This is a genomic window from Pseudomonas sp. PGPR N4, from assembly GCF_059693665.1.
The window spans coordinates 797,639-852,495 of the sequence record NZ_JCAUKV010000002.1; the positions used below are offsets into that span (position 1 = coordinate 797,639).

The window sequence follows — 54,857 nt, forward strand, 5'->3', positions numbered from 1 at the left end:
CGACCACCTGCGGCCTTGCCCGCTGCAGCGTCAGGCTACCGCCATTACGCATCAGCCTCCGCGCTTCACGGTGGAGCATGTCAACGCCCGAATAGTCGATAAAGTTGACCTGCCGCGCATCGATCAGTACATGCGGCCCCTGGCAGCGTTGCAGGCGCACTTGCAGGTAGTGCGCTGCGCCAAAGAAGATCGACCCACCCACCCGCAGTACATCTGTCTCGCCTTCGCGGCTTTGCAGCACGCGGGGCTGTGAGGTGCGCTTGAGGTAGAAGAACAGCGAGGCCAGTACGCCGGCATAGATCGCGGTCTGCAGCTCCAGCAGCAGCGTTGCCATAGCGGTCAGGGCCATCACCAGAAACTCGGCGCGGCTGACCCGAAACAGCGCGCGGATGCCGCGCACATCGATCAAACCCCAGCAGATCAGCAAAATGCTGCCGGCCATGGCCGGGATCGGCAGGTGCGCAATCAGGCCGGCGCCGGTCACTGCGAACAGCGCCAACCACAGCGCGGAAAACACCCCGGCCAGCGGCGAACGTGCGCCCGCATCGTAGCTCAAGCCCGAGCGGGTGAATGAGCCGGACGAGAGGTAACCGGAGAATACGCTGCCGACCATGTTCGACAGGCCTTGGGCGCGGATTTCCTGATTGGCATCGATCATTTGCTCGGAGCGCGACGCCAGCGAGCGGGCAATCGACAGGCTGGTGACCAAGCCGAGCATGCCCACCGCCACGGCGCTTGGCAGCAAGTGCAGGATCAGTTCGAAATCCAGCAATGGCAACGGGCTCAAGGGTGGCAGCTGGCCGCTGAACGCCGGCACCCGCGCCACCTGGCCAAACCATTGCGGCAGCAACCAGGCGACCAGGCTGACCAGCAGCAGACTTATCAACAGGCTCGGCCAGCGTGGCCGCCAAAGCTTCAGCAGCAGGCCAAGCAGCAACGTCGCCAAGCCCAGCGTCAGCGCTGGCAGGTCGATTTCGCCAGCGTGACTGAGCAGATCCTGCAGGGTTTTCAGCGCGGTGGCCTGGCTCACCAGTTCGATGCCGAGCAGGTTTGGCAGTTGCCCCAGGGCAATGACCACAGCCGCACCAAGGGTGAAGCCGAGCACCACCGAGTGCGAGACAAAATTGACCAGTGCGCCAAAGCGCACCAGTCCGAGCACCAGTTGGAAGGCGCCGGCTAGAAACGTCAGCAGCAGGATCAGGCTGATGTAGTCGCTGCTGCCACTGACGGCCAGCGGGCTGACACTGGCATACAGCACGATCGAGATGGCCGCGGTCGGGCCGCAGATCAGGTGCCACGAAGATCCCCACAGGCAGGCGATGATCACCGGCACGATGGCCGCGTACAGGCCGTACTCGGCCGGCAGGCCAGCGATCAGCGCGTAGGCGATGGATTGCGGCAAGGCGAGGATGGCACCGCTCAGGCCGACCAGCAGGTCCTGGCGCATACTGCGCGGCGTTTGCCGGGGCAGCCACTTGAGGAAAGGCAGCAGGTGACTGAGGCGGTGCATGAGTTGTCCACAATCCTTAGATTTCGCCGAGATTCATCGCAGTGGGGCATCCCGGCTATAGCGCCTAGCCCCAGTTTTTTGGGGTCGTTCAGAGCTTGGCTTTGACTGCCTCAAGCGCATTGCTATCGACTTTGGTGGTCACGCCGAGCAACCATTCGTCCAGCGATTCGGGGTGCGCTCTCACCCATGCCTTGGCCGCTTGATCGAAGCTGATCTTGTTATCCACAACCTGGGCCATGATGCTGTTTTCCATGTCCAGTGTGAACTTGAGATTCCCCAGCAGCTTCGCCGCATTCGGGCACGCTTGTGGATAACCCTTGCGGGTCAGCGTGTATACCTCGCCTTTGCTGCCGAACCACTTCTCCCCGCCGGTCAGGTAATGCATCTTCAGTTTCACGTTCATCGGGTGCGGGGTCCAGCCAAGAAAGGTGATGAACTGCTGTTTCTTGATCGCCCGATCGACCTGGGCCAGCATCGCCTGCTCGCTGGATTCCACCAGCTTCCACTGACCAAGGTTGAATTCATTCTTGTCGATGATTTCTTTCAACGAGAGATTGGCTGGGGCGCCGGAGCCGATACCGTACAGCTTGTGGTCGAACTGGTCGGCGTGTTTCTGCAGGTCAGCGAAGCTCTTGACCCCGGCGTTCCACACGTAGTCGGGCACTGCCAGGGTGAACTCGGTTCCTTCCAGGTTGCGTGACAGCTGCTGGACATCGCCGTTGGCGACGAACTTGTCATGGAAGCTCTGGTGCGCCGGCATCCAGTTGCCAAGAAAGGCGTCGACCCTCCCATCCTTGAGGCCGCCGTAGATGATCGGCACGGCCAGACTATCTACTTTTACCTGGTAGCCCAGGCTTTCCAGCAGCAGCCGGGCTACTGCGTTGGTCGAGGCAATATCACTCCAGCCAGGGTCGGCTAGTTTTACGGTGCTGCATTGCGCGTCGCTGTCGGCTGCGTTGGCTGTGGCAACGCCCAGAGCCAGGGCAAGTACGGCGGTGGAGAACATGTGCATGGCGGCCTCTCTTCTCAATCCAGGGGTGCGGGCTGTGGGTAACGTGCCTTGCGCTCGAGGTCGTCGAGATCGATGTGGTTGCGCATGTACTGTTGGCTGGCATCTACCCAGGGTTGATGGTCCCAGCTGTTCAGCTTGCCGATGGCGAGCGCTGCGCCGACCAGCCGGCGGCGGCGCTGGCTGGCCAGTACCTGCTGGCGCAGGCTGGGGACATCCCAGCGCTCTTGTGCTTCATCGATAAACGCCTGCAGCAGCGCCTGGTGGTCCGGGCTGCCCGTGAGGTTCTCCCGCTCGTGCGGGTCGCGGCTCAGGTCATAGAGTAGACAGGGGTCGTCTTCGCTGTACACGAACTTGTATGGCCCGCGGCGGATCATCATCAGTGGGCCGACCGTGCCCTCAGCCATGTATTCGCCGATCACTTCGTCGTGACCGCCCTGCCCTTGCAGATGGCCGAGCAGTGAGCGGCCGTCAAGGTGCAGGTCTTTATCCACAGCGCCACCGGCCAGCTCTACCAATGTCGGCAGCAGATCACAGGTTGATACCGAGGCGCTCACCCGGCTTGCAGCAAAGCGCCTGGGCGCATGGATCAGCAGCGGAACCCGCGCCGACATCTCGAACCAGTGCATCTTGTACCAGAGGCCTCGCTCGCCCAGCATGTCGCCGTGGTCGCCGGAGAACACGATCAAGGTGTCGTCGGCCAGGTTGCACTCCTCCAGGGTCTGCAGCAGCTGGCCGATGTTGTCGTCGATGTAGCTGCAGGCGCCAAAGTAGGCTCGACGGGCATCGCGAATTTTATCCACAGGTAGCGGCTTGTCCCACAGGTCATAAACCTTCAGCAGGCGCTGTGAGTGGGGGTCCTGTTCTGCCTGACTGAGCCCGGTGGGCATCGGAATATCTACACCCTCATAGCGGTCCCAATATCGCTTGGGGATGGTGTAGGGGTCGTGCGGGTGGGTCATGGACACCGTCAGGCAGAACGGTCGCCCATCGTTCTCGCGCACATGGTCGTACAAGTACTGGCGCGCTTTGAACACCACCTCTTCGTCGAAATCCAGCTGGTTGGTGCGCACGCACGGCCCCGCCTGCAGCACCGAAGACATGTTGTGGAACCAGCTCGGACGCACGTGCGGTTCGTCCCAGTTCACCGCCCAGCCATAGTCGGCTGGGTAGATGTCGCTGGTCAGCCGCTCTTCGTAACCGTGCAGCTGGTCTGGGCCGCAGAAGTGCATTTTGCCTGACAGCGCAGTGCGGTAACCCAAGCGGCGCAGGTAGTGCGCATAGGTCGGTACATCGGCCGGAAAATCGGCAGCATTGTCGTAGGCGCCGATGCGACTGGGCAGTTGGCCGCTGACCAGCGTGAAGCGGGACGGCGCGCACAATGGGCTGTTGCAGTAGGCTGAATCGAACACTACCGCCTGTTCCGCCAGCCGGCTCAGATGAGGCATCTGCACAGGCGAAGGGGCATAGATTGGCAGCAGGGGTGCGGCCATTTGGTCGGCCATGATGAACAGGATATTCGGGCGCGTCATATTGGCTTCCATTGTCGAGGGTTATACGATCCGCGTGCCTTTCAAGATGCGACTTCCGATAACATGGGTAAAGCCCATGGCGGGCAATGACTGGGATTAGCTGAGCTTATGTTTGAGCACCTTGCCGCGCTGTCGCTGGATACCTTGCGCGTGTTCGAAGCGGCCGCGCGCCTGCGTGGCTTTACCCCCGCTGCATTGGAGCTTGGCACCACCCAGCCGGCAGTCAGTCAGCAGGTAAAGCGCCTGGAAGCAACTCTTGGCACGCGCCTGTTCGACCGTATTTATCGGGGCATTGAGCTCACCGAAGCCGGCCAGTTGTTGTTCGAACAGGTGCACCAGGGCCTGCAGGCGATGGATGACGGCATCGCCCAGGCCAGCGGCCGCGGTCAACGCGAGGTGCTGCAGGTGGCCACTGACTTTGCCTTCGCAGCATTCTGGCTGATGCCGCGGCTGCAGCGCTTTCATGAGGCTTATCCACAGGTGGATGTAAGCCTGGTGACCGGTGAACGTAGTCAGGGCATGTTGCGCCCTGACATCGACGTGGCGGTGCTGTTCGGCGATGGGCGTTTCCATCAGGGGGAGAGCCGCTGGTTGTTCGATGAGGAGGTTTTCCCGGTGTGCAGCCCGCGGATGACTGATGGCAAACCCTTGTCAGCCTCGGCTTTGCAACGGTTGCCGTTGCTGCATTTGAAGGGCGAGCAGGCCAGCCGCTGGTTTGACTGGGCGGGGGTGTTTCGCGGCTTTGGCGTGTCCAGCTCAGCGCCGGCTGGGCAATTGCGCTTTGATAACTACACGCTGCTGATTCAGGCGGCGATTGCCGGGCAAGGCGTGGCGATTGGCTGGGGGCATTTGGTGGACGGGCTGGTGGAACAAGGGTTGTTGTGCCGGCCATTGGCGGGGAGTTTGCGCTCGGACCGCGGGTATTACGTGGTATTACCGCCGCGCAAGCGCCGTGGGGCGTTGATCGAGCGGTTTGTGGATTGGCTGGAGCAAGAGCGCAACCGTTAAGAGGTTGGGCTGCTCTGCGGTCTCGGCTATCTTTTCATTGCATCACTGCCTTGCCGGCGGTGGCGGTGGAAGCGTAATCAGGAGCTATCGTGCAGAGAATCAAGGGTTACCACGCGCACGTCTATTACGACGCGCAGAGCATGGAGCAGGCGCGGGAGCTGTGCGAGGAGGCGACACGGCTGTTTCCCGTGAGCATGGGGCGCATGCATCAGAAGCCAGTAGGGCCGCACCCGGACTGGAGCTGCCAGCTGGCGTTTGCGCCGGAGGTGGTGGGCGTGGTGCTGCCGTGGTTGGCGTTATATCGGCGCGGGCTGGTGGTGTTTCTGCACCCGCTGACTGGCGATGAGCTGGCCGATCACCGTGATCATGCGATCTGGATGGGCGCTTTACGACCGTTGGACCTGTCGATCTTCGAGGAGTGAAGCAGGGCCATCCGCGCTGCAGCAGCGCGAGTGGCCCAGGTCAACTCAGCGACGAGCCGAGCGTACGCCTTCAGCCAGCGCCGAGCACAGGCTCAGCACATCGTTGACGGCCTGCTCGTTGCTGCTGGCGTTGGCGATCTTGTCGACCAGCGCCGAGCCAACCACCACACCTTCAGCCAGGCGCGCGATCGCCGCTGCTTGCTCAGGGGTGCGGATACCAAAGCCGACGCTGATCGGCAGGTCAGTATGGCGACGCAGACGCGCCAGCGCCTCGCTGACGTGCTCGCTGGTAGCAGAACCTGCACCGGTGACGCCGGCCACCGAAACGTAGTAGACGAACCCCGAGCTGCGCTCGAGCACGCGCGGCAGGCGCGCATCGTCGGTGGTCGGTGTGGTCAGGCGAATGAAGTCGATGCCTGCTGCCTGCGCCGGGGTAGCTAGCTCGGCGTCATGTTCAGGCGGCAGGTCGACGATGATCAAGCCGTCAACGCCAGCCTCGTTGGCCTCGGCAACAAACTTCTCTACGCCAAAGCGGTGGATCGGATTGTAGTAACCCATCAGCACGATTGGCGTGGTCTGGTTGTCGACGCGGAACTCGCGAACCATCTGCAAGGTTTTTGCCAGGGTCTGGCCGGCGTCCAGGGCGCGCAAGGTCGCCAGTTGGATCGCCACGCCGTCAGCCATCGGGTCGGTGAACGGCATGCCCAGCTCGATCACGTCGGCACCGGCGGCTGGCAGGCCCTTGAGGATGGCCAGTGAGGTGTCGTAGCCAGGGTCGCCGGCAGTGATGAAAGTGACCAGCGCCGAGCGGCCTTCGGCCTTGAGGTCGGCAAAGCGTTGTTCGAGACGGCTCATGCCTGTTTCTCCTGGGCGGCCATGTGGTTCATCACGGTTTGCATGTCTTTGTCGCCACGGCCGGACAGGCACACCACCATCAAGTGGTCGCTAGGCAGGGTCGGCGCGCGCTTGATGGCTTCAGCCAGGGCGTGGGCAGTTTCCAGCGCCGGGATGATGCCTTCCAGACGGCACGTGGCGTGGAACGCATCGATCGCTTCGTCGTCGGTGATGCTGACGTACTCGACCCGCTTCACTTCGTGCAGGAAGGCATGCTCCGGGCCAATGCCGGGGTAGTCCAGGCCTGCCGAAATCGAGTGGGCATCGGTGATCTGACCGTCGCCGTCCTGCAGCAGGTAGGTGCGGTTGCCGTGCAGCACGCCCGGTACGCCGCCGTTGAGGCTGGCGGCGTGCTTGTCGGTGTCGACGCCATGGCCGCCGGCTTCAACGCCGATGATCTGCACGCTGGCGTCATCGAGGAACTCGTGGAACAGGCCCATGGCGTTGGAGCCACCACCGACGCAGGCCACCAGACTGTCTGGCAGACGGCCTTGTTTTTCCTGCATCTGGGCGCGAGTTTCCTTGCCGATGATCGACTGGAAGTCGCGCACCATCGCAGGATAAGGGTGCGGGCCAGCAACGGTGCCGATCAGGTAGAAGGTATCGTCGACGTTGGTGACCCAGTCGCGCAGCGCTTCGTTCATGGCGTCTTTGAGGGTGCCGGTGCCGGAGGTAACCGGAACGATCTCGGCGCCCAGCAGCTTCATGCGGAACACGTTGGCTTGCTGGCGCTCGATGTCGGTGGCGCCCATGTAGATCACGCACGGCAGGCCGAAACGGGCAGCCACGGTTGCGGTGGCGACACCATGCATGCCGGCGCCGGTTTCGGCGATCAGGCGTTTTTTGCCCATGCGCTTGGCCAGCAGTACCTGGCCGATGCAGTTGTTCACCTTGTGCGCGCCGGTGTGGTTGAGCTCTTCGCGCTTGAAGTAGATCTGCGCGCCGCCGCAGTGCTCGGTCAGGCGCTCGGCGAAGTACAGCGGGTTGGGCCGGCCGATGTAATCACGTTGGAAGTACGCCAGCTGCTCGATGAACGCCGGGTCGGCCTTGGCCGCTTCGTATTCGCGGGCCAGGTCCAGCACCAGCGGCATCAGGGTTTCTGCCACGTAGCGGCCACCGAACGAGCCGAACAGGCCGTCGGCGTCGGGGCCAGCGCGGAATTGGGTCTGGGTCATGGAGCGCTCCAAGGCGATATGGATGACTGATGGGCTTTACTCTAACTTCACTGCGTCCGGCTGAAAACCGATAAGATTGCGCAAACATGTCAGGAAATCTCACAGGTTATGCGCCTCGACCTCCCTCCCCTGAATGCTCTGCGGGCATTTGAAGCGACCGCCCGGCTGAACAGCGTCAGCCAGGCCGCCGAACAGCTGCACGTGACCCACGGCGCGGTCAGCCGGCAGATCAAGGTGCTGGAAGAGCATCTTGGGGTGGCGTTGTTCGTCAAGGAGGGGCGTGGCGTCAAACTCACAGATGCCGGCGTGCGCCTGCGCGATGCCAGTGTCGATGCCTTCGACCGCCTGCGCGGCGTGTGTGCCGAGCTGAGCCGGGATGTCAGCGAAGCGCCGTTCGTGCTGGGCTGCTCGGGCAGCCTGCTGGCGCGCTGGTTTATCCCCAGGCTTGGGCGACTGAATGCCGAGCTGCCGGCGCTGCGCCTGCACCTGTCGGCGGGTGAAGGCGACCTCGATCCGCGCCGGCCGGGGCTGGATGCGCTGCTGGTGTACGCCGAGCCGCCGTGGCCGGCAGATATGCAGGTCCATGTCCTGGCTGCAGAACGCATCGGCCCGGTGCTCAGCCCGCACTTTGCCGGTTCGCAGAGCCTGCGCAACGCCCCAGCCGCAGCATTGCTGCAGCAAGCGTTGCTGCACACCACCTCGCGGCCGCAAGCCTGGCCTACCTGGGCGGCGCAGCATGGCCTGAGCACGGGCGAGTTACAGCTGGGGCAGGCGTTCGAGCATTTGTATTATTTGCTGGAGGCGGCCGTGGCAGGCCTGGGCGTGGCGATTGCACCGCAACCATTGGTAGCGGACGACTTGCGTGCCGGGCGTTTGATTGCACCCTGGGGGTTCTCGCCCACCAACGCCGCGCTGGCGCTGTGGGTGCCGCGGCGCGCCGCAGATGGGCGCGCCGAGCAACTGGCGCAGTGGCTGCGCCGCGAGCTGGAGCAGATGGCTTAGTTGCGTTTGGTCAGTAGGTAAGCCGCCAGCAGGCCCAGTGCGCCAACGGCAACGCCGGCGGCAGTCCATGGGTGCTCTTGGGCGTAGTCACGGGTAGCGATGCCGGTTTGACGGGTGCGGGTCTTGACCTCGTCATAGGCGTCGCTGATGACGCTGCGCGAGTGTTTCAGGGCGTTTTCGGCGTTGCCGCGAATGGCCTTGAGGGACTTTTGCGATTCTTCGGAGGCGTCATTCTTGAGCGTCTCGAGGGTGTTGAGGAGGCTCTCGATCTCGGCTTCCATGCTTTGCAGCGATGTCTTACGCAGGGTGTTGCGGGCCATGTTGACTCTCCTTCGCAATGGTAAGTGGCAGTAACTAGTGCGACTGTGCCGCGCGGCAAAAGTGCGATCGAACTTTTTCTCGAATTGACCGCTCGCAGGTAAATCAGGCCTGCACTGCTAGGCTCATCTGCGGTAATCACTCGAGGAACGCGCTAATGTCTGAGCATCGTACGTACAAGAAAATCGAGCTGGTTGGGTCTTCCACGACCAGTGTAGAGGACGCCATCAACAACGCTATCGCCGAGGCCGGCAAGAGCCTCAAGCATCTGGAATGGTTCGAAGTCACCGAAACCCGCGGCCATATCGAGAATGGCAAGGTCGCGCACTTCCAGGTCACCTTGAAGGTTGGCTTCCGTATTGCCGAGAGCTGAAACACTACCGGGCTAGAGTGTCCGTGCGGGATGGGGTAATACAGTTTAGGGGCGCGCGTTGCGCCCTGTTTGATTGATCTGAACAAGGAGAGCGATCGATGAACAAGCTACTGATGGCGATGGGTTTGCTGATGCTGGCCGGTGGTGCCATGGCCGCAGGCAAACCGTGCGAGGAGCTCAAGGCAGAGATTGCGGCGAAGCTGGATGCCAAAGGGGTCAGTGGTTACACGCTGGAGATCATCGACAAGGGTGATCCAGCGGGCAAAGTGGTGGGCTCTTGCGAGGGCGGCACCAAGGAAATCGTCTACACGCGCAAGTGATATTGCCTGCGTAATGGCCAATTGGGGCCGCTAAGCAGCCCCAATCGCATCTGCACTCAGTCGGCCTTGAGCGCCTGCGCGAGCAGTTCGTACGACCGGATGCGGTCGGCGTGCTCGTAAAGGTCACAGGTGAAGATCAGCTCATCAGCACCGGTCTGCTCCAGCAGCACCTCTACCTTGGCCCGCACCTTCTGCGGGCTGCCGATCATCGCCAGACCCAGGAAACTCATCACCGCTTCGCGCTCATGGGGCAGCCACAGGCCGTCCATGGTGCTCACCGGTGGGCGCTGCATCAGGCTCTGGCCACGCATCAGTGCGAGGATGCGTTGATATACCGAGGTCGCCAGATACTCGGCTGTCTCGTCGGTATCAGCGACCACCATCGGCACGCCGAGCATCACATAGGGCTTGTCGAGCACCGTCGACGGCTTGAAATGATTACGGTAGGTGCGAATCGCCTCATGCATGTAGCGCGGCGCAAAGTGCGAGGCAAAGGCGTAAGGCAAGCCGCGTATGCCAGCCAGCTGGGCGCTGAACAGACTGGAACCGAGCAGCCAGATCGGCACCTCGGTGTCATACCCCGGCACGGCGATCACTTTTTGATCAGGCGTGCGTGGGCCGAGGTAGCGCACCAGTTCTTCGACATCATCTGGGAAGTCGTCTGCGCTGCCCGAGCGCTCGCGGCGCAGGGCGCGGGCGGTCATCTGGTCAGAGCCGGGCGCACGCCCCAGGCCAAGGTCGATACGGCCGGGATAGAGGCTGGCGAGGGTGCCGAACTGCTCGGCGATCACCAGTGGTGCGTGGTTGGGCAGCATCACCCCGCCGGCGCCGACACGGATGGTCGAGGTGCCGCCGGCCAGGTAGCCGAGCAGCACCGAGGTGGCCGAGCTGGCGATGCCGTCCATGTTGTGGTGTTCAGCCACCCAGAAGCGGTTGTAGCCAAAGCGCTCGACGTGGCGCGCCAGGTCCAGTGAATTGTGCAGGGATTGGGCTGGGCCGGCGTCGGCGCGTACCGGGACCAGGTCGAGGGTTGAAATCTTCAGATCACGCAACTGCGTCATCGCTGCCTCCGCAAAAAAGTAAAGGGCGTTAGCCTTGTAGACTCTGTATGGGCAGATTCGATGTATTCAATGTTTGCCTGCGGATTGTTCTGAACTTGCCGTAGGTGGTGTCCTCTCAATCTTTACCTACACGCAAGCAAATGTTCAGGGGACACCATGAAAAAGACAGCATCAGCGGTATGGCAAGGTGGTCTGAAGGATGGCAAAGGCATGCTGTCCACCGAGAGCGGCGCGCTCAAGCAGAACCCTTATGGCTTCAATACCCGCTTTGAAGACACCCCCGGCACCAATCCTGAAGAACTGATCGGCGCTGCCCACGCCGGCTGCTTCTCGATGGCACTGTCGATGATGCTCGGTGAGGCTGGCCTGACCGCAGAGCGCATCGACACCACCGCCGAAGTCACCCTCGACAAACAGGACGACGGCTTCGCCATCACCGCCGTGCACCTGATCCTCAAGGCCAAGGTGCCAGGCGCCAGCCAAGAGCAGTTCACCGAGATCGCCAACAAGGCCAAGGCCGGTTGCCCGGTGTCGAAAGTGCTCAATGCGCAGATCAGCCTCGACGCCACACTGGAGGGCTGAGGCGGCGCAACTGGGGCGGTTTGTTGTAGTCTAAGGGTTGTCGGCAGTTGGCCTGCCGCTCCAGGAGCCGTCCCATGATTCGCGTTGCAATCGCCCTGCTGGCTTCGCTGCTCGCTACCTCTGCGTTAGCTGCAGTGAAGCCCTGCGAAGAGCTCAAAGCTGAAATCGAAGCGAAGATCCAGGCCCGAGGCGTAGCCTCCTACACCCTGGAGATTGTTGCCAACAGTGAGGTCACCGACCAGAACATGGTGGTGGGCAGCTGTGAAGGTGGCAGCAAGAAGATCATTTATCAAAAGAATGATCAGTAACGGTTGATGCCATGGGGCTGCTCGGACTCGAGCAGCCCCATTTTCTTTATGGGATGCAAAACACGTCGCTGGGCTCATCCACCAACACTTTGCGACTGGTGTCGTAGAGGTACACCTGCGGCTGCATGGCTGGTGCCCTGGCCTCCAGGCGATAGCGCTGGCCGGCTTCGAAGTTGTCGAACCGTACGGTCAGGTAGCAGGTGCGCTGGGTAGGGTCAGTAGTGAACAGCCCGCCACTGAGCTCATAGTCAAAACGCACTCTCAGCTCGTGTTGGCCGGGGGGGACCTGAAAGTAGCGGCCGTCGTCGAGGCGCTTGCCATCGAGGCGGTCAGCCATGATCACCTTGCCGGGTGTCATGGTGTAGAGGTCGACCCACGCCTGTTTTGGGTCAACGGGGGGCAAGGGGCTGGCGCAGGCCCCAAGTGTACTCAGGGCGATCAGCATCATGGGCTGGCGCATGGTGGAACTCCCACTTGCAGGTTACAAGCCTTGAGCATAGCGCCAATCGTCGCCATCAGCTGCGTTGGCAGCCCGCCGGTGCACCCTGGCCTACCAGCTTTTGTTGCTCATCGTAGAGTTTCAGCCACGGCCTGAAGCCGATGCTGCCTGCTTGCAGGCTGTAGCGCTGGCCAGCGTTGAAGTCCTTGAAGTCGACATTCAGCTGACAGTCGCGCCAGAGCGGCTCGGCCACCGGGCCAATGTTGCTCGGCGCTACCGGGAATTGATAGCGCACGGTCAGCTCATGCTTGCCGGGCTCGACCTCGAAGTAACGGTTGTCTTGCCAGTCGCGCTCGTCGACCTGCACGGCATGCAGCGCCGTGTCATCGCTCGGTTCGAGGTCGACCCAGGCTTTGCTCGGGTCGGCATCGGGCAGGGTCGAGCAACCCGACAACAGCAGTAAGGCGCCGATGGCTATCGGTGCACGCATGGCGATACTCCCTCTTGGCGAGATAGTCTGTGGCTTTGCACAACCTTGAGCGAGATGAACAGCGGCGATGCTTTACGATCTTTTTAGTCAGCGCTCAGGCCTTGGGGCACTCGACCGCGTTTTCTCACCTTTGGTTCCCGTACTGGCGCTTGTTCTGCTGAGCGGTTGCAGCAGCGTGAGTTACCACAGCCAACTGGCCGCGGGCCAATTGCAGTTGCTGCGTGCGCGCCAGCCGGTCGAGCAGGTGCTGCGCGACCCGGCGACAGATCCGGTGTTGCGCGAGCGGCTTGAGCACGCCGAGAAGGCCCGAGTGTTTGCCAGCGATGTGCTGAAGCTGCCTGATAACCGCAGCTACCGGATGTATGCCGATCTGGGCCGGCCGTACGTGGTGTGGAACGTGTTCGCCACGCCTGAGCTGTCGCTGCAGCCGATCACTCACTGCTTCCCGATTGCCGGCTGCGTGGCCTATCGCGGTTACTACCGCCAGGGTGCAGCGCGCGGTGCGGCGGCGTTGATGCGCCAGCAAGGGCTGGACGTGTATGTCGGCGGTGTCGAAGCCTACTCGACCTTGGGCTGGTTCGATGATCCGCTGCTGTCGTCGATGCTTGGCTGGGGTGACGAGCGGCTGGCTTCGTTGATCTTTCACGAGCTGGCACACCAGCGCTTTTACGTGAAGGATGACACCGAGTTCAACGAGTCCTTTGCCACTTTTGTCGAGCAGCAAGGCACGCGGCAATGGCGCGCCGCCCGTGGCCTTGCAGCGGTTGGCGAAGACACTTCACGGCAACGCGAGCAGTTCATTCAGTTGGTGCTCGATAGCCGTGAGCGATTGCAGCAGCTCTACGCGGGGCAACTCTCCGATGCCGCCAAGCGAGCGGCCAAGCAAGCCGAGTTTGCCCGTCTGCGCGCCGAGTACCGGCAGCTGCGCGATGGTCAATGGGCGGGCGACAAACGCTATGACGCCTGGATCTACGCACCAATGAGCAATGCCAAGCTGTTGCCCTTCGGCCTTTATGACCAATGGGTGCCGGCCTTTGCGGCAATGTTCCAGCAGGTCGGCGGGGATTGGCCGCGGTTCTATCAGGCGGTTGAACAGCTGGGCAAGCTGCCCCTGGCACAGCGTAAAGCTGAGCTGGGCAAGCTTGCGCAGCCGTCGGCGAAGCTGATCAGGCCCTGATAAACGCCTGATGCAGTTCAGCCAGCGTTTCGAAATGGAAGGCTGGCGCTTCAGCCGTCAGCTCTTCGCGGCTGCCGAAGCCGTAGCCCACCGCCACGGCCTGCACGCCGTTGCTGCGCGCGCCGATCAGGTCGTGCTTGCGGTCACCGATCATCAGGGTATGCGCCGGGTCGAGGCCTTCCTGCTCGAGCAGGTGGGCGATCAGCTCGACCTTGTTGGTGCGGGTGCCATCCAGCTCGCTGCCGTAGATCACCTTGAAGTGATGGTCGAAGGCAAAGTGGCGGGCAATCTCGCGGGCAAATTCCCACGGCTTCGAGGTGGCTACATATAGCGTGCGGCCTTGCTCGTTGAGCGCTTGGAGCAGCTCGGGCACGCCGGCATACACGCTGTTTTCATAGAGGCCGGTGACCTTGAAGCGCTCGCGGTAAAAGTTCACCGCCTGCCAGGCCTTGGCCTCGTCGAACTCGTAGAACTGCATGAAGGCCTGCAGCAAGGGCGGGCCGATGAAGTGTTCGAGGCGGGTCAGGTCCGGCTCGTCGATGCCCAGTTTGGCCAGGGCGTACTGGATCGAACGGGTAATGCCCAGACGCGGGTCGGTCAGGGTGCCGTCCAGGTCGAAAAGAATGGTCTGCTGGTGCATGGAGTCTCTCGGTTGTGCGGATGGGCGCCGCGAAGGCGTCATTCCGGGCGGTCGTAGCCTTCGGCCAGGTGCAGGTCCTTGAGCTTGACGTAGTTGGCGGCACTGTACGGGAAAAACGCCCGCTCCTTGTCAGTCAGTGCCCGCGCCTGTTTGACCGGGCTGCCGACATACAGGTAACCGCTTTGCAGGCGCTTGCCCGGCGGCACCAGGCTGCCGGCGCCGATGATCACCTCGTCCTCGACCACCGCGCCATCCATGATGGTGCTGCCCATGCCGACCAGGATGCGATTGCCCAGGGTGCAGCCATGCAGCATGACTTTGTGACCGATGGTCACCTCGTCGCCGATGATCAGTGGGAAGCCGTCCGGGTTGAACGGGCCGGCATGGGTGATGTGCAGCACGCTGCCGTCCTGCACGCTGGTGCGCGCACCGATGCGGATGCGGTGCATGTCGCCGCGCACCACGGTCAGCGGCCATACCGAGCTGTCCTCGCCGATCTGCACGTCGCCCAGCACCACCGCCGAACGGTCGACAAAGGCCCGGGGTCCAACTATCGGAGTGTGTTGCTGAAAGCTACGAATGGCCATGATAGCGCCTCTCTTGAATGCCAATAGGCGGGCTGCCTGCTGCGGACGGCGTCGATTGTAATTAAGATGGTCCCATGTTTCTCCTGCCAAGGTATCCAAACCGTGAGTGCGAACAACCCGCTTCTGCAGTCCTACGATCTGCCGCCCTTCTCGGCAATCCGTGCCGAACACGTGTTGCCGGCGATCGAACAGATCCTTGCCGATAACCGTAAAGCCATCGCTGAAATTCTCAAAAGCCAGGGCCAGCACCCTACCTGGGCTGGCCTGGTGCTGGCGATGGACGAACTCAACGACCGCCTCGGCGCGGCCTGGAGCCCGGTCAGCCACCTCAATGCGGTGTGCAACAGCGCCGAGCTGCGCGAGGCCTATGAGTCGTGCCTGCCGGCCTTGAGTGCCTACTCCACCGAGATGGGTCAGAACCGCGAGCTGTTCCAGGCCTATGAAGCCCTGGCCAACAGTCCCGAGTCGGCGACCTTCGACGTCGCCCAAAAGACCATCCTCGAGCACGCCCTGCGTGACTTCCGCCTGTCGGGTATCGACCTGCCGGCGGACAAACAGCAGCGCTATGCCGAAGTGCAGAGCAAGCTCAGCGAGCTGGGCAGCCGCTTCTCCAACCAATTGCTCGACGCCACCCAGGCCTGGAGCAAGCACGTCAGCGACGAAGCCGCCCTCGCCGGCCTGACCGAATCGGCCAAGGCGCAGATGGCTGCCGCTGCGCAAGCCAAGGGCCTCGATGGCTGGCTGATCACCCTGGAATTCCCCAGCTACTACGCGGTGATGACCTACGCCAACGACCGCGCCCTGCGCGAAGAACTGTACGCCGCTTACTGCACCCGCGCTTCGGACCAAGGCCCGAACGCCGGCCAGTTCGACAACGGCCCGGTCATGAACGAGATCCTCGATCTGCGTCAGGAGCTGGCGCAGCTGCTCGGTTACCCGAACTTCGCCGAGCTGAGCCTGGCGACCAAGATGGCCGAGTCCAGCGACCAGGTGCTGAGCTTCCTGCGGGACCTGGCCAAGCGCAGCAAGCCGTTTGCCGCGCAGGACCTGGCACAGCTCAAGGCCTACGCTGCCGAGCAAGGCTGCCCTGAACTGGCCAGCTGGGACGTCGGTTACTTCGGCGAGAAGCTGCGCGAGCAGCGCTACAGCGTTTCGCAGGAAACCCTGCGTGCCTACTTCCCGATCGACAAGGTGCTGTCTGGCCTGTTCGCCATCGTCCAGCGCCTGTACGGCATCGAAATCGCCGAACTCAAGGGCTTCGACAGCTGGCACCCGGACGTGCGCCTGTTCGAGATCAAGGAGAACGGCGAGCACGTCGGGCGCTTCTTCTTCGACCTTTATGCCCGCGCCAACAAGCGTGGCGGTGCCTGGATGGACGGCGCGCGCGACCGCCGCCGTACCGAGGCTGGCAGCCTGCAGAGCCCGGTGGCCAACCTGGTGTGCAACTTCACCCCGGCCGCGCCTGGCAAGCCGGCGCTGCTGACCCACGATGAAGTCACCACTCTGTTCCACGAATTCGGCCACGGCCTGCATCACCTGCTGACCCGCATCGAGCATGCCGGCGTATCCGGCATCAACGGTGTGGCCTGGGATGCGGTCGAGCTGCCAAGTCAGTTCATGGAAAACTGGTGCTGGGAGCCCGAGGGCCTGGCGTTGATCTCGGGCCACTTCGAGACCGCCGAGCCACTGCCGCAGGACCTGCTCGACAAGATGCTCGCAGCGAAGAACTTCCAGTCCGGCATGATGATGGTGCGCCAGCTCGAGTTCTCGCTGTTCGATTTCGAGCTGCACGCCACCCATGGCGACGGTCGCAGCGCGCTGGAGGTGCTGGAAGGCGTGCGTGATGAAGTCACGGTGATGCGTCCGCCGGCCTACAACCGCTTCCCGAACAGCTTCGCGCACATCTTTGCCGGCGGTTACGCTGCCGGTTACTACAGCTATAAATGGGCCGAAGTGCTGTCGGCTGATGCCTTCTCGCGCTTCGAAGAAGAAGGCGTACTCAATGCCGAAACCGGCCGCGCCTTCCGTGAGGCGATCCTCGCCCGCGGTGGTTCGCGTGAGCCGATGGTACTGTTTGTCGACTTCCGTGGCCGCGAGCCGTCGATCGATGCCCTGCTGCGTCACTGCGGCTTGAGCGAGGATGCAGCGGCATGAGTGAGGTGCCTGTGAGCAAGACCAAAAAACGCTTTATCGCCGGGGCGGTCTGCCCGGCGTGCAGCGAGCCGGATCGCTTGACCATGTGGAGCGAAGACGGCGTACCGCACCGAGAGTGCGTCGCCTGCGGGTTTACCGATACGCTCAACGAGCAGGGCCTGTCGGTGCCCAAGGAGCTGGGCACACGGGTCAATCAACAGGCGGTCAAGGCTGAGCCGGTCAAGGTGCAGACGGTGCAGTTTTTCCCTAACCCCAAGTTGAAAAAGCCCAGCGAGTAACTGAGCGCCGGGCGGTCATGGCATTGGCTGCGCATTCGGAGTACTGTATATAAAAACAGTTCTCCGAGTATGCTCATGTCAGTCTCTCCTGTGCGCGGTCGTGGCACCGCCGACAATCCTCACAACCGATTTGCGCCAAGCGTATCGGTGGCGGAGGATGACGGCTGGTATCAAGAGGTGCCGCTCACCCAGGGCACCGAGATCCGCAGCGAAACCGCCAAGACCATCATCACCCGCAACACCTCCCCCGACCTGCCCTTCGACCGTTCGATCAACCCCTATCGCGGTTGCGAGCACGGCTGCATCTACTGCTATGCGCGGCCCAGCCATGCTTACTGGGATTTGTCCCCAGGGCTGGATTTCGAAACCAAGCTAATTGCCAAGACCAACGCTGCCGAAGTGCTCGAACAACAGCTGAGCAAGCCGGGATACGTCTGTGCACCGATCAACCTTGGCTCCAACACCGACCCGTACCAGCCCATCGAGCGTGAGCAGTTGCTGACCCGGCGCTTGCTGGAGGTACTGCTGCGCTTTCGCCATCCGGTCACCATCGTCACCAAAGGCTCGTTGATTCTGCGTGACCTCGACCTGCTCACCGAGCTGGCTCAGCAGCGCCTGGTGCGGGTAATGATCAGCCTGACCACCCTCGATGATGAGCTCAAACGTGTGCTCGAGCCGCGTGCGGCAGCGCCCAAGGCACGCCTGCGGGCGATCCGGGTGATGCGCGCAGCGGGTATCCCGGTCGGCGTGCTGTGCTCGCCGATGATCCCGATGATCAACGACAGCGAGCTGGAGCATCTGCTTGAAGCGGCCAAGCAGGCCGGAGCGCAAAGTGCGGCGTACATGATGTTGCGTTTGCCGTTGGAGGTAGCGCCGTTGTTCGAACAGTGGTTGCAGGATCATTACCCGCAGCGCGCCGCGCACGTGCTCAGCCTGATCCGCCAGAGCCGCGGCGGCGAACTTTACGACAGCCGGTTCGGCAGCCGCATGCGCGGTGAAGGAGTGTTTGCCGAATTGTTGCAGCAGCGCTTCTCTCGGGCCATGCGCCGGCTGGATTTTGCCGGCCGCGAGGCGCAAACGCTGGACTGCTCGGCGTTCTGTCGGCCCGGCGGGCAGATGGCACTGTTTTGAGCCCAGGCAGTTACCCTTCAGCCCAACTAATACTGCACAATATTTTTACTAATGACTCTTGGCCTCTGATGTTTTTTTGCTATTATCAAAGTCCCGCCAAATGAAGCTGGAACGCCCGTTCTAGAGCCTTCAAATTAAGTTTCAATTAAGTTTTCCCCGGTAGCGTAGGAAATCAGTCCACACCGACTGTGATTCATGGCCCGTGCGTGTCATCTAATTCCCCGCATAGCCAGAATCTTTAACCGGTAATATGGAACTTACCCACACCGTCTAGAGGATGAATCATGCCCATCAAGGACCCATCCAAAGCCGCCCCGGCTGCTGTCCCGGCCGAAAGCGCCGATGCCGCCCTTAAGCATATCGTCGACGGCTTCCTGAAGTTTCATCACGATGTGTTTCCAGAGCAGCAAGAGCTGTTCAAGAAGCTCGCCACAGCGCAAACCCCACGCGCTATGTTCATTACCTGTGCCGACTCACGGATTGTTCCCGAACTGATCACCCAGAGCTCGCCAGGCGACCTGTTCGTGACCCGTAACGTCGGTAACGTGGTCCCGCCTTATGGCCAGATGAACGGTGGTGTTTCGACAGCCATCGAGTACGCCGTGCTGGCCCTCGGTGTGCACCACATCATCATCTGTGGCCACTCCGACTGCGGCGCCATGCGTGCGGTGCTCAACCCCGCTTCGCTGGAAAAGATGCCGACCGTAAAGGCCTGGCTGCGCCACGCCGAAGTGGCCCGCACAGTGGTTGAAGACAACTGCTCGTGCGGCAGCGAGCACGAGACCATGCAGGTCGTGACCAAAGAAAACGTCATCGCCCAGCTGCAGCACCTGCGCACGCACCCGTCGGTCGCTTCGCGCCTGGCCGCTGGCCAGTTGCACATCCACGGTTGGATTTACGACATCGAGACCAGTCGGATCGAAGCCTATGACGCCGTCAGCGACAGCTTCCTGCCGTTGGAGGCTGGCCAGCCGATCCCGAGCGCCACGCCGAGAGGCCGCTACTAAGCGACCCTGACACCCGCAAAACCTTGATAGCCGACCGCGCACCCTAAGGGGCGCGGTGCGGCCTTCGGCTGCCTTGAATTTCCCTGACCGAGTTGCCGGCATCTGCGCTGGCGGCGGGCGCCTGCGCGCCTGTCAGGGGCCCATTGTGCCCATGGCCAGCGGACCGGCCATGTGTCTAGAAAGGAGAAATACGGTGAACAAAACACAGATCAAGGCGGCCCTGCCGCGAGAATTACTGGCTTCAGTGGTGGTATTTCTGGTGGCCCTGCCCCTTTGTATGGGTATCGCCATCGCATCCGGCATGCCGCCTGCCAAGGGGCTGATTACCGGCATTATCGGCGGCATCGTGGTCGGCTTCATTGCCGGTTCGCCGCTGCAGGTCAGTGGCCCGGCGGCGGGCCTGGCGGTGCTGGTGTTCGAGCTGGTGCGCCAGCATGGCATGGCCATGCTTGGGCCGATTCTGCTGCTGGCGGGCTTGCTGCAGCTATTGGCCGGGCGTTTTCGTTTGGGCTGCTGGTTTCGGGTTACGGCACCGGCGGTGGTGTACGGCATGCTCGCCGGGATTGGCGTGCTGATTGTGCTGTCGCAGGTGCATGTGATGTTCGACACCGCGCCGCAGCCTTCGGGCCTGAACAACCTGCTGGCCTTCCCCGAAACGCTGCTGGCAGCGCTGCCGCTGGAAAACGCGGGGAATGGCTGGCAGGCCGGTGCGCTTGGCTTGGGCACCATCGCCATGATGTGGGCCTGGGAGCGCTTCCGGCCGCAGCGGCTGCGCTTTGTGCCGGGCGCGCTGCTCGGTGTGGCAAGCATGACCGCAATCGCCATGTGGCTGGCACTGCCGGTCAACCGCGTGGTGGTGCCGGCGGACCTGTCCGAAGCGATCGACTGGCTGCGCCCGGATGACCTGCTGAAGCTGGCCGACCCGACCTTGCTGGTCGCCGCCTTTGCCCTGGCCTTCATCGCCAGTGCTGAAACGCTTCTGTCTGCTGCAGCGGTAGACCGCATGCACAGCGGGCAGCGCTCGGACTTCGACAAGGAGCTTTCGGCGCAAGGCATCGGCAACATGCTCTGCGGCGTGCTCGGTGCGCTGCCGATGACCGGGGTGATCGTGCGCAGCTCGGCCAACGTCCAGGCCGGCGCGCAGACTCGCGCTTCGGCGATCCTGCATGGTGTCTGGCTGCTGGGCTTTGTGGTAGTGCTGAGCAGCGTGCTGCAGCAGATTCCGGTGGCGAGCCTGGCCGGGGTGCTGGTGTATACCGGGATCAAGCTGGTTGATTTCAAGGCGTTTCGCAGCCTTGGCCGATATGGCCGGATGCCGATGTTCACCTATGCCGCAACAGCGCTGGCGATCATCTTCACCGACCTGCTGACCGGGGTCTTGCTGGGCTTTGCCTTGACTCTGTTGAAGCTGGCGTTCAAGGCGGCCCGGCTGAAAATCAATCTGGTCGACCTGGCCAAGCCTGGGCATATGGAGTTGCGCCTGAGCGGCGCGGCCACCTTCCTCAAGGTGCCGGCCCTGACCCAGGTACTTGAGCAGGTGCCTGCGGGCACGACCCTGCATGTGCCGCTGGGCAACCTGAGCTACATCGACCACTCGTGCCTGGAACTGCTGGAAGACTGGGGGCGCAGCAATGCCGCCAAGGGCTCGCGCTTGAAGATCGAGCAGTGGCGCTTGAAGCGGCGGATCGAGGGGCGGCTGCGGACCACGGCGGGCGTGGGTGCCTGAGCGGGCACTGCACCTAAACAGTATTGGCCGGTCGCGGGTTGCCCGCGACCGGCCGGTTCACACTGCGTCAGCTCAAGCCGGTTGGCCGAGCTCGACCCCCAGCTGGCGCGACAGGCACGGCCAGCGTTTCCAGGCTTCACCGGTCGCCGGGCTGCTCAGCGTGGCGCGGTAGGCTTCGACCGATTCCAGGGCGAAGCTGTCGTCGTCGAGCATCTCGTCGACCGAGTGATGCACCACTTCATCCAGTTGGTTGGCAAACTCTTCGCCGATCAGTTGATGGGCGATCAGGTTGGCCACGGTGGTGTCCGCCGGAATCAGCGGCTGCCCGAAGTGCTTGATGTACAGATCGTTGACCTCTTCGACCAGACGATGGGCCAGGTAGGCTTCATCGAGCAGGCAATCGAGGCCGACATGCCCTTGCATGACGCTGGGCGGTTGCATGAAATAGGCTTCGGCGATCTTCAATACCGGTTTGATCTGCGACTCGATGCCAGCTTCGAGCGCGACCGCATGGGCAGCTTCGAGTAGCTCTGGAACCTCATCGATATAAGCGCCAACAAAGCGCGCCAGGGTGCCCTGAGCATCTTTCTCAGGGAGTTGGATGGACGGATGCAGGTGCGGCAGTTGCGCTTCGAGGCGCTGTTTCAATTGGCCGCTCTGGCTCTCATGTTGATGGGCTTGTTTGATCTGCTCGCGTACAGCGGCGATGTTCATGACAACTCCAGGGACATTGGGTGACAAACGGAAGACAGTACTTACGGAAAGCTCTAAGTTAGCTCGGTATACCGGATGCCTAAGACGCATTTGTTATAAGCAACGCAAACGTGTGCGAGCTCAAGAATATAGCGATGCCATCATTATGCCATGACCCAGCAATGGCGCGGGTTTGCTGGGTTTTGTGGCTTTGTGACGATGTTTTCATAGGCCGCGTTGCGTGGCCTAGAGCGCTGTCTATACTCGGGTTGAACGTGATTGGTTGATGAGGCCCACCTGCAGTTTGCAGAGGAGCTCGGTCGTCGAAGCAGGCTGTCTTGACCGCCGCCCCCCCTTGCCCAAGGTCTATGCCTCCGGGATTACAAGAATGATAAGGGGAACCCGCAATGATGCGACATCCACATGTCTGGATGGGCCTTCTGTTGTGGTCGGTTATCGGTCAGGCGCATGGCGCATGGACCGTCAACATGGCGCCCGGGGCTACCGAAGTCTCCCACGCAGTGTTCGACCTGCACATGATCATCTTCTGGATCTGCGTCGTTATCGGCATCGTGGTGTTTGGCGCGATGTTCTGGTCGATGGTGATCCACCGCCGCTCCACCGGCCAGCAGGCCGCGCACTTCCACGAGCACACCTGGGTCGAGATCATGTGGACCGTGGTGCCGCTGCTGATCCTCATCGTCATGGCCATCCCTGCCACCAAGACCCTGATCGAAATCTACGACGCCAGTGAATCGGATATCGATATCCAGGTCACCGGCTACCAGTGGAAGTGGCATTACAAATACCTGGGGCAGGATGTCGAGTTCTTCAGCAACCTTGCCACCCCCGCGGAACAGATCAACAACAAGGCGCCCAAGGACGAGCATTACCTGCTCGAGGTCGACCAGCCGCTGGTGATCCCGGTGGGCGCCAAGGTGCGTTTTCTGGTCACGGCCGCCGACGTGATCCACTCCTGGTGGGTACCGGCCTTTGCGGTCAAGCGTGACGCCATCCCCGGCTTCGTCAACGAAGCCTGGACCCGGGTCGAGAAACCCGGCATCTACCGCGGCCAGTGTACCGAGCTGTGCGGCAAGGACCACGGCTTCATGCCGGTGGTGGTCGAGGTCAAGTCGCAGGCCGATTACGACACCTGGCTGGGCGAGCGCAAGGCCGAAGCGGCCAAGCTCAAAGAGCTGACCAGCAAGGAATGGACCCTGCAAGAGCTGGTCGAGCGCGGCGACAAGGTCTATCACACCACTTGCGTCGCCTGTCACCAGGCCGAGGGCCAGGGCTTGCCGCCAATGTTCCCGGCACTCAAGGGCTCGAAAATCGCTACCGGGCCTATCGAAGGCCACTTGGGCATTGTCTTCCACGGCAAGCCCGGCACGGCCATGGCCGCGTTTGGCAAACAGCTCTCGGAAGTCGATATCGCCGCCGTGGTCACCTATGAGCGCAACGCCTGGGGCAACAACAAAGGCGACATGGTCACGCCTAAAGACGTGCTCGCGCTCAAGCAGGCAGAAGCCAAATGAGCCGTAAATTGCGCCGCAGCCAGTGGCTGGCAGGAGACAGGACATGAGTGCAGTGATCGACGAGCATGGCCACGACCATGCCCACGGCCCGGCCAAGGGCTTGATGCGCTGGGTGTTGACCACCAACCACAAGGACATCGGCACGATGTACCTGTGGTTCAGCTTCTGCATGTTCCTGCTCGGCGGCTCGTTCGCCATGGTCATTCGCGCCGAGCTGTTCCAGCCGGGGCTGCAGATCGTCGAACCGGCTTTCTTCAACCAGATGACCACCATGCACGGCCTGATCATGGTATTCGGCGCGGTGATGCCGGCGTTTGTCGGCCTGGCCAACTGGATGATCCCATTGATGATCGGCGCCCCGGACATGGCCCTGCCGCGGATGAACAACTTCAGTTTCTGGCTGCTGCCGGCGGCGTTTCTGCTGTTGGTATCGACCCTGTTCAGCGCCGGTGGCGGGCCCAACTTCGGCTGGACCTTCTACGCGCCGTTATCCACCACCTATGCGCCGGCCAGCGTGACCTTCTTCATCTTTGCTATCCACCTGATGGGCGTCAGCTCGATCATGGGCGCGATCAACGTGATCGCGACCATTCTCAACCTGCGCGCGCCGGGCATGACCCTGATGAAAATGCCGCTGTTCGTCTGGACCTGGCTGATCACCGCCTTCCTGCTGATCGCCGTGATGCCGGTGCTGGCCGGGGTGGTGACGATGATGCTGATGGATATTCACTTCGGCACCAGCTTCTTCAGCGCGGCCGGCGGTGGTGATCCGGTGTTGTTCCAGCATGTGTTCTGGTTCTTCGGCCACCCCGAGGTGTACATCATGATCCTGCCGGCGTTCGGCGCAGTCAGCTCGATCATCCCGGCGTTTTCACGCAAGCCGCTGTTTGGCTACACCTCGATGGTGTACGCCACCGGGGCGATCGCGTTTCTGTCCTTCATTGTCTGGGCGCACCACATGTTCGTGGTCGGCATCCCGGTGGTGGGCGAGCTGTTCTTCATGTACGCGACGATGCTGATTGCGGTGCCGACCGGGGTCAAGGTGTTCAACTGGGTCAGCACCATGTGGGAAGGCTCGCTGACCTTCGAGACGCCGATGCTGTTCGCCATTGCCTTTGTCATCCTGTTCACCATCGGCGGTTTCTCCGGGCTGATGCTGGCGATTGCCCCGGCGGACTTCCAGTACCACGACACCTACTTCGTGGTGGCGCACTTCCACTATGTGCTGGTGCCTGGGGCGATCTTTGGCATCTTCGCGTCGGCCTACTACTGGCTGCCGAAATGGACTGGCCACATGTACGACGAAACCCTCGGCAAGCTGCACTTCTGGCTGTCGTTCATCGGCATGAACCTGGCCTTCTTCCCGATGCACTTCGTTGGCCTGGCCGGCATGCCCCGGCGCATCCCCGACTACAACCTGCAGTTCGCCGACTTCAACATGGTCTCGTCGATTGGTGCATTCCTGTTCGGCGCTACGCAGATCTTCTTCCTGTTCATCGTCATCAAGACCATCCGTGGAGGCCGGCCAGCGCCGGCCAAACCGTGGGATGGCGCCGAAGGGCTGGAGTGGTCGGTGCCATCGCCGGCGCCGTACCACACCTTCCAGACGCCGCCGGAAGTGAAATAGGGCCTTGCCATGACCAGCCTGCCACTCAAACGCCTGGTGCGCCGCCTGCTGCTGCTGACGGTGGTGATGTTTGCCTTCGGCTTTGCCCTGGTGCCGCTGTACGACGTGATGTGCAAGGCGTTCGGCATCAATGGCAAGACCGGCGGGCAATACGAAGGCAGCCAGGTCAGCGACCCTTCGCGCACGGTGCGGGTGCAGTTCATGTCCACCAATGCTGGTGACATGAGCTGGGACTTCTACTCGCGTGCCGACCAGGTCGAGGTCAACCCGGGCGCGGTCAACCAGATGATCTTTGTGGCGCACAACCCGACCGACAAGCCGATGAGCGCTCAGGCGGTACCGAGCATCACTCCGGCCGAGGCGGCGGCGTATTTCCACAAGACCGAATGCTTCTGCTTTACCCAGCAGGTGCTGCAGCCGGGTGAGCGCATTGAGATGCCGGTGCGGTTCATCGTCGACCGCGACCTGCCGGGCAACGTCAAGCACCTGACTCTGGCCTACACCTTGTTCGACATCACCGCTCGCCACCCGCCGGTTGCCCAGTTGAGCACCGAGGGCGTCCAGCGCGCCCGCTGAGGGAAGGAGAACAGCAATGGCACATCACGATCACTACTACGTCCCGGCGCAGAGCAAATGGCCGATCATCGCCACCATCGGCATGTTCGTCACGGTGTTCGGCCTGGGCACCTGGTTCAATGATCTGAAGGCCGGCCACCCGGATTCGCACGGGCCGCTGATCTTCTTCTTCGGTGCGCTGTGCCTGGCCTACATGCTGTTCGGCTGGTTCGGTGCGGTGATCAGGGAGGACAAGGCGGGGCTGTACAGCGCGCAAATGAACCGCTCGTTCCGCTGGGGTATGGGCTGGTTCATCTTCTCCGAGGTGATGTTCTTTCTGGCTTTCTTTGGCGCGCTGTTCTATGTGCGCGTGCTGGCCGGGCCGTGGTTGGGCGGTGACGGCGCCAAGGGTGTGGCGCACATGCTCTGGCCGAACTTCGAGTTTGCCTGGCCGCTTTTGCACACGCCGGACCCGAAGCTGTTTCCGCCGCCCAAGGATGTCATCGACCCTTGGCACCTGCCGTTGATCAACACCCTGCTGCTGGTCAGCTCGAGTGTGACCATTACCATCGCCCACCACGCATTACGCAAAGGCCATCGCGGGCCGCTGAAGTTGTGGCTGGGACTGACCATCCTGCTGGGGCTGTCGTTTCTGGCATTGCAGGCCTACGAGTACTACGAAGCTTATGTGCATCTGGGGCTGACGTTGGGCTCGGGGATCTATGGTGCGACGTTCTTCATGCTGACCGGGTTCCACGGCGCGCACGTGACCTTGGGGACGGTGATCTTGATCGTGATGTTCGTGCGCGTGCTGCGCGGGCATTTTGATGCCAACCAGCATTTCGGTTTCGAGGCAGCCAGTTGGTATTGGCACTTTGTCGATGTGGTGTGGGTTGGCTTGTTTGTATTTGTTTATGTGCTGTAACGGCTTGCGCGGACCCTGTAGGAGCGGCCTTGTGTCGCGATAGGCGCGCGTAGCGGGCCCGGCGATCTGTGGTGGCTGCACGATTTATGGGGCCGCTGCGCGCCCCAATCGCGACACAAGGCCGCTCCTACACAGGGCGCGTGGGATGCAATTAGAAGGGCGCGTGGGAGACCAGTTGCCCGCTCATGAAGCCCCAGGCGATCAGACCGATGGTCAGCGCTGCGAGGCTGACGCGCACGGTCAGGGCCTTGAGCAGGCGGGTCGAGTCTTGATCGTCCTTGACCAGAAACACCAGGCCACTGAACAGGCTGGCAACAGTGGCCAACAACAGCAAAACAATGGCGGCCTTGAGCATGGCGGCACTCCCCGGGGGGCTTGGTGATGCAGGCAAGTATAGCGTTCGCACAGCGTGGCCCAAGGTGAAGCCGTTTCGCCCCGGGCTGGTGCCGACTCTGGTGGTGGTTGCACTGCTGCCGGGGTTGATCGCGCTGGGTTGCTGGCAACTGAGCCGCGCCGAGCAGAAGCGCGAACTGCTGGCGACCTACGCCGAACGCCAGGTCGAAGCGCCGCTGGCGCTGGCCGAGCTGCAGTCGCTAGCCGATCCGGCTTTTCATCGGGTGCAGCTGTTTGGCCACTTTGACGCCAATCACAGCCTGCTGCTGGACAACCGCCTGCGCGACGGCCAGGTCGGCGTCGAGCTGCTGCAACCGTTTCTCGATCAGGCCAGCGGCCACTGGCTGTTGATCAATCGCGGCTGGCTGCCCTGGCCCGATCGGCGTGTGCCGGCGCGCTTCGATACCCCTTCGCAAACGCTGGCGCTGCAGGCGTCGGTCTATATCGCCCCCGGCGCGGCCTTCCAACTGCACCCGGACCCGGTCGGCGGGCAGTGGCCGCACCTGCTCACTGCCATCGACCCCGCTGCGCTCTGGCAGCAGTTGGGGCGTGACGGTTATGGCCACGAACTGCGCCTGCTCGGCGGGCCAGCCAGCTACCGGCTGGACTGGCCGATAGTCGCCATGGGCCCGGAAAAGCACCTGGGCTACGCCGTGCAGTGGTTCGCCCTGGCGGCGGCATTGGTGCTGCTGTACCTGTACTTCGGCTGGCATAACAACAAGGAGCATCACCATGAGCGCCGCCACGAGTCCACTGGACGTGCCTGAAGGCCGCAAGCCCCGCAGCCGCGGACGCTGGCAGCTGTTGCTGATCTTGCTGGTCACCCTCGGCCCGATGATCCTTGCCACCAGCATGTACAAGTTCAAGTTCTGGGTGCCGGACGGCCGCAGTTATCACGGTGCAATGATCGGCAACGGCCTGAGCCGGGCCGACATTGGTATCCCGGCGCAGGAGCAGCGCTGGCAACTGCTGGTCAGCGCACCGGCGGCGTGTGATCAGCCCTGTCAGAACCTTGTGTACCTGGCGCGGCAGATCCAGATCGGCCTGGGCCGCGATGCCAGCCGCGCCAGCCATGCGCTGGCGGCTGCGCAGCCACTGAGCAGCGATTACCAGCAGCTGCTCACCCGCGAGTACCCGCAGTTGCAGCGTTATCCGCTGGACCTGCAGCGCTACGGCGAGCACGTCAGCGAGCCGGGGCCGCAACTGTGGATCGTCGACCCGCACGGCAACCTGGTGCTGCGCTACGACGCCACGGTCAAGGGCAAGCACGTGCTCGACGACCTGCGTCATCTGCTCAAGCTGTCCAACATCGGATAGGAGTTCTGCCATGGCCAGACCCGGCTATCGCCTCGCTGTGTTCGCAACCTTGCTGGCGCTGGTGGTGGTACTGCTGGGCGCCTATACCCGGCTGACCCATGCTGGTCTCGGCTGCCCGGACTGGCCCGGTTGCTACGGCTTTATCAGCGTGCCCAAAAGCGACGCGCAGCTGGCCCATGCCGAGCTGCACTTCCCTGAGCATCCCGTTGAAGCAGCCAAGGGCTGGGCCGAGATGGTCCATCGCTACTTTGCCGGTGGCCTGGCGCTGGTGATTGCCTGGCTGGCGTTGCAGGCGCTGCGCCGGCACGCCCGTGACGGCCAGCCCTACCGTCTGCCACTGCTGTTGCTGGGGGTGGTGCTGGCGCAAGCGGCATTTGGTATGTGGACGGTGACCTTGAAGCTGTGGCCGCAGGTGGTCACGGCGCACCTGCTTGGCGGCTTCACTACGTTGAGCCTGCTGTTGCTGCTATCACTGCGTCTATCCCGGGCCTTTGCGCCATTGCCGAAACTGCCGTTGAGCCTGCGCCGAGTCGCCGCGCTGGGGCTGCTGACCGTGATTGGCCAAGTCGCTCTGGGCGGTTGGGTCAGTGCCAACTATGCCGCCGTCGCCTGCATCGACCTGCCGACTTGCCATGGCCAGTGGTGGCCTGCGGCTGACTTCAGCAATGGCTTTCACCTGACTCAACATGTCGGCCCCAATTACCTCGGTGGCCAGCTCGACAGTGATGCGCGCACGGCGATTCATATCAGCCATCGGCTGGGTGCACTACTGGTCACGGCCGTACTGTTGCTGCTCAGCCACAAGCTCTACCGCAACGGTTTACGCGCCCTGGCCGGGCTGGTCATGCTGGCGCTGGCGGTGCAGATCAGCCTTGGCATCAGCAATGTCCTGCTGCACCTGCCGCTGGCCGTCGCGGTGGCGCACAACGCCGGTGGTGCTGCGCTGTTGCTGTGCATGGTGTTGGTGAATTACCGCATTCGCGTGGTCGACAAGGTCCGCGTCGGCCATGGCTGGCGCTTGACCCGCGTGGCCGGGGCACATGTACCGATGAGGAGTGACGCATGGCGACGGTTCTGAGCACGCCGCGGCAGCAGGCCAGCTGGCGCGATTATGTCGAGCTGACCAAGCCCAAGGTGGTGCTGTTGATGCTGATCACTTCGCTGGTCGGGATGTTTCTCGCGACCCGTGCGGGCGTGCCGTGGACGGTGTTGCTGTTCGGCAACCTGGGTATCGGCCTGTGCGCTGGCGCTGCGGCTGCGGTCAACCATGTGGTCGACCGGCGTATTGATGGATTGATGGCGCGCACCCATAAGCGGCCTTTGGCCGATGGCAGGATCGCGCCCATGGCAGCGCTGGCCTTTGCCTTGCTTCTGGCGGTGCTCGGCATGAGCGTGCTGCTGGTGTTCACCAACGCCCTGACAGCCTGGCTGACCCTGGCTTCACTGCTCGGTTATGCGGTGCTCTACACCGGTTTTCTCAAGCGTGCGACACCGCAGAATATCGTTATCGGTGGCCTGGCCGGGGCCGCGCCGCCGTTGCTCGGTTGGGTTGCAGTGACCGGGCAGATCACCGCCGAGCCGTTGCTGCTGGTGCTGATCATCTTCGCCTGGACGCCGCCGCACTTCTGGGCGCTGGCCATCCACCGCAAGGAGGAATACGCCAAGGCAGCGATCCCGATGCTGCCGGTGACCCATGGCGAGGCCTACACCAAGCTGCATATCCTGCTGTATACCTGGGTGCTGCTGGCGGCAAGTCTGCTGCCGTTCGCCATCCACATGAGCGGCCTGCTGTATCTGGCCTGTGCGCTGCTGCTGGGGCTGGGTTTTGTCCGCTGGGCCTGGGTGCTGTACCGTGGCACCCGGCCGCACGCGGCGATCAAGACCTTCAAGTACTCTATCGGGTACCTGTTCGCCCTGTTCATCGCCCTGCTCGTTGACCACTATCTGTTGATGCTGAATCTATGACCCGAACCCAGAAAACCGTCTTCATTCTCGTTGCCGTGGTTGCCTTGATCCTCGGCCTGACCGTCAACAAGGTGCTCAACGGCCGCAGCGAGGCCAACCCAGCTGAACTGATCGATGCCGGCATCATCCTGCTGCCGCAGAGCCGCAGCGTGCCGGCGGTGAGCATGACCGACCAGCACGGCCAGCCGGTCGAGCTCGATCAGCTCAAAGGCAAATGGTCGTTGCTGTTCTTCGGCTACACCTACTGCCCGGACATCTGCCCGACGACCCTGGCGCAGCTGCGCCAGGTCAAGAGCGAGCTGCCCAAGGAAGCCTTGGAGCGTTTGCAAGTGGTGCTGGTCAGCGTCGATCCGCACCGCGATACCGCCACTCAGCTGAAGCAGTACCTGGGCTACTTCGACAAGGATTTCGTCGGCCTGGCCGGCTCGATCGAGGACACCCAGAAGCTGGCCAATGCCCTGAGCATTCCGTTTATCCCTGCTGACACCAGCAAGCCCGGCTACACCGTCGATCACAGCGGCAACCTGGCTGTGGTCGGGCCCGATGGGCGCCAGCGCGGCTTTATCCGCGCGCCGTTCAACAACCAGAAGCTGGCGGCGCAGTTGCCGGGGCTGGTCAAGCGCGACTGAGGCCAGAAAGCACTGCGGGGCAAGCCCGCCGCCTGCAGTGCACAAGCAGCAGGCGGCGGGCTTGCCCCGCAGGTGTTGCGGTCGGCTCGATCAGAACGCCGGCAGTACCGCGCCTTTGTACTTCTCGGTGATGAACGCTTTGACTTCAGGCGAATGCAGCGCTGCAACCAGCTTCTTCATTGCGTCCGAGTCCTTGTTGTCCGGGCGTGCCACCAGGATGTTGACGTAAGGCGAGTCGCTGCCTTCGATCACCAGGGCATCCTTGGACGGATCAAGCTTGGCTTCCAGCGCGTAGTTGGTATTGATCAGGGCCAGATCGACCTGAGTCAGCACACGCGGGATGGTGGCCGCTTCCAGCTCGCGGAACTTGAGGTTCTTGGTGTTGGTGGTGATGTCTTTCACAGTCGACAAGATGTTGCTCTTGTCCTTCAGGCTGATCACACCGGCCTTGTCCAGCAGCAACAACGCGCGGCCGCCGTTGGTAGCATCGTTGGGGATAACCACGGTAGCGCCGGCCGGCAGCTCGTCGAGCTTCTTCAGCTTGCTCGAGTAAGCGCCCAGTGGCTCCAGGTGCACGCCGGCAACGCTGACCAGGTTGGTGCCTTTGGCCTTGTTGAACTCATCCAGGTACGGCTGGTGCTGGAAGAAGTTGGCATCCAGGCGCTTCTCGGCAACCTGTACGTTTGGCTGCACGTAGTCGGTGAAGACCTTGACCTTGAGGTCGACGCCTTCTTTAGCCAGCACGGGTTTGACGAACTCGAGGATCTCGGCGTGCGGCACCGGGCTTGCAGCGACGGTGATGGTCTCGGCAGCGTGCGCCGAAAAAGCCGCCACAGCGGCAACAACAGCAAGCAGTTTTTTCATCAAACACTCCTTGTGAGGGCCGCGACGGCCCCCGAACGGGTCGGCCTGGCCGACCCCATTGGGGTTACTTACGGGAAAAATGCACGACCAGTTTGTCGCCGACGCTTTGCAGAACTTGAACCAGGATCAGCAACATCACCACGGTGACCACCATTACATCGGTCTGGAAGCGCTGATAACCAAAGCGGATCGCCAGGTCGCCGAGGCCACCAGCACCGACCACACCGGCCATGGCGGTATACGACACCAGGGTGATTGCGGTCACGGTAATCGCCGCGAAGATGCCCGGGCGGGCCTCGGGCAGCAGTGCGTTGGTGATGATCTGGCGGGTGGTCGCGCCCATCGACTGGGTCGCTTCGATGATGCCGCGGTCAACTTCACGCAGCGCCGTCTCGACCAGGCGGGCGAAGAACGGCGTGGCGCCGACCACCAGTGGCGGGATGGCCCCGGCGACGCCCAGCGAGGTGCCGGTGATCAGTACGGTGAATGGGATCATCACGATCAGCAGGATGATGAACGGCAGCGAGCGCAGGATGTTCACCACCAGCGACAGCAGCGCGTACAGGCCCTTCTGTTCGAACATCTGCCGCGGCCCGCACAGGAACAGCAGCACGCCCAGCGGCAGGCCCAGCAGCACGGTGAAGAACAGCGAGCCGAACAGCATGATCATGGTGTCGATGGTCGCCAGCCAGATTTCGGCCCAGTCGACATTGGCGAAGAAATTCAAAGCGTCCATCAACGCAGTACCTCCATATGCACATCAGCTGCGCTGAAACGGTCGAACGCGGCTTGCATGTCGCCGCCGGTAACGGCCAGGGTCAATTGCCCGTAAGGCACGTCCTTGATGCGGTCGATACGCCCGGCGAGGATGCTGTAGTCGACCCCGGTTTCCCGGGCGACAGTGCCGAGCAGCGGTGCGTAGGTGGCATCGCCCTGGAAGGTCAGGCGCACGATCCGGCCTGGCACGTGGGCAAAGTCGTCGCGCTGTTCGCCTTCGTCGACTTGCTCGTCCTCTTGGACAAAACGCTTGGTGGTCGGGTGCTGCGGGTGCAGGAACACCTCGGCAACACTGCCTTGCTCGACGATCAGGCCGGCGTCCATCACCGCCACGCGGTCGCAGACCCGACGGATCACGTCCATTTCATGGGTGATCAGGACGATGGTCAGCTTCAATTCGCGGTTGATCTCGGCCAGCAGTTGCAGGACCGAGGCCGTGGTCTGCGGGTCGAGGGCGCTGGTTGCTTCGTCGCACAGCAGAATCTTTGGCCGGGTCGACAACGCGCGGGCAATGCCGACGCGTTGCTTCTGCCCGCCGGAGAGCTGCGCGGGATACTTCTTGGCGTGATCGGACAAACCGACCCGCGCCAGTAGCTCGGTGACGCGCTGGTCGATTTCGCTGCGCGACAGCTCACCGGCCAAGGTCAGCGGCAGCGCCACGTTGTCGGCCACGGTCTTGGAGGCCAGCAGGTTGAAGTGCTGGAAGATCATCCCGACCTGCTGGCGGAAGCGCCGCAGCTGGTTGGCATCGAAGCCGGTAACGTCTTCACCATCGACGATGATCTTGCCACCGCTGGGCGCTTCGAGGCGGTTGATCAGGCGCAGCAAGGTGCTCTTGCCAGCGCCGGAGTGGCCGATCAGGCCGAACACCTGGCCATTTTCAATGGTCAGGCTGGTCGGGTTCAGGGCGGGGATGTCCCTACCGGCGACGCGGTAGGTCTTGTGCACATGTTGAAACTCGATCACTGAGCGAACCTTGTGGGGCGCAATGGAAATAGGGTCTGGCGGTAAGCCGGGGGGCGCATTTTAGCCTTTTCCCCTGGGTCTTCTTAGCATTTATTTCGTATTGGTCCAATCCAACCGGCATAACGCGACAGTCGGCAATGGAATTGAACGCATGCGCACGGCCATCAGTCACTAGCTAACGAGCCCGAATGGGCCGCCCTGAATACCGATGAGGAGAGCCGACATGTCGCGCAAGCACCCGGATACCCCGAAACAGAGTGAGATGGCCGGTACCGACACCCCGGACCGTGCCAACACCAACGCCAAACTGCAGAGTCTGGAAGCCTACCGTAGCGACGCTACCGGCGAGGCGCTGCGGACCAATCAGGGCGTCAAGATCGCTGACAACCAGAACACCCTCAAGGCGGGTGCGCGCGGGCCGTCGTTGCTCGAAGATTTCATCATGCGTGAAAAAATCACCCACTTTGACCATGAGCGCATCCCCGAGCGCATCGTCCATGCCCGTGGCACTGGCGCCCATGGTTACTTCCAGAGCTACGGCAAGCATGCCGAGCTGACCAAGGCCGGTTTCCTCCAGGACCCGGAGAAGATCACTCCGGTGTTCGTGCGCTTCTCCACCGTGCAGGGCCCCCGTGGCTCCGGTGACACGGTGCGCGACGTGCGCGGCTTCGCCGTGAAGTTCTACACCGACGAAGGCAACTTCGACCTGGTCGGCAACAACATGCCGGTGTTCTTCATTCAGGACGCGATCAAGTTCCCCGACTTCGTTCATGCGGTGAAACCTGAGCCACACAATGAAATGCCTACCGGCGGTTCGGCTCATGACACCTTCTGGGACTTCGTCTCGCTGGTGCCGGAGTCGGCGCACATGGTCATCTGGGCGATGTCCGACCGGGCTATCCCGCGCAGCCTGCGGATGATGGAAGGCTTTGGCGTGCATACCTTCCGCCTGATCAACGCCGAAGGCGTGGCCAGTTTCGTCAAGTTTCACTGGAAGCCGAAGCAAGGCGTGCACTCGGTGCTGTGGGACGAGGCGCAGAAGCTGGCCGGCAAGGACACCGATTTCCATCGTCGCGACCTTTCCGAAGCGATTGAAACCGGCGACTACCCTGAGTGGGAACTGGGCGTGCAGATCGTGCCTGAGGCCGACGAGCACAAGTTCGACTTCGACCTGCTCGACCCGACCAAGATCATCCCCGAAGAGCTGGTGCCGGTGACGCCATTGGGCAAGATGGTGCTCAACCGCAACCCGGACAACTTCTTCGCCGAGGTCGAGCAGATCGCCTTCTGCCCTGGCCATATCGTGCCGGGTATCGACTTCACCAACGATCCGCTGCTGCAGGGCCGCCTGTTCTCCTACACCGACACGCAGATCAGCCGCCTCGGTGGCCCGAATTTCCATGAGATCCCGATCAACCGTCCGGTTGCGCACAACCACAACGGCCAGCGCGATGGCATGCACCGCATGGAAATCAACAAGGGCCGTGCCTCGTACGAGCCGAACAGCATCGATGGCGGCTGGCCGAAGGAAACCCCGGCAGCGGCTGAAGACGGTGGCTTCGACAGCTATCAGGAGCGGATCGATGCACGCAAGGTTCGCGAGCGCAGCGAGTCGTTCAGCGATCACTTCTCGCAGGCGCGCCTGTTCTTCCACAGCATGAGCCCGAACGAGCAGCAGCACATCATCAAGGCCTACAGCTTTGAGCTGGGCAAGGTCGAGCGGGAATACATCCGTGCCCGTCAGGTCAACGAGATCCTCGCCAATATCGACCTGAAGCTGGCGGCGGCAGTAGCGGCCAACCTGGGTCTGCCGGCGCCGAGCAAAGGCACCGTGCAGGTCAAGGGCTCGAGCCTGGCCGAGTCGCCAGCGCTGAGCCAGCTCAATCACCCGGGCAGCGTGGGTATCAAGGGTCGCAAGATTGCCCTGCTGCTGGCTGACGGTGTGGATGCGGCGGACGTCGATCGTCTGGTCAAGGCACTTGAGGCGCACAGCGCCAGGCCAATGCTGCTGGGCCCAACCTCGGCGCCAGTAAAAGCGGCCGATGGTTCCAGCCTGGCGGTGGATGCGTCGATGGAAGGCATGCCGTCGATCATGTTCGATGGTGTGTTGGTGCCGGCCGGCAAGGCCGCAATTGATGCGCTGGGGCAGAGCGGTTTGGCCAAGCACTTCCTGCTGGAAGCGTACAAGCACCTGAAGGCCATCGCCTTTGCCAAAGACGGCAAGGCGCTGGTCGGCAAACTCGGCCTGGCCGAAGACAAGGGCTTGTTGCTGGGCAATGATCAGAAGGCGATCGATGCCTTCGTCAAAGCGGTCGAAGCGCACCGGGTCTGGGAGCGCGAAGCTGCTGCAGAAGCCATTCCGGCTTGATAGATCACCCCGGCAGGCTCGCCTGCCGGGGTTTTATTTCAACGCTGATGCGGTACCAGCACGACCTGAGCGGGCAATGAGCGCTGGATTTCATGGCGCTGGTTGAGCTCATAGCCACTGTCGAGCTTGTGTACGCGCTTGCCCAGCAGCGTTTTCAGCCACGGCGCGTCGTCCTTGCGTGGCACCTGGAACACCACTTCACACTGATAACTGATCACGTCTGCGGCGATGTCATCCAGCTGCCGGCGCAGGGCGCGGCTGTCTGTGGTTTTCAGGGCGATCACGGTGCTCGGTGCGGTGGGGTCGATCATGCGCGCCTTGGGCTTGGCTTCAGCGGCCTTCAAGGCAGCTTCGGCACGGTCCAGCTCGGCTTTGCGCGCATGGGCCACGGCATCCCCGGCGGCCAGCGCCGGCGCTTGCGGCATCAATGCCCGGGCCCGCGCCAGCGCGGTCGCGGCGGCATTCACGTCACCCTTTTGCAGGACGATCTGGCTGCGCTGCAAGTAGGCTTCGGCGAGCTGGCGCTGGTGCTGCTCCACGCGCGGGTCTTGCGGCGCCTGGGCTTGCAGGGCGGTCAGCTGATCTTCAGCAGTGGCCAGTTCGTTGCTGGCGATGTTCTGCTGCAGCTCGGCCCATGGGTCGGCCTGGGCAGGCACGCTCGGCTGTTCGACCGGGGCGCTGGCACACGCGGCCAGGCCCAGCGACAACACGGCAACAAGCAGATAACGGGAGGCGAACGGCTTCATTCCTGCGACTCTCTATTTGCGCAAAAAGCGAGCAAGTCTACACCCAGGTGCGCACGCTCGAAAACAAGTCTTACAGACCCTTTACCCGCGCATTGGTTGCAAGATGCGCCAAAGTGCGACCCGTGTCTCAGCGTTTGGGCAGGGCCAGGCTCAGCAAGAATAGCACTGCCGCGCAGACCACGATCGATGGCCCGGCCGGCGTGTCCTTGAACCAGGACATTGCCAGCCCGCCACATACTGCCACCACACCGAGCAGGCTGGCACCCAGCGCCATCTGCTCGGGCGAGCGCGCATGGCGCTGGGCGGCGGCGGCCGGGATGATCAGCAGCGAGGTGATCAGCAGCACGCCGACGATCTTCATCGCCACCGCAATCACCACGGCGATGAGCAGCATCAGGGTCAGGCGCAGCGCCGCTACCGGCAGGCCTTCGACGGTTGCCAGCTCTTCATGTACGGTCACCGCCAGCAGTGGGCGCCAGAGCGCGGCGAGCAACAGCAGCACGGCTGCACTGCCGCCGATGATCCAGCCCAGGTCCGTTGGGCTGATCGCCAGCAAGTCGCCAAACAGATAGGCCATCAGGTCGATGCGCACGTCGTGCATGAAACTCAGCACCACCAGGCCCAGCGACAAGGTGCTTGGAGCAAGAATCCCCAGCAGCGTATCCGACGCCAGCGGCTGGCGCTGCTGCAGCGTCACCAGCAAGATCGCCAGCAGCAGGCAGCCGACGGTTACCGCCAACGCCGGGCTGACATCCAGCACGAAGCCCAAGGCAACGCCGAGCAAGGCCGCGTGCGACAACGTGTCGCCAAAATAGGCCATCCGCCGCCAGACCACGAACGAGCCCAGCGGACCTGCAACAACTGCCAGGGACAAACCGGCCAGCAGGGCGTAAAGAAGAAAATCAGCCATGCTTGCAGTGCTCTCCGTGAACATGGGCGCCAGGGGTGACAACTGCGCCGTGCAGGTCGTGGCTGTGGTCGTGGTGATGGTGATAGATGGCCAGGCTCGGGGCGTTCTGGCCGAACAGTTCGACAAAGGCCGGGTCGCCGCTGACCTGCTCGGGGTGGCCGGAGCAGCACACATGGCGGTTCAGGCAGACCACCTGATCGGTGGTGCTCATGACCAGGTGCAGGTCGTGGGAGACCATCAGCACGCCGCAGCCGTAACGGTCGCGCAGGCGTGTGATCAAACTGTACAGCTCGGACTGCCCCGCCACATCGACGCCTTGTACCGGTTCATCGAGCACCAGCAATTGCGGCTTGCGCAGCAGGGCTCGGGCCAGCAGCACGCGCTGCATCTCGCCGCCGGAAACAGTCTGTAGCGGGCTGTCGATGACCTGCTCGGCGCCGACTTCCTGCAATGCCGCCAAAGCTGCGCCGCGGTCTACCCCAGGCACCAAACGCAGGAAGCGCAGTACCGACAGTGGCAGCGTCGGGTCGACCTGGATCTTTTGCGGCATATAGCCGATACGCAGCCTGGGCTTGCGCCAGACGCTGCCACGATGCGGCTTGAGCAGGCCGAGCACGGCCCGCACCAGGGTGGTCTTGCCAGCACCGTTGGGGCCGATCAGCGTGACGATCTGGCCTGGCGCAACCGCCAGGTCGATGTTGTCCAGTACGGCTTCGCCAGCAAAGCTGACGCCGACTTGCTCAAGTCGGATCAGGGCGTCGCTCATGCCGCGCCTCGGCAGTTGCCGCACAGGCCGACCACTTCCACGGTCTGGGTTTCAACCTTGAAGCCGACCGCGTTGGCGCTGGCGATGATCGCGCCACTGATGCTGTCCTGCTCAAGCTCGATGGCGATATGGCACTCGCGGCAGATCAGGAACTGGCCCTGATGGGCGTGTTCCGGGTGGCTGCAGCCGATGAAGGCGTTGAGCGAGGCGATGCGGTGCACCAGGCCGTTCTCGAGGAGGAAGTCCAGCGCCCGATAAACGGTCGGCGGCGCCGCGCGGCGGCCATCCTGCTCGCTCAGTACGGCAAGAATATCGTAGGCGCCCAGCGGCTTGTGGCTCTGCCACACCAGCTCCAGCACCCGCTTGCGCAGGGCAGTCAAACGCAGACCCTGACGCACGCAGATGGCGTCGGCTTCAGCCAGCGCACTGTGCACGCAATGGGAGTGGTCGTGGGGACGGTGAGCCAGCGGAGTAATCGACATGGGCGGCGACGGTTCTTAATGGAGACGTTATTATGTTACCTGTTTCTGACACGTCGAGTATTCACCGTGCCCCGTTTCCTTGTGCTTTTTGTCGCTTTGCTCGCCTGCTCGGCCCATGCCGATGTGCGTGTGCTGACCAGTATCAAACCGCTGCAGCAGATCGCTGCGGCCGTTCAGGACGGTGTCGGTAGCCCTGAAGTGCTGCTGCCGCCGGGTGCCTCGCCGCACCACTATGCGCTGCGGCCGTCCGACGTACGGCGCGTGGCCGATGCCGACCTGCTGTACTGGATCGGCCCGGACATGGAGAACTTCTTGCCGCGGGTGCTCGGCAGCCGCAGCAAGCAGACCGTGGCGGTGCAGTCGCTGAAGGGCATGCAGCTGCGTCATTTTGGTGAGGACAGCCATTCCCATGATGAGGCCGGTCATGATGAAGCTGACCATGACGAGCATGATCATGACCACCGCCCGGGTAGCCTGGACGCGCACCTGTGGCTGTCGTCGGTCAATGCACGGGTAATTGCCGGGCAGATGGCGGCCGACCTGAGCAAGCTCGACCCGGCCAATGCGGCGCGGTATCAGAGCAACCTCAAGGCCTTCGATACGCGCCTGGATGCGCTTGATCAGCGGATCAAGACCCGTGTGGCGGGCGTTGCCGCCAAGCCCTACTTCGTCTTCCACGAGGCGTTCGATTACTTCGAAGCAGCTTACGGCCTCAAGCACACCGGCGTGTTCAGCGTGGCTTCGGAAGTGCAGCCGGGTGCTCAACACGTGGCGGCGATGCGCAAGCGCTTGCAGGAAGTGGGCAAGACCTGCGTGTTCAGCGAGCCGCCGCTGCGCCCACGGCTGGCTGAAACGCTGACCGCAGGGCTGCCGGTGCGGCTGGCCGAGCTGGATGCGCTGGGTGGCAGCGAGCCGGTGGACAGCAAAGGCTACGAGCGCTTGCTGGAAAACCTTGCGAACGGCCTGGCCGGTTGCCTGGAACAGCTCTGACGGCTCTTAAAGGAGCGTCCCGGCAAGGACGCTCCTGAAAGGCTTAGAGCGCGAACGGCAGCTTCAGGTCGATATGCTGACGCTGGGCCAGGCGCACTTCGAACTCGCGTGGGTCATGAATGGTGACGTCCATGCCGGCGAACTGCTCGGCGGCAATCAGCCGCGACAGCCAGAAGCGCACACAGGCTACCCGCAGCATCAGCGGCCACAGCTCGGCCTCGGCCGCGGTGAACGGGCGCAGCGCGGCATAGGCGCCGAGCAAGGCCTGTGCGCGCGGCAGGTTGATCCCCGCCGCTTCGTCCAGGCACCAGTCATTCACGGTAATTGCGATGTCATACAGCATCGGCCCTGAGCAGGCGTTGTAGAAGTCGATCAAGCCGGTGAGGTGGGTGCCTTCGAACATCACGTTGTCGCGGAACAGGTCGGCGTGCAGGTTGGCCCGTGGCAGCGCCAGGATCTGCGCCTTGTGCGCGGCAATGTCAGCCAGGGTCGGCTGCAGCAGGGCCCGCTGCTGCTCGCTCAGGTGCGACAACAGCTCGGCGCCCGACTCCAGCATCCAGTCCAGGCCACGGTCAGTCTTGCGCTCAAGGATCTGCTCGCGGGTCGCCAAGTGGATATGCGCCTGCAGTTCGCCAACCTGGGCGCAGTGCTGGTTGTTCGGCGCCATCACATGCTTGCCGTTCAGCCGTGGCTGCAGCAGCGCAGGCTTGCCGCACAGCTCCCGCAAGCCATGGCCATCGCGGTCGCGCAGGGCGTAGGGCACTGGCATGTCGGCCTGGTGCAGCACATCCAGCAGGTCGATGAAAAACGGCATGTCTTCGGCCGGGCCGCGCTCGATCAGGGTCAGGACAAACTCTCCCTGCTCCATGCTGACGAAGAAGTTGCTGTTCTCGGTACCGGCGGCGATGCCCTGGAAGTCGAGCAGACGGCCCAGCTGATACGGCGCCAGAAAGGTTTCCAGCTCGGGCCGGGACACAGGGGTGAAAACTGACATGATGAAAAGTTGCCCATGCGGGCACTTCCGCCGGGAAGTGCCAGGTTGATGTGACGGTACGCGTCAGATTACCACTCGAAGATCTTCCACGATGGAATCAGCATGTCCGGCTGGTCGGAGCGGATGAAATTGCCATCCGAGCCATCGGCGCGTACCAGAAAATAAGGCTTGCCGCCTTTCGGCGTGACTTTGATCGCATACAGGAAGCCGTTTTGCCGGTATTCCTGAATGGTTTTATCGCCTTCCGTGCGAATGGTCACATCGGGATCAGCCGATGGGGCGTCGTCCGCCGCCTGGGAGACGATCGGCATGGTTGCCAGAAGGCCGAGCAGTAACAGGCGATTGAGTGTCCGCATGATAACCTTGTCCCTTTGTCGTCATTGATCTGGCTATTCTAGCGCCGGACCCGTCGAAAAGGTTGATTCTGCTCATGAGCCTAGCTCCCCTCGTCCTGGTGGACGGTTCGTCCTACCTGTATCGCGCCTTCCACGCGCTGCCGCCGCTGACCACCTCCAAGGGTATGCCCACCGGTGCCGTCAAGGGCGTGCTGAACATGCTCAAGAGCCTGCGCCGGCAATATCCGGACAGCCTGTTCGCGGTGGTCTTCGATGCCAAGGGCGGGACCTTCCGCGACGCCCTGTTCGCCGACTACAAGGCCAACCGGCCGAGCATGCCGGACGACCTGCGGGTGCAGGTCGAGCCATTGCACGCCAGCGTCAAGGCACTCGGCTATCCGCTGCTGTGCGTGGAAGGGGTCGAAGCCGACGACGTCATCGGCACCCTGGCCCGCAGCAGTGCGGCGGCCGGGCGCCCGGTGATCATCTCCACCGGCGACAAGGACATGGCCCAGCTGGTCGACGGCCACATCACCCTGGTCAACACCATGACCGGCAGCGTCATGGACATTGCCGGTGTGCACGAGAAGTTCGGCGTCGGCCCTGAGCACATCATCGACTTCCTGGCGTTGATGGGCGACAAGGTCGACAACATCCCCGGCGTGCCCGGCGTTGGCGAAAAAACTGCCGTCGGCCTGCTGACCGGCATCGGCGGTGGCTTGAAGGACGTCTACGCCAACCTCGACAAGGTCCCGGCGCTGCCGATTCGCGGCGCCAAGAGCCTGCCTGCCAAGCTCGAGGAGCACCGCGATGCGGCCTTCATGTCGTATGAGCTGGCTACCATCAAAATTGATGTGCCGCTGGATATCGAAGTCGATGCGCTGGTCTGCGCGGAGCCGGATCGCGACGCGCTGCTGGCGCTGTATGCCGAAATGGAATTCAAGAGCTGGATCGCCGATGTGCAGCGTGATGCGGCAAAGGTTGGCGAGGAGCTGGCGCCGGCGCCGGTAGAAGAAGCGCCGCAGGCCAAGGTCGAGCCGCAGTACGAGACCATCCTCGACCAAGCCCGCTTCGATGCCTGGCTGGAAAAACTGCGCCAGGCGCCGCTGTTTGCCTTCGACACCGAGACCACCGGGCTGGACGCGCAAAAGGCGCAGCTGGTTGGCGTGTCGTTCGCGGTCGAACCGCATGTGGCCGCCTATGTGCCGCTGACCCATGACTACGAAGGCGCACCGGCCCAGCTCGACCGTGACCAGGTATTGCTGGCGCTGAAGCCGCTGCTGGAAGACCCGCACAAAGGCAAGATCGGCCAGAACGCCAAGTACGACATCAATATTCTGGCCAACTGCGCAATTGGCGGTGATGAGGCCAATGGCATCGATATGCGGGGTGTCGCCTACGACACCATGCTCGAATCCTACGTGCTCAACTCCAACGCTACCCGCCATGACATGGACAGCCTGGCGCAGAAGTACCTCGACCACACCACCATCACCTTCGAGCAGATCGCCGGTAAAGGCGCCAAGCAGCTGACCTTCAACCAGATCCCACTGGACAAGGCCGGCCCTTACGCCGCCGAAGACGCCGACATTACCCTGCGCCTGCATCAGGCACTGCAGGCGCACCTGGCGAAGACCCCCAGCGTGCAGCCGGTGCTGATGGACATCGAGATGCCGCTGGTGCCGGTACTGGCGCGGATCGAGCGCCAGGGCGCGCTGGTCGATGCCAATCTGCTGGCCATCCAGAGCGGCGAGCTTGGCTTGAAAATGGCCGAACTGGAGCGCGAGGCGTATGCCCTGGCCGGGGAAGAGTTCAACCTTGGCTCGCCCAAGCAACTCGGGGTGATCCTCTACGACAAGCTGGGCATGCCGATCCTGAGCAAGACCAGCAAAGGCCAGGCATCTACCGCCGAGGCAGTGCTGGCCGAGTTGGCCGAGCAGGACTATCCGCTGCCCAAGGTGCTGATGCAGTACCGCTCGCTGAGCAAGCTCAAAAGCACTTACACCGACAAGTTGCCGCACCAGATCAACCCGCGCACCGGCCGGATTCACACTTCGTATCAGCAGGCTGTGGCAGCCACTGGGCGCCTGTCGTCGAGTGATCCGAACCTGCAGAACATTCCGATCCGCACCGCCGAAGGCCGGCGTATTCGGCAGGCGTTCATCGCCAGCCCTGGCTACAAATTGCTCGCGGCCGACTACTCGCAGATCGAATTACGGATCATGGCCCACCTGGCCAAGGATGAAGGCCTGTTGCATGCCTTCCGCAACGACCTGGACGTGCACCGGGCGACTGCTGCAGAGGTATTTGGCGTTGATCTGGCTGCCGTCACCACCGACCAGCGCCGTAGCGCCAAGGCGATCAACTTCGGCCTGATCTATGGCATGAGCGCCTTTGGTTTGGCCAAGCAGCTTGGCGTCGACCGTAAACAGTCGCAGGACTATATTGACCGCTACTTCACCCGCTACCCAGGCGTGCTCGCCTACATGGAGCGCACCCGCGCCCAGGCTGCCGAGCAGGGCTATGTCGAAACCTTCTTCGGTCGTCGCCTGTACCTGCCGGATATCAACGCGAAGAATCAGGCCCTGCGCAAAGGCGCCGAGCGCACCGCGATCAACGCCCCGATGCAAGGCACTGCCGCCGACATCATCAAGCGCGCCATGGTCGCTGTGGATAACTGGCTGAGCAGCAGCGGGCTGGATGCGCGGGTGATCCTCCAGGTACACGATGAACTGGTGCTGGAAGTGCGTGAAGACCTGGTCGAGCAGATCAAGGCCGAGATCCGCCCGCACATGAGCGACGCGGCTCAGCTGGACGTGCCGTTGCTGGTCGAAGTCGGCGTTGGGGCGAACTGGGACGAGGCGCACTAAGACGTCTGGCGCGGGGTCTGCGGCTATCCGTGGACCCACGTTGCTTAGGCGTTTTTGCAGGCTAGGCAGCCCCTGTTAGCGCAAATAATTGCAAGCGCTGAGGAACTAAACCAGTGAAGCGGGACTCAGATCTACTGAATGGCTGGTGAAGCCGTTCGATGCTCCTATGTTGTGTTAAGTGTTGGCAGAATATCTGGACCCCGCCCTAACGGTCCGGACTTGAACCCCGAACTTCCCCCTCCCCATACGAAGTCCGGGGTTTTTTTTGCCTGCGATTTGGCTGCAGCGGCAATTTGCCGCTTACAGCACCCTCGCGTCAGCGCTTACTCGACAGGCTTGTCTTCCAGTTCCATCCAGCCGGCCAGGACCACGTAGGCTTCTTCCAGGCCCTGGCGCTTGGGCGCCGAGAACAACTGGATGGACGCGGTATCGCCCCAGCCCTTGCGGATTTCTGCCTGGATTTTCAGCAGGGTGTTCTTCGCTGCGCCGTAGGTGAGCTTGTCGGCCTTGGTCAGCAGAATGTGCATGGGCATGCCGCTGGCCTTGGCCCAGTCCAGCATCATCTTGTCGAAATCGGTCATCGGATGGCGCACGTCCATCATCAAAATGATCCCGCGCAGGCACTCACGGCCGCCCAGATAGGCTTCCAGGTGGCGCTGCCAGTGCTGCTTGAGCGGGATCGGCACCTTGGCATACCCGTAGCCCGGCAAGTCGACCAAACGCCGTTCATCGTCCAGACTGAAGAAGTTCAACAGCTGCGTGCGGCCTGGGGTTTTCGAAGTCCGCGCCAGGCTGGCATGGGTCAGGGTGTTGAGGGCGCTGGATTTACCGGCGTTGGAACGGCCGGCGAAAGCCACCTCGTAACCCTGGTCTTCCGGGCATTGATCGACCTTGGCGGCGCTAAGGGCGAAGGTGGCTTTCTGGCAGAGGCCGAGGATGGGGTTCTTGACTTGCATGGGATATCCGATGTGGGTGTTGCCTGAGCCAGGCTCGGCAAGCAGTGTCGTTTCCGTTTGGATCGCGGAAGTATATAATGCCCCAGTTTTTGTGTGTGCATTCTCCCAGCGAAGGAGGCGCACATGGGGTGTCGAACAATAGCTCGCGCATTAGAACGCAGCGCGGCCCCCAACCCTGAAAGGTCGTTACGCAAGGCGCAATGGCTAATGGCTGTTGGTATGTTCCTACCGTTTTTCAGTGCACAGGCTACACAGGATCCCGAGGCGTTGTACAACCGCAGCTGTGCTGCCTGTCACGCCGGACAACTGCCACAGGCCCCGATGAAGGGTGACGTGGCGGCCTGGGAGCCAAGGCTGGCGCAGGGTATGGAGGTACTGGTGGCGCATGTTAACAAGGGTTTCAAGGCTATGCCGCCGCGTGGATTGTGCATGGACTGCAGTACCGAGGACTACCGTTTGGTCATCCTTTGGATGAGCGGCAGTCCCGATACATAACATTTCACCCTTAGCCGTGTTGGATTAGCTGATGAACAAACTATTCGTGAGTCTGCTGTTGACCATGGGGGTTGCAGGTGCGGCAAGTGCTGCGGACCCTATCAAAGGCGACGCCGCCGCCGGTCAGGCGAAAACCGCCGTCTGTGGTGCCTGCCACAACCCCGACGGCAACAGCCTGGCGCCTAATTTCCCGAAACTCGCTGGCCAGGGCGAACGCTATCTGGAAAAGCAACTGCACGACATCAAGACCGGCAAGCGCGTGGTGCTGGAAATGACCGGCATGCTCGAACCGTTCAATGACCAGGACCTGGCCGACATCGCCAGCTACTTCGCCAGCCAGAAAGGCAGCGTCGGCGCAGCCGATCCGAAGCTGGTCGAGCGCGGGCGTGCCTTGTTCAATGGTGGCGACCTGAGCAAGGGCATGCCTGCCTGTACCGGCTGCCATTCGCCCGATGGCGCAGGCATTGCCTTGGCAGGCTTCCCACATCTGAGTGGCCAACACGCTCAATACATCAGCAAGCAGCTGACCGACTTCCGTGAAGGCAATCGCACCAACGATGGTGATGCGATGACCATGCGCAGCATCGCCAGCAAGCTGAGCAACAAGGATGTTGAGGCGTTGGCGAGCTATATTCAGGGGCTGCACTGAGGGGGTTAACCTTCAGTTAATGATTGATTGGTAAATGATGAAGGGTGGCTGGGTTGGTGCCAGTCGGTCGAGGCTCGGCTGACGCATTGCGCCCCGGCTGCCCTTTTTTTCGTCTGTTGCCGTTACACTATCGAACTCGCACCCTTCCCGGCCGGTCTTAGTTGAGGTCGCGTCGAGGTGACCACTGAATGCTCAGGAGTAATGCATGCGTAAACTGATTCTCAGCGCTGCGCTGGTCGCCGCCAGCGTTTTCGGTATCACCGCCGTTCAGGCAGCCGATACGGCTACCGCGGGTAAAGAATATATCGAGCTGAGCAACCCGGTTGCAGTCTCCCAGCCAGGCAAGATCGAAGTCGTCGAGCTGTTCTGGTATGGCTGCCCGCACTGCTACCACTTCGAACCGGTGATCAATCCGTGGGCTGAAAAGCTGCCTGCCGATGTCAATTTCAAACGCATTCCCGCCATGTTCGGCGGCCCATGGGATGCTCACGGCCAGATGTTCCTGACCCTCGAAGCCATGGGCGTCGAGCACAAGGTTCACGCCGCAGTGTTCGATGCGATCCAGAATCAGCGCAAGCAGTTGACCAAGCCTGAAGACATGGCTGAGTTCCTCGCCACTCAGGGCGTCGATAAAGACAAGTTCCTTGCCACCTTCAACTCCTTCGCTATCAAAGGCCAGGTCAAACAGGCCAAAGAACTGGCGAAGAAGTACGAAATCACCGGTGTTCCAAGCATGATCGTCAACGGCAAATACCGCTTTGACCTCGGTACCGCCGGCGGCCCGGAAGGCGTACTCAACGTCGCCGATCAGCTGATCGCCAAGGAGCGCGCCGCTAAGTAAGCGGCGAACCCATGGCTCGCGTGCGAACCACCCGAGGCGTTGGCCTGCATCAACCGCAGGTCAACGAGCATCACCTGCAGGCACCCGGCCTCCCGGAAGATGGTCGCCTGCGCCTGCTCAGTTTCAATATCCAGGTTGGTATCAGTACCGAGCGCTACCGCCATTACCTGACCCGCAGTTGGCAGCACCTGCTGCCGCACACCGGTCGGGCCGGCAACCTGCAGAAGATCGGTGCGCTGATCAGCGACTTCGATCTGGTGGCCTTGCAGGAAGTCGATGGTGGCAGCATGCGCTCGGGCTACATCAACCAGGTCGAGCACCTGGCCCAGTTGGGCGCGTTCCCATACTGGTATCAGCAGCTCAATCGCAACCTGGGGCGTTTTGCCCAGCACAGCAATGGCGTCCTCAGCCGGCTCAAACCGACTCATCTGGAAGATCACCCGCTGCCCGGCCCCGCCGGTCGCGGTGCTATCCTGGTGCGCTTCGGCGAGGGTGATGATGCGCTGATCGTGGTCATGATGCACCTGGCGCTCGGTGCCAAGACCCGTGCGATGCAGCTCAGCTACATCCGCGAGCTGATTGGCGGCTATCGTCACCAGGTGTTGATGGGAGACATGAACACCCACGCCAACGATCTGTTGGAAACCTCGCCACTGCGCGACCTTGGGCTGATTGCGCCGCAGGTCGAAGCGACCTTCCCGAGTTGGCGCCCGCAGCGCTGCCTTGATCATATTCTGCTCAGCCCGAGCCTGACGCTGGAGCGTGTCGAGGTATTGGCCCAGCCAATTTCCGATCACCTCCCAGTTGCGGTCGAGATTCGATTGCCTGACGCATTGACTGTGGATACCCTGCCCGTCTTGAGCTAATTGCCATCACCGCGCAGTGGATCCGGGCATGACAGACGACGCAGAGCGTTGGAAAGAAAAATACCTTAAAAGCATCGAACAGCAGGAAAAGCTCGAGCGTCGCTGGGACGCTCGGCTCGACCTGCTGCGTCGTGGCCTGGTGCGCAGCACCCTGGCGGCTGAGGGTAGCGACAAGGCGGTGGACCAGTGCATGAAGGAAATGCGCGAGGTCATCCGCAGCGACAACATGGACGCTGGCCTTGCCAACCTGATCCCGCGCCTTGAAAAAACCGTGCTCGACTCCGAGCAGCGGCGCGAAACCCGCATGAATCAGGTCAGCGACGCGCTGACAGCACTGGTTACCCAGTTGCAGAGTTTGCCGCTGCCTGGCGAAGTCGCCCGGCCGCTGAAAAAACTGGCGAAAAAACTCGACGGCGGCGTTGGCCAGTCTCGCGAACTGCCGCCATTGCTAGGCGAACTCAGTGGCCTGCAGGGCAAAGCGCTGAGTTCGCTGCAAAACCAGGACGATGAGCATCGCCCGGGTTTTCTGCAACGATTGTTCGGCAAAAGCGACAGCGAGTCGCGCGCGGATACGCCGGAGCCGAGCAGCCCCGCGCCGAACGTGCCCGGTGCTGAAGCGCAGGCTCTGCCAATCCTCGCCAGTGAGCCCCAGCCGCCCGTCGTGCCGGCCGAAGTACAGGCTCCAGCAGCTCCTGAGCCGGTCATCCCCGTCCGCGCAGCCGATTTCCTCCCTACAGTCGTTGAGCAAGGTGTTCAGCCAGCACTCACTGAGCCCATGCAGGTACAACCTGTAGCGCCCGAGTCGTCAGGGCCTGCGCTGGTAGGGCCACTGACATCGGTGGGCGAGAGTGACGAACAGCCCGGCGAACCGCAGCAGCAAGCATTGGCAGAGGTCGAGCCGGACGAACTGGGGCCGAGCGAGGCGCCAGAGGTGGATGCTGAGCCAGTCGACGACGACGGCCCCTACGCTTTGCCCGACGCCGTCGAGCCGCCCTACAGCCAGGTTGCCCTGCATATCGAACAGACCTTGATCGGGTTGCTCGACGACCTCAGCCTGCCCGAACGGCACAAGGCGCAGGCGCTGGAAATGCGCGAGCGGGTTGCACGTGGCTTGAACTGGTACGAGTTGATCCCGGTGCTGGATGACCTGGCCGTATTGATGCTGGCCATTACCGACAGCGGTCAGCACGAGTTCGAAGCGTACCTTCAGCAGCTGAACGAGCGCCTGGAGACCTTCCAGAGCCACTTGCACGAAGCCAGTGCCGGGCATGCCGACAACACCAGTGCTGCCCGCGAACTCGACAGCCAACTGCGGGAGCAGGTTGATGGCCTGCAAAGCAGCGTTCAGGGCGCAGCTGACCTCAACAGCCTCAAACATGTCCTCGACAATCGCCTTGAAGGCCTGCTGGTCACCATCGACGACCATCAGCAGGAACGTGACCGCCGCGAACAGGAGTTGGCTGGGCGCCTGCACGGCTTGGCCGAGCGTGTGGCGAACATGGAGCAGGAGGCGCTGGGCTACCGCGAGCACCTTGAAGAGCAACGCCAGAAGGCCCTGATCGACCCGTTGACCGGGCTGCCCAACCGCGCCGCCTGGTCCGAGCAGGTCGAGCGCGAAGTACTCGACTGGCAGGAAAATGGCGGTCACCTGCTGATGGCGATCCTCGATCTCGACCATTTCAAGCGGATCAACGATGGCTACGGCCACCTGGCCGGGGACAAGGTCTTGAAGATCGTCGCCGACCAGTTGCGCAAGCGCATGCGCGGGCGCGACTTCATTGCCCGATTTGGCGGCGAGGAATTTGTCGTGTTGCTGCCGCAGACCTCGCCGGCAGCCGGCTTGCAGGTGGCTGAAACCCTGCGCGCGGCCATCGAAGCCTGCCCGTTCCACTTCAAGGGCGAGCGGGTAGTGATCACTACCTCCATTGGTATCAGCGCCTTTCGCACGGGCGAGCGCGGCGACCAGGTGCTCAAGCGTGCCGACACCGCGTTGTACCGGGCCAAGGATCTGGGGCGCAATCGGGTGGAGCAGGGCTAAGCGGTTTCCTACAAACAGTGGGCAGGGAGCACGTTATACTGTAGCAACTTCGTAGCTGCTGATATGTGTTCCCTGCCGATGAAAACTCTCTTTACCGCCCTGCTCGTTCTGGCCCTGGCCGGCTGTAGCTCGGGGCTGCGCATTGATCGCAGCCACACCTCTGTGAACCAGGATGAGCGCATCCAGTTTGTCGTGCTGCATTACACCAACGCTTCACTGGAGCGCTCGCTCGCGCTGCTTACCAAAGGTGAAGTCAGCAGCCACTACCTGATTGGCGACGGCCCGGCCACGGTGTATCAGTTGGTCGACGAAAGCCGCCGCGCCTGGCATGCCGGCGACAGTCAGTGGGATGGGCGTACCTGGCTCAACTCGACCTCGATCGGTATCGAAATCGTCAATCCCGGTTTCGATGACACGCCCAACGGCCGCGTCTGGTATCCCTACAGTGAGGCGCAGGTACAGTCGCTGATTGCCCTGCTCAAAGACATCGTCAAACGCAATAACATCAAACCTCGCTACATCATTGGCCACAGTGACATCGCACCGCTGCGCAAGCTCGACCCGGGCCCGCTGTTCCCATGGAAGCGCCTGGCGGATGCAGGCCTCGGCATCTGGCCTGATGGCAACGCAGTCGCGCGTCAGCAGGGCTTCTTTGCGGTCAATCCGCCCAGCATCAACTGGTATCAGCAGCAGCTGGCGCGGTTTGGCTACGCGATCGAGCAGACCGGCGAGCTGGATGTAGCTACCCGGCACGTGCTGGCGGCGTTCCAGATGCGTTTCCGCCCGCAGCGCTTTGACGGGCAACCTGACGCGCAAACCGCGGCCATGCTGCAAGTACTCAATCAGATGCGCTGAGGCTGCTGCACCGACTGCCTGAGTGTGTTGGCCGAGCTATGCGTGGGTGGCAGTCGTGAGTAATACGCCAGACGGCGATGCTGATTACCCGATCCGTTGCTATACCTTTGGTAATCAACTGGATGAGTGCGATGCCGACCTTTCTCGATGGGTTGCGCCAAATTTTCCACCGTCCCTGGCTGCTGGCCGCATTCGCGGCCCTGGCCAGCGCCGTCCTGTTGATTGCCGGCAGCGTTGGCGTTGCCCTGCAACAGATGAAAGAAAGCGAAAGCGCGCAGATGAACGCCCAGGGCGAGCGGTTTCTCGAGCGTCTGGAGCAGGTGTTTGGGCAACTGCGCGAGGGCGTCGATCAGCTGCAGGCGCTGCCCTTGCGCGGCTGCGACGGGCGCATGCTGGCGGCGTTGCAGCAGGTCAGCCTGAGCTCGCGCTTCATCTACGAAACCGCTTACCTGGACGGCAACGAACTCTGCTCCAGCCGTGGCAAGGAAAGCGCCATGCAGCCGCTGCGCCCACCGGATATCCGCGGGCCCACCTACAGCTACTGGCTCAACACCACTACTGAACCTGATGAAAACCTGGCCGCGTTGATGCTTGGCCGGGGCAAGTTTCTGGTGTCGACCTCGCGCGGGCATCTGACCGATGTGGTCGATCTGCCACCGGGAGGGAGCCTGTTGGTAGTGCTCGATCATGGCAGCCGAGCTATCCCCGTGCTGGGCCCGGCTCAGCCGTGGCCACCGCTGGCCGAATGGCCGCCGCCTTCGGGCCAGTCATTGTTCGAGCAGAGCGACCGGCTGATCTACAGCATGCCGACCAAATCGCCGGACTATCAACTGGTGCTGATCGCCCCGCGTGTGGGCCTGCCCCTGAAGATGAACGGCCTGCTCTGGCTGTTGTTTCCGGGCAGTTTGTTGTTGGCTTGCTGCATCGGCTGGCTGGTGCTGCAGCTGATTCGGCAGCGCCGTTCGATGAGCTCCGAGCTGCAGAACGCACTACGCCGGGGTGAACTGCAGGTGCTTTACCAGCCTATCTTCGAGCTGGACAGCCGGCGCTGCGTCGGTGCCGAAGCGTTGGTGCGCTGGCGCCGCCCGGATGGCAGCCTGACCAGCCCCGACCTGTTCATTCCGTTGGCCGAGAACACCGGGCAGATCCGCGAAATCACCGACTTTGTGTTGCAGCGAGTGCTGGAGCAACTGGGCCAGTTGCTGCGCGCCAACCGCCAGCTGTACATCTCGGTCAACCTTGCCGCGTGCGATGTGATGGTGCCGCGGATCGGGCCGGTGGCCGCGCGTTTACTGGCCTTGCACCGGGTCCCGGCCAGCCAGATCGCCTTTGAGGTCACCGAGCGCGGGCTGATCGACGTGGTGGTGGCGCGCGACAACCTGCAAGCCTTGCGCGCGGTTGGCCATCAGGTGCTGATCGATGACTTTGGCACCGGCTATTGCAGCCTCGCCTACCTGCAGACCTTGCCGGTGGATTGCCTGAAGATCGACAAGGCGTTCATCGACGCGCTTGGCCATGATGCCGCCAGCAGTGGCGTGGCACCGCACATCATCCGCATGGCCCACGACCTGCACCTGCGGGTGATCGCCGAGGGCATCGAGTGCGAGGATCAGGCGCTGCTGCTCAATAGCGAAGGGGTCAACTATGGCCAGGGTTGGCTGTTTGCCCATCCACTCAGCGCCCGCCAGTTCGCCGAGCTGATTACTCGTGGGCGGCGAGTCCGCTCACGGCGCATCGATGATGAGCCGTGAGCGGGTTCAGACTGGCAGGGCCATGTAGAACTGGGTGCCCTCGCCTGGCCTTGAAATGACCCCCATGCGCCCACCGTGCAGCTGGACGATTTCCTTGCACAGGGCCAGCCCGAGGCCTGCCCCGCCCTTTTTGCGCCCAACCTGAACGAAGGGTTCGAAGATCCGCCCTTGCTGGCCGTAGGCAATACCCTCACCGTTGTCTTCGACGCTGATGATCACCCGCTCGCCGTGGCGCCGCGCATGCAGGCGAATCCGGCCACCATCAGGCGTATGGCGCACGGCATTGTGCAGGAGGTTGTCCAGCACCCGATCAAGCTGGGCAACGTCGGCCTGGATACGTGGCAATGGCTGTTCGAGCTCGATCACCAGCTCGACCTGCTTGTCCGCTGTCAGCTCGGCGATGCGCGCCTGCGCCCGCTCAAGCATCTCTTCGACACCGCAGTGGGCCAGCTCGAGTTTCTGCAAACCACTCTGATAGCGGGAGAAGTTGAGCAGATCATTGATCAACTGGGTCAGGCGCTGCATTTCTTCGCCGATGGTGTCGAGCAGGTCGTTTTCGCGGGCCTGTGGCGGGAACGAGATCCGCTCGCGCAGTAGGCCAAAGGCCATGTGCATGCCGGTGACCGGGGTGCGCAACTCATGCGAGGCGCGCAGCACGAACTCGCTGCGCACGCGCTCGAACGCACGTTGCTCGGTGACGTCATGCAGCACCATCACCGCACCCAGAATCGGCCCTTGCGGATGGCTGACCGGGGTCAGGCTGTACGACAGCAGGCGCGTTTCGTCTTCGACTTCAATGCTCAGGTCTTCCGGTGGCCGGTCCAGGCTGCCGCCGCGCAATACCTGGCGCAGCTGCTGTTCAAGCTCGGGACGTTGCAGCGCCTCGACCAGGCTGGTGCCATGGCGGCTGGTTTCCCAACCCAGCTGCCGCTGGGCAACCGGGTTGAGATGCTCGAGGTGGCCTTGCTGGTCAATGATCAGCAACCCGTCGTCGATGCTGTCGAGCACAGCTTGCAGGCGCTGCTGACCAGCGAGGACTTCGTCGATATTGGTCGCCTGATGCTTGCGCAGGGCGTCTGCCATCAGCCCGAAGCGGCGGGTCAGCTGGTTCAGTTCGGTAGCCTGGGACAGCGGCAGGGTGACATTGAAGTTGCCTTGGCCGACTTCATCTGCGGCTTTGGCCAGGGCTTCGATCGGCAGGCCGAAGCGGCGCGCGATGTTGTGCGCAGTGACAAAGCCGAGGATCAGCACAGTCAAGCCCATCAGCCCGAGCAGGCCACTGATCAGCAGCGCGCGGTCACGGCTGGCCTCTTCACTGCGGGATATCTGCTCCAGTGACTGCTTGTAGGAGTCGATAAGGTCGGTGCGGACCTGATTGAAAGCAGCGCCGAGGGGCTTGTCGGTGGCCATGCTGCGGGCAGGATTGGGGGTTTGCCGGTAGGCCTGGAGGAAGGCCTGGTAATTGCTGCTGGCCTTGCTGAAACCGGTTTTCTCGCCGCCTTCCTGCAAGCCCTGGCTGAGCAAGGTCTGGAACTGGGTCTGCAGGTTGTTGAGGCTGTCGGCGTCGCTGTCCTCGTCCAGAATCAGAATCAACTGTTCGCCGAGGTTCTGCCGCAGCTTGAGGCCCAACTCCAGCGTATGGGTGGTATCACGCACCAGCGCTTGCTGAGTCGAGGCCATCTGCAAAACGCTGACCAGGCCCAGTAGCAGGCCCAGCAGCGCCACCGTGACCAGCGCTGAAATGCTTAAAAAGAGCCTCGCACGCAGCTTCATGGGCCACTTCACAGGTTGAATTGCTTGCGTTTGCGGTACAGCGTCGAGGCGTCGATCCCAAGCGTCTTGGCAGCCTGATCAAGGGTATCGCTGGAGGCCAGCACCGCGCCGATATGGGCCCGTTCCAGCTCGTCCAGGCTCAGCGCAGCACCAATTCGCGGTGCATTGCTGGTGGTTTGCTCGGCCATGCCGAGGTGGCTGACTTCAACCCGCTCCTGCGGGCAGATGATGCTGGCGCGCTCGATCACGTTACGCAGCTCGCGAATGTTGCCTGGCCAACGGTAGTTGAGCAGGGCCGCGCGGGCCTCGTCGCTGAACCCACGTGCCGGCCGCGCATATTCCTTGACGAAGCGGGCGAGGAAACGGTCAGCCAGGGTCAGGATATCGTCGCTGCGCTCGCGCAGTGGCGGCAGGTGCAGGGTGATGACATTGAGGCGGTACAACAGGTCCTCACGGAAGCGCCCTTCGCGGACCATGTCATCCAGATTGAGGTTGGTTGCGGCCAGAATGCGCACATCGGCACGGCGGGTAACCGGATCGCCGACGCGCTCATATTCCTTATCCTGAATAAAACGCAGCAGTTTGGGCTGCAGAGCCAGCGGGAAGTCGCCGATCTCGTCGAGGAACAGGGTCCCGCCATCCGCCTGGTTGACCCGCCCCAAGGTGCTTTCGCTGGCACCGGTGAAGGCGCCGCGGGTATGCCCGAACAGCTCGCTTTCCATCAGCTCGGCATTCAACGATGGGCAGTTGATGGTCACGCAGGCCTTGCGCGCACGCTTGCTC

Annotated in this window: 57 protein-coding genes (2 of these 57 running past the window's edge); 32 read left to right on the forward strand and 25 right to left on the reverse strand. The window is 62.4% G+C overall.

The annotated features are described in order from the left end of the window. The 3 genes from AC58X1_RS13300 to betC all read right to left on the reverse strand — a co-directional run. A protein-coding gene (locus tag AC58X1_RS13300; protein ID WP_497428956.1) for a SulP family inorganic anion transporter crosses the window boundary here: on the reverse strand, window positions 1-1,510 show its 5' portion. Its footprint begins 56 nt before the window's first position; only the first 1,510 of its 1,566 coding nucleotides appear in the window; the start codon lies at window positions 1,508-1,510; its stop codon lies beyond the left edge, outside the window. 88 nt (window positions 1,511-1,598) lie between these two features. Next, window positions 1,599-2,522 (reverse strand): choline ABC transporter substrate-binding protein, encoded by a 924-nt coding sequence (gene choX / locus AC58X1_RS13305; protein WP_497428957.1) that lies wholly within the window; start codon window positions 2,520-2,522, stop codon window positions 1,599-1,601. A 14-nt stretch (window positions 2,523-2,536) separates the two neighbouring features. Continuing rightward, complete coding sequence (betC, locus tag AC58X1_RS13310; protein WP_220632823.1) at window positions 2,537-4,051, reverse strand: choline-sulfatase; 1,515 nt, start codon at window positions 4,049-4,051, stop codon at window positions 2,537-2,539. Between the two features lie 108 nt (window positions 4,052-4,159). On the opposite strand from betC, the gene AC58X1_RS13315 reads away from it, so the two are divergent. After that, window positions 4,160-5,059 (forward strand): choline sulfate utilization transcriptional regulator, encoded by a 900-nt coding sequence (locus AC58X1_RS13315; RefSeq protein WP_497428958.1) that lies wholly within the window; start codon window positions 4,160-4,162, stop codon window positions 5,057-5,059. A gap of 89 nt (window positions 5,060-5,148) precedes the next feature. After that, window positions 5,149-5,481, forward strand: a complete 333-nt coding sequence (locus AC58X1_RS13320; protein WP_101322749.1) for a DOPA 4,5-dioxygenase family protein — start codon at window positions 5,149-5,151, stop codon at window positions 5,479-5,481. Window positions 5,482-5,526: 45 nt separating this feature from the next. Here AC58X1_RS13320 and trpA read toward each other — a convergent pair whose 3' ends face one another. After that, window positions 5,527-6,336 carry a tryptophan synthase subunit alpha gene (gene trpA, locus AC58X1_RS13325; RefSeq protein WP_150572344.1) on the reverse strand — a complete coding sequence of 270 codons (810 nt, stop codon included), beginning with the start codon at window positions 6,334-6,336 and terminating at the stop codon, window positions 5,527-5,529. Further along, window positions 6,333-7,550, reverse strand: coding sequence for a tryptophan synthase subunit beta (gene trpB, locus AC58X1_RS13330; RefSeq protein WP_101322747.1), 1,218 nt, complete (start codon window positions 7,548-7,550; stop codon window positions 6,333-6,335). Before trpB ends, trpA begins: the two co-directional genes overlap by 4 nt. A gap of 108 nt (window positions 7,551-7,658) precedes the next feature. Here trpB and AC58X1_RS13335 point away from each other — a divergent pair, with 108 nt between their 5' ends. Next, window positions 7,659-8,552 carry a LysR family transcriptional regulator gene (locus AC58X1_RS13335; RefSeq protein WP_312391112.1) on the forward strand — a complete coding sequence of 298 codons (894 nt, stop codon included), beginning with the start codon at window positions 7,659-7,661 and terminating at the stop codon, window positions 8,550-8,552. Here the strand turns inward: AC58X1_RS13335 and AC58X1_RS13340 are convergent. Next, window positions 8,549-8,872, reverse strand: coding sequence for an ElaB/YgaM/YqjD family protein (locus tag AC58X1_RS13340; protein WP_101322745.1), 324 nt, complete (start codon window positions 8,870-8,872; stop codon window positions 8,549-8,551). The genes AC58X1_RS13335 and AC58X1_RS13340 overlap by 4 nt on opposite strands. Before the next feature lie 155 nt (window positions 8,873-9,027). Here AC58X1_RS13340 and AC58X1_RS13345 point away from each other — a divergent pair, with 155 nt between their 5' ends. Beyond that, complete coding sequence (locus tag AC58X1_RS13345; RefSeq protein WP_101322744.1) at window positions 9,028-9,243, forward strand: dodecin; 216 nt, start codon at window positions 9,028-9,030, stop codon at window positions 9,241-9,243. A gap of 98 nt (window positions 9,244-9,341) precedes the next feature. Next, window positions 9,342-9,563 (forward strand): DUF1161 domain-containing protein, encoded by a 222-nt coding sequence (locus AC58X1_RS13350; protein ID WP_101322743.1) that lies wholly within the window; start codon window positions 9,342-9,344, stop codon window positions 9,561-9,563. Between the two features lie 56 nt (window positions 9,564-9,619). Here the strand turns inward: AC58X1_RS13350 and AC58X1_RS13355 are convergent, their stop codons facing one another. Then, a complete protein-coding gene (locus tag AC58X1_RS13355) occupies window positions 9,620-10,624 on the reverse strand; it encodes an LLM class flavin-dependent oxidoreductase (RefSeq protein WP_150572340.1) in 1,005 nt (334 codons plus the stop codon). A 156-nt stretch (window positions 10,625-10,780) separates the two neighbouring features. Between AC58X1_RS13355 and AC58X1_RS13360 the strand changes: the two genes are divergently transcribed. Next, complete coding sequence (locus AC58X1_RS13360; RefSeq protein ID WP_103435463.1) at window positions 10,781-11,206, forward strand: OsmC family protein; 426 nt, start codon at window positions 10,781-10,783, stop codon at window positions 11,204-11,206. A 74-nt stretch (window positions 11,207-11,280) separates the two neighbouring features. Then, window positions 11,281-11,514, forward strand: coding sequence for a DUF1161 domain-containing protein (locus AC58X1_RS13365; RefSeq protein ID WP_101322740.1), 234 nt, complete (start codon window positions 11,281-11,283; stop codon window positions 11,512-11,514). Between the two features lie 46 nt (window positions 11,515-11,560). Here AC58X1_RS13365 and AC58X1_RS13370 read toward each other — a convergent pair whose 3' ends face one another. Next, the gene (locus AC58X1_RS13370) at window positions 11,561-11,974 is read right to left on the reverse strand and encodes a PA0061/PA0062 family lipoprotein (RefSeq protein WP_101322739.1); all 414 of its coding nucleotides are present in this window, start codon (window positions 11,972-11,974) and stop codon (window positions 11,561-11,563) included. A 55-nt stretch (window positions 11,975-12,029) separates the two neighbouring features. Continuing rightward, complete coding sequence (locus AC58X1_RS13375) at window positions 12,030-12,443, reverse strand: PA0061/PA0062 family lipoprotein (protein WP_181088456.1); 414 nt, start codon at window positions 12,441-12,443, stop codon at window positions 12,030-12,032. A 67-nt stretch (window positions 12,444-12,510) separates the two neighbouring features. Here AC58X1_RS13375 and AC58X1_RS13380 point away from each other — a divergent pair, with 67 nt between their 5' ends. Then, window positions 12,511-13,620, forward strand: coding sequence for an aminopeptidase (locus AC58X1_RS13380; RefSeq protein ID WP_497428959.1), 1,110 nt, complete (start codon window positions 12,511-12,513; stop codon window positions 13,618-13,620). Here AC58X1_RS13380 and AC58X1_RS13385 read toward each other — a convergent pair. After that, on the reverse strand, window positions 13,610-14,260 hold the full coding sequence (locus tag AC58X1_RS13385; protein WP_101322736.1) for an HAD family hydrolase: 651 nt from the start codon (window positions 14,258-14,260) through the stop codon (window positions 13,610-13,612). The genes AC58X1_RS13380 and AC58X1_RS13385 overlap by 11 nt on opposite strands. A gap of 38 nt (window positions 14,261-14,298) precedes the next feature. Continuing rightward, window positions 14,299-14,847 carry a gamma carbonic anhydrase family protein gene (locus AC58X1_RS13390; RefSeq protein WP_101322735.1) on the reverse strand — a complete coding sequence of 183 codons (549 nt, stop codon included), beginning with the start codon at window positions 14,845-14,847 and terminating at the stop codon, window positions 14,299-14,301. A gap of 66 nt (window positions 14,848-14,913) precedes the next feature. Between AC58X1_RS13390 and prlC the strand changes: the two genes are divergently transcribed. The 5 genes from prlC to AC58X1_RS13415 all read left to right on the forward strand — a co-directional run bounded on the left by prlC (window position 14,914) and on the right by AC58X1_RS13415 (window position 21,143). Then, a complete protein-coding gene (prlC, locus tag AC58X1_RS13395; protein ID WP_101322734.1) occupies window positions 14,914-17,001 on the forward strand; it encodes an oligopeptidase A in 2,088 nt (695 codons plus the stop codon). Then, entirely contained in the window at window positions 16,998-17,279 is a 282-nt protein-coding gene (locus AC58X1_RS13400; protein ID WP_101322733.1) for a YheV family putative zinc ribbon protein, read from the forward strand. The genes prlC and AC58X1_RS13400 overlap by 4 nt, the downstream gene beginning before the upstream one ends. 75 nt (window positions 17,280-17,354) lie before the next feature. Further along, a complete protein-coding gene (locus AC58X1_RS13405; RefSeq protein WP_409035098.1) occupies window positions 17,355-18,410 on the forward strand; it encodes a PA0069 family radical SAM protein in 1,056 nt (351 codons plus the stop codon). Window positions 18,411-18,694: 284 nt separating this feature from the next. Next, window positions 18,695-19,417, forward strand: a complete 723-nt coding sequence (locus tag AC58X1_RS13410) for a carbonic anhydrase (protein WP_101322730.1) — start codon at window positions 18,695-18,697, stop codon at window positions 19,415-19,417. A gap of 193 nt (window positions 19,418-19,610) precedes the next feature. Further along, window positions 19,611-21,143, forward strand: a complete 1,533-nt coding sequence (locus AC58X1_RS13415) for a SulP family inorganic anion transporter (RefSeq protein WP_101322729.1) — start codon at window positions 19,611-19,613, stop codon at window positions 21,141-21,143. 72 nt (window positions 21,144-21,215) lie between these two features. Here AC58X1_RS13415 and AC58X1_RS13420 read toward each other — a convergent pair whose 3' ends face one another. Next, window positions 21,216-21,857 carry a hypothetical protein gene (locus AC58X1_RS13420; RefSeq protein ID WP_101322728.1) on the reverse strand — a complete coding sequence of 214 codons (642 nt, stop codon included), beginning with the start codon at window positions 21,855-21,857 and terminating at the stop codon, window positions 21,216-21,218. Between the two features lie 386 nt (window positions 21,858-22,243). Here AC58X1_RS13420 and coxB point away from each other — a divergent pair, with 386 nt between their 5' ends. The 4 genes from coxB to AC58X1_RS13440 are packed head-to-tail and all read left to right on the forward strand — an operon-like array spanning window position 22,244 to window position 26,478. Then, window positions 22,244-23,371, forward strand: a complete 1,128-nt coding sequence (coxB, locus tag AC58X1_RS13425) for a cytochrome c oxidase subunit II (protein WP_150570262.1) — start codon at window positions 22,244-22,246, stop codon at window positions 23,369-23,371. A 43-nt stretch (window positions 23,372-23,414) separates the two neighbouring features. After that, window positions 23,415-24,998 carry a cytochrome c oxidase subunit I gene (ctaD, locus tag AC58X1_RS13430; RefSeq protein ID WP_101322726.1) on the forward strand — a complete coding sequence of 528 codons (1,584 nt, stop codon included), beginning with the start codon at window positions 23,415-23,417 and terminating at the stop codon, window positions 24,996-24,998. Window positions 24,999-25,007: 9 nt separating this feature from the next. After that, on the forward strand, window positions 25,008-25,574 hold the full coding sequence (locus AC58X1_RS13435) for a cytochrome c oxidase assembly protein (protein WP_101322725.1): 567 nt from the start codon (window positions 25,008-25,010) through the stop codon (window positions 25,572-25,574). A 16-nt stretch (window positions 25,575-25,590) separates the two neighbouring features. Then, on the forward strand, window positions 25,591-26,478 hold the full coding sequence (locus AC58X1_RS13440; RefSeq protein ID WP_497428960.1) for a cytochrome c oxidase subunit 3: 888 nt from the start codon (window positions 25,591-25,593) through the stop codon (window positions 26,476-26,478). A 151-nt stretch (window positions 26,479-26,629) separates the two neighbouring features. Here AC58X1_RS13440 and AC58X1_RS13445 read toward each other — a convergent pair whose 3' ends face one another. Further along, complete coding sequence (locus tag AC58X1_RS13445) at window positions 26,630-26,833, reverse strand: twin transmembrane helix small protein (protein ID WP_101322723.1); 204 nt, start codon at window positions 26,831-26,833, stop codon at window positions 26,630-26,632. A 64-nt stretch (window positions 26,834-26,897) separates the two neighbouring features. On the opposite strand from AC58X1_RS13445, the gene AC58X1_RS13450 reads away from it, so the two are divergent. From AC58X1_RS13450 to AC58X1_RS13470, 5 genes are read left to right on the forward strand one after another with little or no spacing between them, the layout of a single operon-like run. After that, the gene (locus AC58X1_RS13450; protein ID WP_497428961.1) at window positions 26,898-27,638 is read left to right on the forward strand and encodes an SURF1 family protein; all 741 of its coding nucleotides are present in this window, start codon (window positions 26,898-26,900) and stop codon (window positions 27,636-27,638) included. Beyond that, window positions 27,604-28,188: a PA_0111/PP_0108 family redox-active disulfide protein gene (locus AC58X1_RS13455; protein ID WP_150570260.1), complete on the forward strand. Its 585-nt coding sequence runs from the start codon at window positions 27,604-27,606 to the stop codon at window positions 28,186-28,188. Before AC58X1_RS13450 ends, AC58X1_RS13455 begins: the two co-directional genes overlap by 35 nt. A 10-nt stretch (window positions 28,189-28,198) precedes the next feature. Then, window positions 28,199-29,266: a COX15/CtaA family protein gene (locus AC58X1_RS13460; RefSeq protein ID WP_101322720.1), complete on the forward strand. Its 1,068-nt coding sequence runs from the start codon at window positions 28,199-28,201 to the stop codon at window positions 29,264-29,266. Further along, window positions 29,251-30,153: a heme o synthase gene (gene cyoE / locus AC58X1_RS13465; protein ID WP_101322719.1), complete on the forward strand. Its 903-nt coding sequence runs from the start codon at window positions 29,251-29,253 to the stop codon at window positions 30,151-30,153. The genes AC58X1_RS13460 and cyoE overlap by 16 nt, the downstream gene beginning before the upstream one ends. Then, window positions 30,150-30,782 (forward strand): SCO family protein, encoded by a 633-nt coding sequence (locus tag AC58X1_RS13470; RefSeq protein WP_150570257.1) that lies wholly within the window; start codon window positions 30,150-30,152, stop codon window positions 30,780-30,782. The genes cyoE and AC58X1_RS13470 overlap by 4 nt, the downstream gene beginning before the upstream one ends. A gap of 90 nt (window positions 30,783-30,872) precedes the next feature. Here AC58X1_RS13470 and AC58X1_RS13475 read toward each other — a convergent pair whose 3' ends face one another. From AC58X1_RS13475 to AC58X1_RS13485, 3 genes are all read right to left on the reverse strand, one after another. Then, window positions 30,873-31,646 (reverse strand): MetQ/NlpA family ABC transporter substrate-binding protein, encoded by a 774-nt coding sequence (locus tag AC58X1_RS13475; protein WP_101322717.1) that lies wholly within the window; start codon window positions 31,644-31,646, stop codon window positions 30,873-30,875. 64 nt (window positions 31,647-31,710) lie between these two features. Continuing rightward, entirely contained in the window at window positions 31,711-32,382 is a 672-nt protein-coding gene (locus tag AC58X1_RS13480) for a methionine ABC transporter permease (protein WP_101322716.1), read from the reverse strand. Next, window positions 32,382-33,389, reverse strand: a complete 1,008-nt coding sequence (locus AC58X1_RS13485) for a methionine ABC transporter ATP-binding protein (protein ID WP_101322715.1) — start codon at window positions 33,387-33,389, stop codon at window positions 32,382-32,384. Before AC58X1_RS13485 ends, AC58X1_RS13480 begins: the two co-directional genes overlap by 1 nt. A 223-nt stretch (window positions 33,390-33,612) precedes the next feature. Here AC58X1_RS13485 and katE point away from each other — a divergent pair, with 223 nt between their 5' ends. Then, window positions 33,613-35,757 carry a catalase HPII gene (katE, locus tag AC58X1_RS13490; protein ID WP_188036904.1) on the forward strand — a complete coding sequence of 715 codons (2,145 nt, stop codon included), beginning with the start codon at window positions 33,613-33,615 and terminating at the stop codon, window positions 35,755-35,757. A 38-nt stretch (window positions 35,758-35,795) separates the two neighbouring features. Here katE and AC58X1_RS13495 read toward each other — a convergent pair whose 3' ends face one another. The 4 genes from AC58X1_RS13495 to zur form a co-directional block, all read right to left on the reverse strand. After that, the gene (locus AC58X1_RS13495) at window positions 35,796-36,503 is read right to left on the reverse strand and encodes a PA5502 family lipoprotein (RefSeq protein ID WP_497428962.1); all 708 of its coding nucleotides are present in this window, start codon (window positions 36,501-36,503) and stop codon (window positions 35,796-35,798) included. Between the two features lie 127 nt (window positions 36,504-36,630). After that, complete coding sequence (gene znuB, locus AC58X1_RS13500; protein WP_101322712.1) at window positions 36,631-37,413, reverse strand: zinc ABC transporter permease subunit ZnuB; 783 nt, start codon at window positions 37,411-37,413, stop codon at window positions 36,631-36,633. Then, window positions 37,406-38,179 (reverse strand): zinc ABC transporter ATP-binding protein ZnuC, encoded by a 774-nt coding sequence (gene znuC / locus AC58X1_RS13505; protein ID WP_150570255.1) that lies wholly within the window; start codon window positions 38,177-38,179, stop codon window positions 37,406-37,408. The genes znuB and znuC overlap by 8 nt, the downstream gene beginning before the upstream one ends. Beyond that, window positions 38,176-38,661 (reverse strand): zinc uptake transcriptional repressor Zur, encoded by a 486-nt coding sequence (gene zur / locus AC58X1_RS13510; protein ID WP_101322710.1) that lies wholly within the window; start codon window positions 38,659-38,661, stop codon window positions 38,176-38,178. Before zur ends, znuC begins: the two co-directional genes overlap by 4 nt. A gap of 18 nt (window positions 38,662-38,679) precedes the next feature. On the opposite strand from zur, the gene znuA reads away from it, so the two are divergent. Next, window positions 38,680-39,651 carry a zinc ABC transporter substrate-binding protein ZnuA gene (znuA, locus tag AC58X1_RS13515; RefSeq protein ID WP_497428963.1) on the forward strand — a complete coding sequence of 324 codons (972 nt, stop codon included), beginning with the start codon at window positions 38,680-38,682 and terminating at the stop codon, window positions 39,649-39,651. A 43-nt stretch (window positions 39,652-39,694) separates the two neighbouring features. Here the strand turns inward: znuA and AC58X1_RS13520 are convergent, their stop codons facing one another. Beyond that, on the reverse strand, window positions 39,695-40,645 hold the full coding sequence (locus AC58X1_RS13520) for a homoserine kinase (protein ID WP_150570253.1): 951 nt from the start codon (window positions 40,643-40,645) through the stop codon (window positions 39,695-39,697). A 68-nt stretch (window positions 40,646-40,713) separates the two neighbouring features. Then, window positions 40,714-41,001: a DUF2782 domain-containing protein gene (locus AC58X1_RS13525; protein WP_101322707.1), complete on the reverse strand. Its 288-nt coding sequence runs from the start codon at window positions 40,999-41,001 to the stop codon at window positions 40,714-40,716. Window positions 41,002-41,075: 74 nt separating this feature from the next. On the opposite strand from AC58X1_RS13525, the gene polA reads away from it, so the two are divergent. Further along, the gene (gene polA, locus AC58X1_RS13530) at window positions 41,076-43,850 is read left to right on the forward strand and encodes a DNA polymerase I (protein ID WP_101322706.1); all 2,775 of its coding nucleotides are present in this window, start codon (window positions 41,076-41,078) and stop codon (window positions 43,848-43,850) included. A 323-nt stretch (window positions 43,851-44,173) separates the two neighbouring features. Here polA and yihA read toward each other — a convergent pair whose 3' ends face one another. Further along, window positions 44,174-44,806 carry a ribosome biogenesis GTP-binding protein YihA/YsxC gene (yihA, locus tag AC58X1_RS13535; RefSeq protein ID WP_101322705.1) on the reverse strand — a complete coding sequence of 211 codons (633 nt, stop codon included), beginning with the start codon at window positions 44,804-44,806 and terminating at the stop codon, window positions 44,174-44,176. A gap of 207 nt (window positions 44,807-45,013) precedes the next feature. Here yihA and AC58X1_RS13540 point away from each other — a divergent pair, with 207 nt between their 5' ends. The 7 genes from AC58X1_RS13540 (at window position 45,014) to AC58X1_RS13570 (ending at window position 52,301) form a co-directional block, all read left to right on the forward strand. Further along, window positions 45,014-45,301, forward strand: a complete 288-nt coding sequence (locus AC58X1_RS13540) for a c-type cytochrome (protein ID WP_224785572.1) — start codon at window positions 45,014-45,016, stop codon at window positions 45,299-45,301. A 31-nt stretch (window positions 45,302-45,332) separates the two neighbouring features. Then, window positions 45,333-45,950: a c-type cytochrome gene (locus AC58X1_RS13545; protein WP_101322703.1), complete on the forward strand. Its 618-nt coding sequence runs from the start codon at window positions 45,333-45,335 to the stop codon at window positions 45,948-45,950. A gap of 205 nt (window positions 45,951-46,155) precedes the next feature. Beyond that, a complete protein-coding gene (gene dsbA, locus AC58X1_RS13550) occupies window positions 46,156-46,791 on the forward strand; it encodes a thiol:disulfide interchange protein DsbA (protein WP_101322702.1) in 636 nt (211 codons plus the stop codon). Between the two features lie 11 nt (window positions 46,792-46,802). After that, window positions 46,803-47,657, forward strand: a complete 855-nt coding sequence (locus AC58X1_RS13555) for an endonuclease/exonuclease/phosphatase family protein (RefSeq protein ID WP_497428964.1) — start codon at window positions 46,803-46,805, stop codon at window positions 47,655-47,657. 28 nt (window positions 47,658-47,685) lie between these two features. Next, a complete protein-coding gene (locus tag AC58X1_RS13560; RefSeq protein WP_497428965.1) occupies window positions 47,686-49,695 on the forward strand; it encodes a GGDEF domain-containing protein in 2,010 nt (669 codons plus the stop codon). Window positions 49,696-49,758: 63 nt separating this feature from the next. Beyond that, window positions 49,759-50,550, forward strand: a complete 792-nt coding sequence (locus tag AC58X1_RS13565; RefSeq protein WP_497428966.1) for an N-acetylmuramoyl-L-alanine amidase — start codon at window positions 49,759-49,761, stop codon at window positions 50,548-50,550. Window positions 50,551-50,681: 131 nt separating this feature from the next. Continuing rightward, entirely contained in the window at window positions 50,682-52,301 is a 1,620-nt protein-coding gene (locus AC58X1_RS13570; RefSeq protein WP_371918891.1) for an EAL domain-containing protein, read from the forward strand. A 6-nt stretch (window positions 52,302-52,307) separates the two neighbouring features. Here AC58X1_RS13570 and AC58X1_RS13575 read toward each other — a convergent pair whose 3' ends face one another. Next, window positions 52,308-54,074, reverse strand: a complete 1,767-nt coding sequence (locus AC58X1_RS13575) for a KinB sensor domain-containing domain (protein WP_150570249.1) — start codon at window positions 54,072-54,074, stop codon at window positions 52,308-52,310. Between the two features lie 8 nt (window positions 54,075-54,082). Further along, on the reverse strand, window positions 54,083-54,857 hold the 3' portion of the coding sequence (algB, locus tag AC58X1_RS13580; protein ID WP_101322697.1) for a sigma-54-dependent response regulator transcription factor AlgB. The gene runs 572 nt beyond the window's last position; the window shows 775 of its 1,347 coding nt (coding positions 573-1,347); its start codon lies beyond the right edge, outside the window — the gene reads right to left on this strand; the stop codon is at window positions 54,083-54,085.

Coding starts and splice junctions, on each gene's coding strand:
- choX (WP_497428957.1), bottom strand. CDS start 2,522: ATGCACATGTTCTCCACCGCCGTACTTGCCCTGGCTCTGGGCGTTGCC.
- betC (WP_220632823.1), bottom strand. CDS start 4,051: ATGACGCGCCCGAATATCCTGTTCATCATGGCCGACCAAATGGCCGCA.
- AC58X1_RS13315 (WP_497428958.1), top strand. CDS start 4,160: ATGTTTGAGCACCTTGCCGCGCTGTCGCTGGATACCTTGCGCGTGTTC.
- trpA (WP_150572344.1), bottom strand. CDS start 6,336: ATGAGCCGTCTCGAACAACGCTTTGCCGACCTCAAGGCCGAAGGCCGC.
- trpB (WP_101322747.1), bottom strand. CDS start 7,550: ATGACCCAGACCCAATTCCGCGCTGGCCCCGACGCCGACGGCCTGTTC.
- AC58X1_RS13335 (WP_312391112.1), top strand. CDS start 7,659: ATGCGCCTCGACCTCCCTCCCCTGAATGCTCTGCGGGCATTTGAAGCG.
- AC58X1_RS13340 (WP_101322745.1), bottom strand. CDS start 8,872: ATGGCCCGCAACACCCTGCGTAAGACATCGCTGCAAAGCATGGAAGCC.
- AC58X1_RS13345 (WP_101322744.1), top strand. CDS start 9,028: ATGTCTGAGCATCGTACGTACAAGAAAATCGAGCTGGTTGGGTCTTCC.
- AC58X1_RS13350 (WP_101322743.1), top strand. CDS start 9,342: ATGAACAAGCTACTGATGGCGATGGGTTTGCTGATGCTGGCCGGTGGT.
- AC58X1_RS13355 (WP_150572340.1), bottom strand. CDS start 10,624: ATGACGCAGTTGCGTGATCTGAAGATTTCAACCCTCGACCTGGTCCCG.
- AC58X1_RS13360 (WP_103435463.1), top strand. CDS start 10,781: ATGAAAAAGACAGCATCAGCGGTATGGCAAGGTGGTCTGAAGGATGGC.
- AC58X1_RS13365 (WP_101322740.1), top strand. CDS start 11,281: ATGATTCGCGTTGCAATCGCCCTGCTGGCTTCGCTGCTCGCTACCTCT.
- AC58X1_RS13370 (WP_101322739.1), bottom strand. CDS start 11,974: ATGCGCCAGCCCATGATGCTGATCGCCCTGAGTACACTTGGGGCCTGC.
- AC58X1_RS13375 (WP_181088456.1), bottom strand. CDS start 12,443: ATGCGTGCACCGATAGCCATCGGCGCCTTACTGCTGTTGTCGGGTTGC.
- AC58X1_RS13380 (WP_497428959.1), top strand. CDS start 12,511: ATGCTTTACGATCTTTTTAGTCAGCGCTCAGGCCTTGGGGCACTCGAC.
- AC58X1_RS13385 (WP_101322736.1), bottom strand. CDS start 14,260: ATGCACCAGCAGACCATTCTTTTCGACCTGGACGGCACCCTGACCGAC.
- AC58X1_RS13390 (WP_101322735.1), bottom strand. CDS start 14,847: ATGGCCATTCGTAGCTTTCAGCAACACACTCCGATAGTTGGACCCCGG.
- prlC (WP_101322734.1), top strand. CDS start 14,914: ATGGTCCCATGTTTCTCCTGCCAAGGTATCCAAACCGTGAGTGCGAAC.
- AC58X1_RS13400 (WP_101322733.1), top strand. CDS start 16,998: ATGAGTGAGGTGCCTGTGAGCAAGACCAAAAAACGCTTTATCGCCGGG.
- AC58X1_RS13405 (WP_409035098.1), top strand. CDS start 17,355: ATGTCAGTCTCTCCTGTGCGCGGTCGTGGCACCGCCGACAATCCTCAC.
- AC58X1_RS13410 (WP_101322730.1), top strand. CDS start 18,695: ATGCCCATCAAGGACCCATCCAAAGCCGCCCCGGCTGCTGTCCCGGCC.
- AC58X1_RS13420 (WP_101322728.1), bottom strand. CDS start 21,857: ATGAACATCGCCGCTGTACGCGAGCAGATCAAACAAGCCCATCAACAT.
- coxB (WP_150570262.1), top strand. CDS start 22,244: ATGATGCGACATCCACATGTCTGGATGGGCCTTCTGTTGTGGTCGGTT.
- ctaD (WP_101322726.1), top strand. CDS start 23,415: ATGAGTGCAGTGATCGACGAGCATGGCCACGACCATGCCCACGGCCCG.
- AC58X1_RS13435 (WP_101322725.1), top strand. CDS start 25,008: ATGACCAGCCTGCCACTCAAACGCCTGGTGCGCCGCCTGCTGCTGCTG.
- AC58X1_RS13440 (WP_497428960.1), top strand. CDS start 25,591: ATGGCACATCACGATCACTACTACGTCCCGGCGCAGAGCAAATGGCCG.
- AC58X1_RS13445 (WP_101322723.1), bottom strand. CDS start 26,833: ATGCTCAAGGCCGCCATTGTTTTGCTGTTGTTGGCCACTGTTGCCAGC.
- AC58X1_RS13455 (WP_150570260.1), top strand. CDS start 27,604: ATGAGCGCCGCCACGAGTCCACTGGACGTGCCTGAAGGCCGCAAGCCC.
- AC58X1_RS13460 (WP_101322720.1), top strand. CDS start 28,199: ATGGCCAGACCCGGCTATCGCCTCGCTGTGTTCGCAACCTTGCTGGCG.
- cyoE (WP_101322719.1), top strand. CDS start 29,251: ATGGCGACGGTTCTGAGCACGCCGCGGCAGCAGGCCAGCTGGCGCGAT.
- AC58X1_RS13470 (WP_150570257.1), top strand. CDS start 30,150: ATGACCCGAACCCAGAAAACCGTCTTCATTCTCGTTGCCGTGGTTGCC.
- AC58X1_RS13475 (WP_101322717.1), bottom strand. CDS start 31,646: ATGAAAAAACTGCTTGCTGTTGTTGCCGCTGTGGCGGCTTTTTCGGCG.
- AC58X1_RS13480 (WP_101322716.1), bottom strand. CDS start 32,382: ATGGACGCTTTGAATTTCTTCGCCAATGTCGACTGGGCCGAAATCTGG.
- katE (WP_188036904.1), top strand. CDS start 33,613: ATGTCGCGCAAGCACCCGGATACCCCGAAACAGAGTGAGATGGCCGGT.
- AC58X1_RS13495 (WP_497428962.1), bottom strand. CDS start 36,503: ATGAAGCCGTTCGCCTCCCGTTATCTGCTTGTTGCCGTGTTGTCGCTG.
- znuB (WP_101322712.1), bottom strand. CDS start 37,413: ATGGCTGATTTTCTTCTTTACGCCCTGCTGGCCGGTTTGTCCCTGGCA.
- znuC (WP_150570255.1), bottom strand. CDS start 38,179: ATGAGCGACGCCCTGATCCGACTTGAGCAAGTCGGCGTCAGCTTTGCT.
- zur (WP_101322710.1), bottom strand. CDS start 38,661: ATGTCGATTACTCCGCTGGCTCACCGTCCCCACGACCACTCCCATTGC.
- znuA (WP_497428963.1), top strand. CDS start 38,680: ATGGAGACGTTATTATGTTACCTGTTTCTGACACGTCGAGTATTCACC.
- AC58X1_RS13520 (WP_150570253.1), bottom strand. CDS start 40,645: ATGTCAGTTTTCACCCCTGTGTCCCGGCCCGAGCTGGAAACCTTTCTG.
- AC58X1_RS13525 (WP_101322707.1), bottom strand. CDS start 41,001: ATGCGGACACTCAATCGCCTGTTACTGCTCGGCCTTCTGGCAACCATG.
- polA (WP_101322706.1), top strand. CDS start 41,076: ATGAGCCTAGCTCCCCTCGTCCTGGTGGACGGTTCGTCCTACCTGTAT.
- yihA (WP_101322705.1), bottom strand. CDS start 44,806: ATGCAAGTCAAGAACCCCATCCTCGGCCTCTGCCAGAAAGCCACCTTC.
- AC58X1_RS13540 (WP_224785572.1), top strand. CDS start 45,014: ATGGCTGTTGGTATGTTCCTACCGTTTTTCAGTGCACAGGCTACACAG.
- AC58X1_RS13545 (WP_101322703.1), top strand. CDS start 45,333: ATGAACAAACTATTCGTGAGTCTGCTGTTGACCATGGGGGTTGCAGGT.
- dsbA (WP_101322702.1), top strand. CDS start 46,156: ATGCGTAAACTGATTCTCAGCGCTGCGCTGGTCGCCGCCAGCGTTTTC.
- AC58X1_RS13555 (WP_497428964.1), top strand. CDS start 46,803: ATGGCTCGCGTGCGAACCACCCGAGGCGTTGGCCTGCATCAACCGCAG.
- AC58X1_RS13560 (WP_497428965.1), top strand. CDS start 47,686: ATGACAGACGACGCAGAGCGTTGGAAAGAAAAATACCTTAAAAGCATC.
- AC58X1_RS13565 (WP_497428966.1), top strand. CDS start 49,759: ATGTGTTCCCTGCCGATGAAAACTCTCTTTACCGCCCTGCTCGTTCTG.
- AC58X1_RS13570 (WP_371918891.1), top strand. CDS start 50,682: ATGCCGACCTTTCTCGATGGGTTGCGCCAAATTTTCCACCGTCCCTGG.
- AC58X1_RS13575 (WP_150570249.1), bottom strand. CDS start 54,074: ATGAAGCTGCGTGCGAGGCTCTTTTTAAGCATTTCAGCGCTGGTCACG.